Source organism: Paraburkholderia dipogonis (assembly GCF_042680985.1).
GTDB classification, from domain to species: Bacteria; Pseudomonadota; Gammaproteobacteria; order Burkholderiales; family Burkholderiaceae; genus Paraburkholderia; species Paraburkholderia phytofirmans.
The window spans coordinates 115,343-173,013 of record NZ_JBHUFR010000011.1 but is presented as its reverse complement, the minus strand read 5'-3'; the positions used below and the strand labels follow the sequence as shown (position 1 = coordinate 173,013).

47 protein-coding genes, 1 other RNA gene, 2 pseudogenes and 1 riboswitch (2 of these 51 running past the window's edge) are annotated in these 57,671 nt (G+C 62.5%); of the genes and pseudogenes, 30 read left to right on the top strand and 20 right to left on the bottom strand.

Going from position 1 to position 57,671, the window contains the following annotated elements; translation table 11 throughout:
• The 4 genes from ACFSNN_RS16240 to apbC all read right to left on the bottom strand — a co-directional run.
• Window positions 1–467: the 5' end (the start) of an arginine/lysine/ornithine decarboxylase gene (locus tag ACFSNN_RS16240; protein WP_134456862.1), read on the bottom strand. It extends 1,819 nt beyond the left edge of the window; only the first 467 of its 2,286 coding nucleotides appear in the window; its start codon is at window positions 465–467; the stop codon falls past the left edge of the window.
• A gap of 86 nt (window positions 468–553) precedes the next feature.
• Window positions 554–1,123, bottom strand: a complete 570-nt coding sequence (dcd, locus tag ACFSNN_RS16235) for a dCTP deaminase (protein WP_012432068.1) — start codon at window positions 1,121–1,123, stop codon at window positions 554–556.
• A 340-nt stretch (window positions 1,124–1,463) separates the two neighbouring features.
• A complete protein-coding gene (locus ACFSNN_RS16230; RefSeq protein ID WP_134456863.1) occupies window positions 1,464–1,997 on the bottom strand; it encodes a superoxide dismutase family protein in 534 nt (177 codons plus the stop codon).
• 226 nt (window positions 1,998–2,223) lie between these two features.
• Window positions 2,224–3,312 carry an iron-sulfur cluster carrier protein ApbC gene (gene apbC, locus ACFSNN_RS16225; protein ID WP_134456864.1) on the bottom strand — a complete coding sequence of 363 codons (1,089 nt, stop codon included), beginning with the start codon at window positions 3,310–3,312 and terminating at the stop codon, window positions 2,224–2,226.
• A gap of 347 nt (window positions 3,313–3,659) precedes the next feature.
• Between apbC and ACFSNN_RS16220 the strand changes: the two genes are divergently transcribed.
• Both ACFSNN_RS16220 and metG read left to right on the top strand, forming a co-directional pair.
• Window positions 3,660–4,313, top strand: coding sequence for a YiaD family glycine zipper/OmpA-like lipoprotein (locus ACFSNN_RS16220; protein ID WP_134456865.1), 654 nt, complete (start codon window positions 3,660–3,662; stop codon window positions 4,311–4,313).
• 364 nt (window positions 4,314–4,677) lie between these two features.
• Window positions 4,678–6,813, top strand: a complete 2,136-nt coding sequence (gene metG, locus ACFSNN_RS16215; RefSeq protein ID WP_134456866.1) for a methionine--tRNA ligase — start codon at window positions 4,678–4,680, stop codon at window positions 6,811–6,813.
• 110 nt (window positions 6,814–6,923) lie between these two features.
• Here the strand turns inward: metG and ACFSNN_RS16210 are convergent, their stop codons facing one another.
• Together ACFSNN_RS16210 and ACFSNN_RS16205 are read right to left on the bottom strand one after the other, a co-directional pair.
• Complete coding sequence (locus ACFSNN_RS16210) at window positions 6,924–11,270, bottom strand: translocation/assembly module TamB domain-containing protein (RefSeq protein WP_134456867.1); 4,347 nt, start codon at window positions 11,268–11,270, stop codon at window positions 6,924–6,926.
• A 28-nt stretch (window positions 11,271–11,298) separates the two neighbouring features.
• Window positions 11,299–13,134 (bottom strand): autotransporter assembly complex protein TamA, encoded by a 1,836-nt coding sequence (locus ACFSNN_RS16205; RefSeq protein ID WP_134456868.1) that lies wholly within the window; start codon window positions 13,132–13,134, stop codon window positions 11,299–11,301.
• A 325-nt stretch (window positions 13,135–13,459) separates the two neighbouring features.
• On the opposite strand from ACFSNN_RS16205, the gene ACFSNN_RS16200 reads away from it, so the two are divergent.
• From ACFSNN_RS16200 to panD, 4 genes are all read left to right on the top strand, one after another.
• A complete protein-coding gene (locus tag ACFSNN_RS16200; protein WP_007175923.1) occupies window positions 13,460–13,645 on the top strand; it encodes a DUF3460 family protein in 186 nt (61 codons plus the stop codon).
• Between the two features lie 4 nt (window positions 13,646–13,649).
• On the top strand, window positions 13,650–14,525 hold the full coding sequence (locus tag ACFSNN_RS16195; protein ID WP_377689307.1) for a segregation and condensation protein A: 876 nt from the start codon (window positions 13,650–13,652) through the stop codon (window positions 14,523–14,525).
• A 202-nt stretch (window positions 14,526–14,727) separates the two neighbouring features.
• Window positions 14,728–15,561, top strand: a complete 834-nt coding sequence (panC, locus tag ACFSNN_RS16190; protein ID WP_012432060.1) for a pantoate--beta-alanine ligase — start codon at window positions 14,728–14,730, stop codon at window positions 15,559–15,561.
• Between the two features lie 34 nt (window positions 15,562–15,595).
• Entirely contained in the window at window positions 15,596–15,982 is a 387-nt protein-coding gene (gene panD, locus ACFSNN_RS16185) for an aspartate 1-decarboxylase (RefSeq protein ID WP_134456869.1), read from the top strand.
• A gap of 187 nt (window positions 15,983–16,169) precedes the next feature.
• On the opposite strand, the gene ACFSNN_RS16180 is transcribed toward panD, so the two are convergent.
• Window positions 16,170–16,808 (bottom strand): ParA family protein, encoded by a 639-nt coding sequence (locus ACFSNN_RS16180; protein ID WP_106306020.1) that lies wholly within the window; start codon window positions 16,806–16,808, stop codon window positions 16,170–16,172.
• A 210-nt stretch (window positions 16,809–17,018) separates the two neighbouring features.
• Between ACFSNN_RS16180 and ACFSNN_RS16175 the strand changes: the two genes are divergently transcribed.
• A complete protein-coding gene (locus ACFSNN_RS16175; protein WP_134456870.1) occupies window positions 17,019–17,438 on the top strand; it encodes a PaaI family thioesterase in 420 nt (139 codons plus the stop codon).
• Between the two features lie 228 nt (window positions 17,439–17,666).
• On the opposite strand, the gene ACFSNN_RS16170 is transcribed toward ACFSNN_RS16175, so the two are convergent.
• Complete coding sequence (locus ACFSNN_RS16170) at window positions 17,667–18,083, bottom strand: DoxX family protein (RefSeq protein WP_134456871.1); 417 nt, start codon at window positions 18,081–18,083, stop codon at window positions 17,667–17,669.
• Between the two features lie 151 nt (window positions 18,084–18,234).
• Window positions 18,235–19,695, bottom strand: a complete 1,461-nt coding sequence (locus ACFSNN_RS16165) for a cobyric acid synthase (RefSeq protein WP_134458958.1) — start codon at window positions 19,693–19,695, stop codon at window positions 18,235–18,237.
• 299 nt (window positions 19,696–19,994) lie between these two features.
• Here ACFSNN_RS16165 and cobU point away from each other — a divergent pair, with 299 nt between their 5' ends.
• The 4 genes from cobU to ACFSNN_RS16145 all read left to right on the top strand — a co-directional run bounded on the left by cobU (window position 19,995) and on the right by ACFSNN_RS16145 (window position 23,516).
• Window positions 19,995–20,549 carry a bifunctional adenosylcobinamide kinase/adenosylcobinamide-phosphate guanylyltransferase gene (cobU, locus tag ACFSNN_RS16160; RefSeq protein ID WP_134456872.1) on the top strand — a complete coding sequence of 185 codons (555 nt, stop codon included), beginning with the start codon at window positions 19,995–19,997 and terminating at the stop codon, window positions 20,547–20,549.
• On the top strand, window positions 20,549–21,484 hold the full coding sequence (cbiB, locus tag ACFSNN_RS16155) for an adenosylcobinamide-phosphate synthase CbiB (protein WP_134458960.1): 936 nt from the start codon (window positions 20,549–20,551) through the stop codon (window positions 21,482–21,484). Before cobU ends, cbiB begins: the two co-directional genes overlap by 1 nt.
• Window positions 21,485–21,489: 5 nt before the next feature.
• Entirely contained in the window at window positions 21,490–22,551 is a 1,062-nt protein-coding gene (cobD, locus tag ACFSNN_RS16150; protein ID WP_134456873.1) for a threonine-phosphate decarboxylase CobD, read from the top strand.
• Window positions 22,552–22,613: 62 nt separating this feature from the next.
• On the top strand, window positions 22,614–23,516 hold the full coding sequence (locus tag ACFSNN_RS16145) for a cobalamin-binding protein (protein WP_134456874.1): 903 nt from the start codon (window positions 22,614–22,616) through the stop codon (window positions 23,514–23,516).
• A 29-nt stretch (window positions 23,517–23,545) separates the two neighbouring features.
• Here the strand turns inward: ACFSNN_RS16145 and cobC are convergent, their stop codons facing one another.
• The 6 genes from cobC to ACFSNN_RS16115 are packed head-to-tail and all read right to left on the bottom strand — an operon-like array spanning window position 23,546 to window position 29,856.
• The gene (cobC, locus tag ACFSNN_RS16140; protein ID WP_134456875.1) at window positions 23,546–24,136 is read right to left on the bottom strand and encodes an alpha-ribazole phosphatase; all 591 of its coding nucleotides are present in this window, start codon (window positions 24,134–24,136) and stop codon (window positions 23,546–23,548) included.
• On the bottom strand, window positions 24,121–24,897 hold the full coding sequence (locus ACFSNN_RS16135) for an adenosylcobinamide-GDP ribazoletransferase (RefSeq protein WP_134456876.1): 777 nt from the start codon (window positions 24,895–24,897) through the stop codon (window positions 24,121–24,123). The genes cobC and ACFSNN_RS16135 overlap by 16 nt, the downstream gene beginning before the upstream one ends.
• A gap of 42 nt (window positions 24,898–24,939) precedes the next feature.
• The gene (gene cobT / locus ACFSNN_RS16130; protein ID WP_134456877.1) at window positions 24,940–26,001 is read right to left on the bottom strand and encodes a nicotinate-nucleotide--dimethylbenzimidazole phosphoribosyltransferase; all 1,062 of its coding nucleotides are present in this window, start codon (window positions 25,999–26,001) and stop codon (window positions 24,940–24,942) included.
• Window positions 26,002–26,047: 46 nt separating this feature from the next.
• A complete protein-coding gene (locus tag ACFSNN_RS16125) occupies window positions 26,048–26,890 on the bottom strand; it encodes an ABC transporter ATP-binding protein (protein ID WP_134458962.1) in 843 nt (280 codons plus the stop codon).
• Window positions 26,890–27,942, bottom strand: coding sequence for a FecCD family ABC transporter permease (locus ACFSNN_RS16120; RefSeq protein WP_134456878.1), 1,053 nt, complete (start codon window positions 27,940–27,942; stop codon window positions 26,890–26,892). Before ACFSNN_RS16120 ends, ACFSNN_RS16125 begins: the two co-directional genes overlap by 1 nt.
• Before the next feature lie 30 nt (window positions 27,943–27,972).
• Window positions 27,973–29,856: a TonB-dependent receptor domain-containing protein gene (locus tag ACFSNN_RS16115; protein ID WP_134456879.1), complete on the bottom strand. Its 1,884-nt coding sequence runs from the start codon at window positions 29,854–29,856 to the stop codon at window positions 27,973–27,975.
• 91 nt (window positions 29,857–29,947) lie between these two features.
• Window positions 29,948–30,204: riboswitch (cobalamin riboswitch) on the bottom strand.
• A 208-nt stretch (window positions 30,205–30,412) separates the two neighbouring features.
• Here ACFSNN_RS16115 and ACFSNN_RS16110 point away from each other — a divergent pair.
• The 5 genes from ACFSNN_RS16110 to ACFSNN_RS16090 all read left to right on the top strand — a co-directional run bounded on the left by ACFSNN_RS16110 (window position 30,413) and on the right by ACFSNN_RS16090 (window position 32,867).
• Window positions 30,413–30,769: an ATPase gene (locus tag ACFSNN_RS16110; protein WP_012432044.1), complete on the top strand. Its 357-nt coding sequence runs from the start codon at window positions 30,413–30,415 to the stop codon at window positions 30,767–30,769.
• Complete coding sequence (locus ACFSNN_RS16105) at window positions 30,766–31,080, top strand: cell division protein ZapA (RefSeq protein WP_012432043.1); 315 nt, start codon at window positions 30,766–30,768, stop codon at window positions 31,078–31,080. Before ACFSNN_RS16110 ends, ACFSNN_RS16105 begins: the two co-directional genes overlap by 4 nt.
• Before the next feature lie 133 nt (window positions 31,081–31,213).
• Window positions 31,214–31,395: non-coding RNA, 6S RNA (ssrS, locus tag ACFSNN_RS16100), on the top strand.
• 108 nt (window positions 31,396–31,503) lie between these two features.
• Window positions 31,504–31,962 (top strand): EVE domain-containing protein, encoded by a 459-nt coding sequence (locus tag ACFSNN_RS16095; RefSeq protein WP_134456880.1) that lies wholly within the window; start codon window positions 31,504–31,506, stop codon window positions 31,960–31,962.
• A gap of 173 nt (window positions 31,963–32,135) precedes the next feature.
• Window positions 32,136–32,867: an SIMPL domain-containing protein gene (locus ACFSNN_RS16090; protein WP_106305979.1), complete on the top strand. Its 732-nt coding sequence runs from the start codon at window positions 32,136–32,138 to the stop codon at window positions 32,865–32,867.
• A 102-nt stretch (window positions 32,868–32,969) separates the two neighbouring features.
• Here ACFSNN_RS16090 and lgt read toward each other — a convergent pair whose 3' ends face one another.
• Both lgt and ACFSNN_RS16080 read right to left on the bottom strand, forming a co-directional pair.
• Window positions 32,970–33,875, bottom strand: a complete 906-nt coding sequence (lgt, locus tag ACFSNN_RS16085) for a prolipoprotein diacylglyceryl transferase (RefSeq protein ID WP_134456881.1) — start codon at window positions 33,873–33,875, stop codon at window positions 32,970–32,972.
• Between the two features lie 119 nt (window positions 33,876–33,994).
• The gene (locus tag ACFSNN_RS16080) at window positions 33,995–34,981 is read right to left on the bottom strand and encodes a LysR family transcriptional regulator (RefSeq protein WP_134456882.1); all 987 of its coding nucleotides are present in this window, start codon (window positions 34,979–34,981) and stop codon (window positions 33,995–33,997) included.
• A 177-nt stretch (window positions 34,982–35,158) separates the two neighbouring features.
• Here ACFSNN_RS16080 and ilvD point away from each other — a divergent pair, with 177 nt between their 5' ends.
• A complete protein-coding gene (ilvD, locus tag ACFSNN_RS16075; protein WP_134456883.1) occupies window positions 35,159–36,832 on the top strand; it encodes a dihydroxy-acid dehydratase in 1,674 nt (557 codons plus the stop codon).
• Window positions 36,833–37,011: 179 nt separating this feature from the next.
• The gene (locus ACFSNN_RS16070) at window positions 37,012–37,350 is read left to right on the top strand and encodes a c-type cytochrome (protein WP_134456884.1); all 339 of its coding nucleotides are present in this window, start codon (window positions 37,012–37,014) and stop codon (window positions 37,348–37,350) included.
• Window positions 37,351–37,405: 55 nt separating this feature from the next.
• Here ACFSNN_RS16070 and ACFSNN_RS16065 read toward each other — a convergent pair whose 3' ends face one another.
• The 3 genes from ACFSNN_RS16065 to ACFSNN_RS16055 form a co-directional block, all read right to left on the bottom strand.
• Complete coding sequence (locus ACFSNN_RS16065) at window positions 37,406–38,107, bottom strand: DUF2486 family protein (RefSeq protein ID WP_134456885.1); 702 nt, start codon at window positions 38,105–38,107, stop codon at window positions 37,406–37,408.
• Between the two features lie 92 nt (window positions 38,108–38,199).
• Window positions 38,200–38,616: a DNA polymerase III subunit chi gene (locus tag ACFSNN_RS16060; RefSeq protein WP_134456886.1), complete on the bottom strand. Its 417-nt coding sequence runs from the start codon at window positions 38,614–38,616 to the stop codon at window positions 38,200–38,202.
• A 58-nt stretch (window positions 38,617–38,674) separates the two neighbouring features.
• On the bottom strand, window positions 38,675–40,201 hold the full coding sequence (locus ACFSNN_RS16055) for a leucyl aminopeptidase (protein WP_134456887.1): 1,527 nt from the start codon (window positions 40,199–40,201) through the stop codon (window positions 38,675–38,677).
• Between the two features lie 137 nt (window positions 40,202–40,338).
• On the opposite strand from ACFSNN_RS16055, the gene lptF reads away from it, so the two are divergent.
• The 12 genes and pseudogenes from lptF to ACFSNN_RS15995 all read left to right on the top strand — a co-directional run.
• Window positions 40,339–41,436: an LPS export ABC transporter permease LptF gene (gene lptF / locus ACFSNN_RS16050; protein ID WP_106305955.1), complete on the top strand. Its 1,098-nt coding sequence runs from the start codon at window positions 40,339–40,341 to the stop codon at window positions 41,434–41,436.
• 3 nt (window positions 41,437–41,439) lie between these two features.
• Window positions 41,440–42,588 carry an LPS export ABC transporter permease LptG gene (lptG, locus tag ACFSNN_RS16045; protein ID WP_007175952.1) on the top strand — a complete coding sequence of 383 codons (1,149 nt, stop codon included), beginning with the start codon at window positions 41,440–41,442 and terminating at the stop codon, window positions 42,586–42,588.
• Window positions 42,589–42,599: 11 nt separating this feature from the next.
• Window positions 42,600–42,971 carry a sirohydrochlorin chelatase gene (locus ACFSNN_RS16040; protein WP_134456888.1) on the top strand — a complete coding sequence of 124 codons (372 nt, stop codon included), beginning with the start codon at window positions 42,600–42,602 and terminating at the stop codon, window positions 42,969–42,971.
• A gap of 751 nt (window positions 42,972–43,722) precedes the next feature.
• On the top strand, window positions 43,723–45,609 hold the full coding sequence (tssF, locus tag ACFSNN_RS16035; protein WP_134456889.1) for a type VI secretion system baseplate subunit TssF: 1,887 nt from the start codon (window positions 43,723–43,725) through the stop codon (window positions 45,607–45,609).
• 40 nt (window positions 45,610–45,649) lie between these two features.
• Window positions 45,650–48,418 carry a type VI secretion system Vgr family protein gene (locus ACFSNN_RS16030; protein WP_134456890.1) on the top strand — a complete coding sequence of 923 codons (2,769 nt, stop codon included), beginning with the start codon at window positions 45,650–45,652 and terminating at the stop codon, window positions 48,416–48,418.
• Between the two features lie 48 nt (window positions 48,419–48,466).
• Window positions 48,467–50,392 (top strand): phospholipase D-like domain-containing protein, encoded by a 1,926-nt coding sequence (locus tag ACFSNN_RS16025; protein ID WP_134456891.1) that lies wholly within the window; start codon window positions 48,467–48,469, stop codon window positions 50,390–50,392.
• Between the two features lie 11 nt (window positions 50,393–50,403).
• Window positions 50,404–51,462, top strand: a pseudogene (locus tag ACFSNN_RS16020) (SEL1-like repeat protein); the annotation flags it as partial.
• Between the two features lie 631 nt (window positions 51,463–52,093).
• Entirely contained in the window at window positions 52,094–52,267 is a 174-nt protein-coding gene (locus ACFSNN_RS16015) for a PAAR domain-containing protein (protein ID WP_134456892.1), read from the top strand.
• A 123-nt stretch (window positions 52,268–52,390) separates the two neighbouring features.
• Window positions 52,391–52,624: a hypothetical protein gene (locus ACFSNN_RS16010; protein ID WP_134456893.1), complete on the top strand. Its 234-nt coding sequence runs from the start codon at window positions 52,391–52,393 to the stop codon at window positions 52,622–52,624.
• 129 nt (window positions 52,625–52,753) lie between these two features.
• A pseudogene (locus tag ACFSNN_RS16005) lies at window positions 52,754–53,806 on the top strand (tetratricopeptide repeat protein); the annotation flags it as partial.
• A 713-nt stretch (window positions 53,807–54,519) separates the two neighbouring features.
• Window positions 54,520–56,514 carry a phospholipase D-like domain-containing protein gene (locus ACFSNN_RS16000; RefSeq protein WP_134456894.1) on the top strand — a complete coding sequence of 665 codons (1,995 nt, stop codon included), beginning with the start codon at window positions 54,520–54,522 and terminating at the stop codon, window positions 56,512–56,514.
• 13 nt (window positions 56,515–56,527) lie between these two features.
• A protein-coding gene (locus ACFSNN_RS15995) for an SEL1-like repeat protein (protein ID WP_244322769.1) crosses the window boundary here: on the top strand, window positions 56,528–57,671 show its 5' portion. It continues 509 nt past the right edge of the window; only the first 1,144 of its 1,653 coding nucleotides appear in the window; it begins with the start codon at window positions 56,528–56,530; the stop codon falls past the right edge of the window.

Below are 57,671 nucleotides of genomic sequence, written 5' to 3'. Positions count from 1 at the left end.
GAATCCAGATACACCTTGGTCTCGCGGATGATATGGCGCGCCACGAACTCCGGCGTGTCCTCGAACATGTGGATGAAGCCGTGCAGTTCGCGCAGGATGTCGTTCGGCAAGTGGCGCGACGTACGCGTTTCGCCGTACAGGAAGATCGGAATGTCGGCATTGCGGCGGCGCACTTCCGTCACGAACGCGCGCAGCGCGACGATCGCGGCCGCGAGTTCCGGCGTTTCGCCTTCCACCACCACGTTATCGACGTACGGCAGCAACTCGTCGTCGTCGATCGAGAGGATGAAGCACGAGGCGCGGCTCGACTGCTGCGCGAACGATGTCAGATCGCCGTAGCTCGTCAACCCGAGCACTTCCGCGCCTTCTTTCTCGATAGCTTCGGCCAGAGCACGGATGCCGGAACCCGAGATGTTCTCGGAGCGGAAATCTTCGTCGATGATGACGACGGGAAAACGAAACTTCATGGGCGATTCTCCAAAAAGAACGACCGCTGCATTCTGTAAATTGCAGCGGTCACCCGAATAGCTGGTGGATCAATGCGCTGCCGACGTCACGTCTTTGGCAACGTAACGCCGTGCTGACCTTGATATTTGCCGCCGCGATCCGCGTACGACGTCTCACAAATCTCGTCGCTTTCGAAAAACAGCACTTGAGCGACGCCTTCGTTCGCGTAGATTTTCGCAGGCAAAGGTGTCGTATTCGAGAATTCGAGCGTGACGTGCCCTTCCCATTCCGGCTCGAACGGTGTCACGTTGACGATGATGCCGCAACGCGCATACGTGGACTTGCCCAGACACACGGTCAGGACGCTGCGCGGAATGCGAAAGTACTCCACCGTGCGCGCGAGCGCGAACGAATTCGGCGGGATGATGCAGACATCGCCCTTGAAATCCACGAACGATTTTTCGTCGAAGTTCTTCGGATCGACGATGGTCGAGTTGATATTCGTGAAGATCTTGAATTCGTCGGCGCAGCGAATGTCGTAGCCGTAGCTCGACGTGCCGTAGCTGACAATCTTCCGGCCGTCTTCGGAGACGCGGACCTGATCGGGCGCGAACGGCTCGATCATGTTGTGCGACGCGGCCATGCGCCGGATCCACTTGTCGGATTTGATAGTCATAGGTGAACGCTGCTCGACGTGAATGACAGAGGTATGACGGATAACGACCCGGTTAGTGCCGGGTCACTTTTGGCTTACTGCGCGCCGGCTTTGCGCTCACTTCGCGGGCGGGCCGGGCGGCGTGTCGCTCAGCGCCCTACGCCCGCTTTGCCGAATGTCCCGCCTACGCGGCAGGACAGGCGCTCCGGCGAGGCAGCCGAACGAAAGGCGCTTATTTTACGCGATCGTGAGAATGCTGCTGCGATCAGGCCAAGGAGCGGTCCGGGGCCTGCTCCGACGCTGCTTTAGATGAATGCCGGCAGCGCGTGAGCGGACCTCCAACACGAGGCCCTTTCGCCGCTCACTGCCGAATCAACCCGCAGGCAAGCGCGGGACCTGCGCCATGTTGCGGATACGCGTAAGGATCGGTCGCGTCGTGATGCAGCAGAACCGCGCGCTGCAACACCGAACGGATACCGTCGAGCGACACGTCCGGTGCAACGATGAAGCCCGTGGCCACGCCGTTCGCGTCCGCGTGAATGTTGCCGAGGTCGCCCTCGACCCGCGCGCCCGATTTCAGACGCTCGGCGGCCGGCGAGAACACCTGGCCGGCGCTGGAACCGTCGGCGGCATTGCAGTCGCCACGCTCGTGCACTTGCAACGCGTGGTCGCTATTGGGCGGCATGCCCGCGATGTTGTAGGTGACCTGCACGCCGTCCGAGCGCTCGATGAACGTGACGAGACCGCGCGCCTGATTGCCCACGGTGGGCAGCAACTGCGCGTCCGCACGTTTTTCCTGTGGTCTCAGGAACGCGCTACAGCCGCATAACAGCACACTGCTGGCAGTCAGGACGATGAACGCATGCACCGCCTGCCCGTCGATTCGTTTTCCCATGCGATCCTCTTGCCGGCCTGGCAGCCGCCCCTGCGGCCGCCGAGCCGAACTTGTGAAGTCGACATGATACCGCGAGACCAGGCGAAAACAGACGCCTTGGCCCCTTGTCCGAACGGCTGGTCAAGCCTGGTCCGTCGAACGTGGCGTGTCACGCCAGCCCGCCCGCGGGCGCGATCTTCCGAAAGACTCCCCGCGAGACAGGAAACCTGAAGTAGCCCGCGTTTTCTCAGGTGTTCTGGACCACGATATTGGGAAACTTCGAGGTCATGTCGCGGGCGCGTTCGGCGATATGGATCGCCACCTTGCGCGCGATCGACCGGTAGATCTCCGCGATGCGCCCCTGCGGGTCGGCCACCACGGTCGGTTTGCCCGAGTCGGCCTGCTCGCGGATCGCCATGTCGAGTGGCAGGCTGCCGAGCACGTCGACGCCATACTCCTTGCCCATCCGCTCGCCGCCGCCGGCGCCGAAAATATGCTCTTCGTGGCCGCAATTCGAGCAGATATGCATACCCATGTTTTCGACGATGCCGAGGATCGGAATGCCGACCTTCTCGAACATCTTGAGGCCCTTCTTTGCGTCGAGCAGCGCAATGTCCTGCGGCGTGGTGACGATCACGGCGCCCGTCACCGGTACGCGTTGCGAGAGCGTGAGCTGAATGTCGCCGGTGCCCGGCGGCATGTCGACGATCAGGTAGTCGAGATCGTGCCAGTTCGTCTGCCGCAGCAGTTGTTCCAATGCGGAAGTGGCCATCGGGCCGCGCCAGACCATCGGGTTGTCCTGCTCGATCAGGAAGCCGATCGAGTTGGCCTGCAAGCCGTGGCCGGTCATCGGGTTCATCGACTTCTCGTCCGGCGACTCGGGGCGCCCGACGATGCCGAGCATCATCGGCAGCGACGGGCCGTAGATGTCCGCGTCGAGAATACCCACCGATGCGCCTTCGCTCGCCAGCGCCAGCGCAAGATTCACGGCGGTCGTGCTCTTGCCGACGCCGCCCTTGCCCGACGCCACCGCGACGATGTTTTTGACGTTCGGCAACAGTTTCACGCCACGCTGCACGGTATGCGCGGCGATCTGCTGCGAGACCTGGACACGCGCGTCGGCCACGCCCGGCACGACGTGCAGCGCGTCGGAGAATTGCGCGCGGATAGCGTCGAATTGGCGCATGGCCGGATAGCCGAGTACCACGTCGACGCTAACCGTGTCACCCTGCACGGCGACGCTCTTGATGTTCTTGGCGGCTGCGTACGGCCGGCCGGTGTTGGGGTCGGAGACGGCCGCTAGGGCAGCGTCGACCAAAGCCCGATCGATACTCATTGACACTCCGTGGGGAACACCTGCGGCGCAGCGGAATCGAAATCTCGGCCACGCGCCGGAATTTGAAAGAAATTGTTAGTCAGCATTGCGAAAACCAGGCGTGCCGGGCACCCTTCGGGCAGGCGGAACGCCATGGGGCCGCATCGCTGTGTGCTTCAGTCATTATTGTAGTGGCTGGCGCCAAGCCGTGCCGGAAGACCTTTTTTACTGTCGGACCGAGGCTGAGCAGGGCGTAAGACTTTTCGTGCTGGCGAGCCGGCGGCTTTACCGCCGTCACGTTCGCCGTATAGATTCATTCCTGTCGCCGCTTTGCTTGCCTGACTCGCTTCACTCAAGAGGAATCAAAAATGAATGCAAAAATCATGACTCGCCTGGCAGTCTTCGCCGTTGCCGGTTCATTGCTGGCGGGTTGCGCCAGCCAACAGGGCACCAACACGGCCGTCGGTACGGGCGTGGGCGCCGGCACCGGCGCGGCGCTCGGCGCCATCTTCGGCGGCGGTAAGGGCGCGGCGATCGGCGCGGGCGTCGGCGCGGCAGTGGGCGGCATCACCGGCTACAACTGGCAAGCCATTCACAACAAGCTGTCGGGCGCCACCAAGGGCACCGGCACGCAGATCACTGAGCAGCCGGACGGCTCGCTCAAGCTGAACATTCCGAGCTCGGTCACGTTCGACACCAATAGCTACGCGATCAAGCCGTCGTTCGCGCCGGTGCTGGACCAACTGACGCAAACCATGCAGCAGAACCCGGAACTGATCGCGCAAGTGGTCGGCTATACGGATAGCACGGGCCAGCCGGCGTACAACCAGACGCTGTCGGTCAACCGCGCGGAAAGCGTGACGGGTTATCTGGGTCAACGCGGCGTCGCGCCGCAGCGCCTGTCGGCACAAGGCATGGGCCAGAACCAGCCGATCGCGGATAACAACACCGAAGCCGGCCGTGCCGCCAACCGTCGCGTGGAAATCTATCTGCGCGCCACGGCACAGCACACGACGCAATAAAGACGAGTTCGGGAGACTGAGCAAGCCGGTCGCCGGGGCAATATCACCGGCGACCGCTACGCTTTGAAAAGCCGCGAAAGGCGGAAACAGGGAATCTCTTACGGGAACGAAAAAAAATTTCGAACTCTGCCGGAAATCCGCTGTCTGTCTTTACGGTACGTGGCTGGCGAAGCCGCCGCGTCACCATTCTCCTCTTGTCGTTGTTGCTCCGGGGTTAATAGCCCCGGTTTTTTTTGGGCGCTCGGTTTACACACCGTCCGGCCCGCAACAACGGCTCACGCCGCGCCTAGGCGGCCCGCCCCGCGCCGGGCGCCTGCCCTGCTAGAATCAACCTTTCGTCCCACCGCAGGCTCCCACCATCCTTATGTCAGCACCCGTAACCGATCTCTCCGCAGGCGCGCCGTCAGGCCGTCGCCAGATTCTCGTCACGTCGGCCCTTCCGTATGCGAACGGGCAAATCCATATCGGCCATCTGGTCGAATATATCCAGACGGACATCTGGGTCCGGACGTTACGAATGCACGGGCACGAGGTCTATTACGTGGGCGCCGACGACACGCACGGCACACCCGTCATGTTGCGCGCGGAGAAAGAAGGTCTCACGCCGAAGCAGCTGATCGACCGTGTCTGGCAGGAACACAAGCGCGACTTCGACAGCTTCGGAATTTCGTTCGACAATTACTACTCGACCGACTCCGAAGAGAACCGCGTTCTCAGCGAAAACGTCTATCTGGCGCTCAAGGAAGCGGGCCTGATCGACGCGCGCGACATCGAACAGGCGTATGACCCGGTCAAGGAAATGTTCCTGCCGGATCGCTTCATCAAGGGCGAATGCCCGAAGTGCGGCGCCAAAGACCAGTACGGCGACAGCTGCGAAGTATGCGGCTCGACTTACCTGCCCACCGAGCTGATCAACCCGTATTCGGTCGTCTCGGGCGCCACGCCGATTCGCAAGACGTCCACGCACTATTTCTTCCGCCTGTCCGATCCGCGTTGCGAGAATTTCCTGCGCGCGTGGGTCGGCGGCCTGGCGCAGCCGGAAGCGACCAACAAGATGCGCGAATGGCTCGGCGACGCCGGCGAAGCCAAGCTCGCCGACTGGGACATTTCGCGCGACGCGCCGTATTTCGGCTTTGAGATTCCGGGCGCGCCGGGCAAGTATTTCTACGTGTGGCTGGACGCGCCGGTCGGCTATTACGCGAGCTTCAAGAATCTCGCCGAAAAACGCGGCCTCGACTTCGACGCGTGGGTTCGCAAGGGTTCGACGGCCGAGCAGTATCACTTCATCGGCAAAGACATTCTGTATTTCCACACGCTGTTCTGGCCGGCCATGCTCGAGTTTTCGGGCCACCGCACGCCGACCAACGTGTTCGCGCACGGCTTCCTGACCGTGGACGGCGCGAAGATGTCGAAGTCGCGCGGCACCTTCATCACCGCGCAGAGCGTGATCGACACGGGTCTGAATCCGGAATGGCTGCGCTACTACTTCGCGGCCAAGCTGAACAGCACGATGGAAGACCTCGACCTGAACCTCGACGACTTTCAGGCACGCGTGAACAGCGATCTGGTCGGCAAGTACGTGAACATCGCGAGCCGCGCCGCCGGCTTCCTGATCAAGCGCTTCGACGGCCGGGTGCAGGACAGCGCGATGCAGCATCCGCTGCTCGCCTCGCTGCGCGCCGCCGTGCCGCAAATCGCCGCGAACTACGAAGCGCGCGAGTACAACCGCGCGCTGCGTCAGACCATGGAACTGGCCGACGCCGTGAACGCCTACGTCGACACCGCCAAGCCGTGGGATCAGGCCAAAGACCCGGCGAACGGCGTCGCGCTGCATGAAACCTGCACCGTCAGCATCGAAGCGTTCCGTCTGCTGTCGCTGGCGCTGAAACCAGTGCTGCCGAAGCTCGCCGAAGCGGTCGAAGGCTTCCTTGCCATCGAACCGCTGGTATGGGCCGACGCCAACGTGCCGCTCACTTCCACGCGCCCGATCAACGCGTACAAGCATCTGATGACGCGCGTCGATTCAAAGCAGATCGAAGCGCTGATCGCCGCCAATCGCGACTCGTTGCAAGCCACGCCGGAAGCAGCCGCGCCGGCCGACGCCAAGGGCAAGTCAAAGGCAGCAAAAACCGCAGCGGCAAAAGAAGACGAAACGCCCGGCATCATCTCGATCGACGACTTCGCGAAGATCGATTTGCGCATTGCGAAGATCGTCGACTGCAAGGCAGTGGAAGGGTCGGACAAGCTGCTGCAACTTACGCTCGACGTCGGCGAAGAGAAAACCCGCAACGTGTTTTCAGGCATCAAGTCGGCGTATCAGCCGGAGCAACTGATCGGCAAGCTGACGGTAATGGTCGCTAACCTCGCGCCGCGCAAGATGAAGTTCGGCCTGTCCGAAGGCATGGTGCTGGCCGCCTCCGCCACCGACGAGAAAGCGGAACCGGGCCTGTACATCCTGGAGCCGCACAGCGGCGCGAAGCCGGGCATGCGCGTGAAGTAAAGCGCGCGGCGTCTCGCGCTGCAAGCAAGCATGAAAAAACGGCACGCCCTAAAAAGGCGTGCCGTTTTTTTGACCCAAACGCGACGACTCAAGCGCAGCCAATCAACCCATCACCACCGAATCCGGTCGAAGCGCCGCGTGTAAAACAGTTCGACGCCGGTGAACGTGCCGCCGTAAGCCCCGACCGACCAGTACCGCGTCAGGTTGACCGTCGCCTTGATCGCATTGCTCGCCGACTGCAGCCCCTGTTCGTAGCCGATCACGAGCCACTCGTTGATCGCCTTCGACACCATCACCACTTGCGGATCGGTCAAGCCGACTTCGCTTTGTCCGACCGAAAATTCGTCGAGTCCGAAGGTCTGCGCGATCCGCTTGCCGCTCGCGCTGCCGAGCAGCGCGAGCGCCGTCGTCATGGTGCTTTGCTGACCGAGGTTGTTACCCTGATCCGTGCCGTGGCCGAACAGAAGCCACGAGAGCTTTTCGTTGTCCGGCACGTTCGGCTCGGACACCAGCTTCGCGGTCGGGAACTGAACCGTGCCCGTGACCTGCACACCCGCCTCGACCTGCTGATTGCGACGCATGGCCAGGATATTGATGCCGGGATTGGCCACCGGCCCGTTGAACGTGAAGAAGCCGTTCTCGATGTTGAGCTTGCGGCCGAACGCCGTGTAGGTCGAACCCTGCGTGACGCGCACGTTCCCCACCGCGCGCAGCGGCAGATTCGGCGCGCTCATCGCGGTGATCGTGCCGGTCAGGCCCAGGTCGGCGCCCTGGCCGCGGAAACGGAAGTTGTTGCCCAGGCTGATGTCGATATTGGCGCGTGGCGCGAACGGACCGATCGGCTTGTTGGTGCCCGGCACGGGCCGCGGACGCTCGCCCGCCACCGAACCGTCCGGGCGCACCACCACCACGTCGTCGCCGAGCTTCGGCGCGGCCTGTTCCGGCATGTCGAACAACGCGTGATCGACCACGAATTTGCCGTTGATCGCCATACCGCCCTGCGCGCCGGCGTTCGCGACGCTCGCGCTGCCCGACAGCGACAGGTTGCGATCCGGCGCCGCGAACAGTTCGAGCTTGTCCGCGACGATGCTCGCGGTCAGATCCGGTTGATCGCCGTCCAGACGCACGCGGCCGGTGGCGCGCAAAGTGCCGCTTGCGCCGTGAAATTCGACCTGCTGGAAGTCCACCAGATTGTGTGAAAGCGCGATACGCACCACGCCGTCCTTCAACTGCACGCCCTGATCGACCATGGTCGCCGACAGGCCGTCGCCAAGCAGCGAGCCGGTCAGGTTCGGCTTGGCGACGGTGCCGCCGAGCGCGAGCTTGAGCGCGAGGTGGCCGTCGAGCAGATAGCTCGGGCCGAACAGGCCGCCGGTTGTTTTCAGCGACGGCACGTTGGCGTTCACATTGCCGGTGAGCGCGCCGTCTTCGCTGACGGTCAGGAAGCCGTCGCGCATCACCAGCGTGGTGTGCGCATCGGCGTCGATCACGCCGATGCGGCTCGCCTGCGCGTGCAAGGTGGCATTGAGCCGGTTGCCGCCGCTGAATTCGGCGCGCGCGGCGATGCTCGAAATACCGAGCGACGCGAGCCCCCGGCCGATTTCAACCGTGACGTCGCCGCTGCGGCGCTGCAACTGGATGTGGCCGGTCGCCGTGCTGCCGAGCGCGAAGTCCCAGTCGCCGTCGAACACCAGATCGGTTTTGACGTGCGGCGGCTCGCCCGTGATCTCGCGCCGCAGGTCTTGCAGACGCGCGACGGAGATGCCGGTCAGACTGCCGGCCGACTGAATCTTGCCGTGATCGAAGGCAAAAGATTTCAGGCTCAACACCGCGCCTTCGAGCGTGAGGCGGGTCGCGCCGAGCGTCAGGCGGTCCGGCCCGGCGCTGACGGCCAGCGGCGATTCGAGATTCAACGCCGGCGTGCCGCGGTTCTGCAGCCGCGTGACGGTGCCGTCCCAGCGCGTGCCGTCGCGCGCTTCGGTCAGCTTGCCGTTGGCGGCGAGCGTGAGATCGAGCGGACGGTCCTGCAGCTTGCCGGTGGCCGCGGCCTCGAGCGTGTGATTGGCGCGCGTGCCGGACAGATGCGCCGTGAGCGTGGTCAGATCGACGCCGCCCGCGCTGAGATTGCGCGCGTCGGTGGTAAAGACGAGCGCGCCGTTCGCGCCGTCGCGCAATTCGGCGTGACCTTCCGCATGGCCGATACGGTTGCTGCTGAACACCACGCTGTCGGCCTTGTAGTTCAGCACGACGTTCGGATGCGCGAACGAGCCGGTGACGTCGCCATCGGCCGCGATGAGTCCTGCGAGACCGAAACCGAGGCGCTCCAGCGCTGGCGCGTCGACGCGAAACTTCAGCCGGTCGCCCCGGGCGCCGAAGCTGCCTTGCAGATCCACCTGGTTGCCCGCGACCGAGAGGTTCGCGCGGCTCGGCAGAATCCGCGAGCCCGCCAACTGGATAGTGCCGCCGCCGGTCAACGGCAGGCCGTCGTACACGCTCGGCCCGAGCTTGAATTCGGCCTTGGTCGTGAAGACCGGGCCGAGCATGCCGGCGGCGGTGAGCGTGCCGGTCACGCGCGCCTCGATTTTGCGGGCAGGCGGGGCACCGCGTTTCTTCGGCGGCGGCGTTTTGCGTTCGACCACTTCGGTTTTGACAGCGGCTTTGGCGGTGTTTTTCACGGCGGCGGCGGCTTTTTCCGCAGGCGCAGCGGACTTTGCGCCGGCCGTGCTGCCCGCTTGCGCGGCGGCAGCCTGTACGGTTTTGCTGTTTTTTTCGCGGCTTGCCGCCGGCGCCGCTTCGGCTACCGGCTTGCGGGACGGCATCTGCGAAGTCAGCGACAACGGGTCGAAATCGGTCAGTTGCGCTTTCAGGTTGTAGGTGGAATTCGCGTCGTGCTTGAGCGCGCCGGACAGATCGATGCGGCCTTTGCCCGACGTGATGCGCACGTCGTTGAAGCTCATGCGGGCGGGATCGAACGTCACCTTGCCTTGAGCGCGCAGCGCCGCTTTCGGGTCGGCGAGGTCGAGCGTGAGGCTCTGCACGTCGTCGTTCAGGCGCACGCCGATGGGGCCGGACAGTTGAGTGGGCCGCATCGTCGCTTGCAGCGCGTTCAGGTCGAGGTTGGCGACCTGTAGATCGAACTGCCCGCGCTTGCCGGATAGCGTACCGCCGCCGGTGAGCGTGGCGTTTTTCACGAGCCGCACGACAAGGTTCGAGATGCGCTGCGCCTGGGCGTCGAGCCGCACGTCCGCGTTGGCGTCGATTAGCGGCAGCAGGTTCTGGTCGATCGCGCCGGGTTTGGCGTTGACGATCGAGACGTGGCCGGTGACCGCGAAAGTTGGCGGCGGTTGGGTGGCGCTTTTTTTGTTTGTGGCGGGGGGTGGTTGTGTCGTGCTGGCGGGTTTGCTTGCGCTTGCGCTTGCAAGGGCGCTCTGGCTGGCGGCGCGGGTCGCGCCCAACACAACCTCCCCCGCCGCACCCTGCCCCGCCGGCTGCAGTTCCGCCCGCACGGCCAGATCGGCCAGCGGCGCGCCGGGCGCAAAAGCCTGCGGATTGATGTGATCGAAAGTCAGCGTGGCGCGCTGCAGCGGCACGTCGCCAAACGGCGTAGCCTCGACCCGCGCGTGACCGGTGAGCTTCATGCCGCTAGCATCGAGTTCCGCGATGAGATTCTCCAGCGAGCCGCTCAGATGGCCGCCCACCTGCACCGCTTCGTCGTTCACCTTCCCCGAATAGCCGACGTCCCCGCTCAGCGGAAACGGCCGCACACCGTCGAGTTTGGCGGCCGCCGTCACCGCGCCGAACGGCGTATCCAGCCGCTCGATCGCGGCTTCATGATGGCGCCCGTCGCTGCGACCATGAAAGACGAAGCGCGAGAATTCGGTCGTCGACGCGCCCTGATGCAGCAGCAGCTTGTCGACCTCGACGTCGCGAACGTCGAGTTGCATCGGCAAACGCAAGTCTTGCGGCAGCTTCACCGGCCCGCTGCTGCTCGACGACGAAGAACCGATGCGCGCGTCCACCGTGCCGATATGCAGATAGTCGATCGTGAAGCGCCACGGCTCGCGCGCGAGCGCCCAGCGGCCCGCCACGCGGTCGATCTGAATATCGGTGCCGCTGCCGTCGAGGCTGCGCCAGCGTACTTGCCGCAATTCCACGCCATGGGCGAGCGCGCCACGCTCCAGCGTGCCGCTCAGCTTGCCGCCCAGCAGCTTGACCGCCGCCTGCCACGCGTAGGCGGTGCCGCGCTCGGTCGTCAGCGCGCCGTACAGCAAACCCACCCCCAACGCGAGCAACAACACCAGCACGGCCACCATCCACGCGACCGTTTTCAGCAGCAACCAGCCGAGGCGGCGCCTGGGCGGCGGCGCCTCGGGCGGCGGCTGCTGACCCGGTGGCTCTCCTGGCGGATTAGCGCCAGGAGGCTGCACGGGAGGTTGAGTGGAAACGTCCGTGGTCATGCGTGGATCATGTGGAAGCAGGTTGTCATCAGAAGGCGATGCCCAGCGTCAGATACGGCCGCACGCTCTTGTTGCGAATGCCGTAGGCGACATCGACGTTGACCGGGCCGACCGGGCTGCGCCAGCGCGCCCCGATGCCGACGCCCGGATAAAAGACTTTCTCGCCCCAAGTGTCCGTGGCGGTGCCGATGTCGAAGAACGCGGCCGCGCCCCAGTCGTGACTGAACCAATGCTGGTACTCGGCAGAGCCCGTGACGAGATACTTGGTGGGCAGCACCGAACCATCGACGCTATTGCCGATGCTCTGATAGCCATAGCCGCGCACCGAATTCGAGCCGCCCGCGCGAAACAGGAGCGACGCCGGAACGCCGCTCGAAGGGCCACTCGTGAACACGCCGCCGAGTTCAGCGCGAATCAGCACAAGGTCTTCCTTGCCGATCGGCAGATACTGCTGACCGCGCGCGTAGCCGCGAATGAAGGTCTGGTCGGTCAGCACGCCTTTGACCGCGAAACCCGCCTCGACGTGAATCAGGTTGCCGCTGCGCGGAAACAACGGGTCGTCGGTATTGCGCCGGGTCCACGACCAGGACGGCACCAGCGCGCGGCTCGTGGTCGGCGCGACCGCGTTCTGATCGAGCCGGTCCTGGTAGTACAGGAGCGCGTAGTTATAGTCGATGAATTGCGAGGTCCGGGCCCGCTGCACACCGCCGCGGATACTGTAGATACGCGTGTCGGATACGTCGGTCGTGGTGTAGGACGCCAGCACGCTATTGGTCCACGCACGCGGCCCCGGCGGCATGGCGAGCTGGATTTGCCCGTATTGCTGGATCTGGTCCACGCGCCCCTGAATGGTGAACGGCCACGCTTTGCCGAACGTGTCGAGATACGAATAGGAACCCTGAACCAGCGGACCGTTGTCCGTCGAGTAGCCCACCCCGCCTCGAATGCTGTTGTACGGATATTCCGATACCTTCACGTGGACCGGCGTGTCGACCGGCTTGGCCGGATCGTTGTCCACGTCGATCGCGACGCTCGCGTAGTACGGTGTGTTCTGCAATTGCCGCTGCAATTCCGTGATGCGCTGAACGTCGTAGATCTCGCCCACCGAAATCGGGTTCACGTTGTCAACGATCTGTTCCGGATAGCGCCGCGTGCCCGATACGTCGAGCTTGCCCATCGTGAAGGTCGGCCCGCTGTCGTACGTGACCGACAGTTTCGCCTCGTGCGTGCGCGGATCGACTCGCGCCTCCGAGTGGTAGATTTTCGCACCCAGATAGCGGCGCGCCTGCAAGGCCTTGAGCGACGCGTTTTTCGCATCGTCCCAGTCGCCCTGCGAGAACGGTTCGCCTTCGTGCAGCGAAAATGCGAAGCGCGCGGTGTTTTCCTGCTCTGGATCTTCGGTCAGCACCGGCCCGCGAAACGACAGCGAAACCGATGAGATGACGGTCCGCGGACCGGGATCGACGCTCACCGTGACGCGCTTCGCATTGTCGACGGTACGCACGTCGGTGCGCACGACCGGCGTGAAGTAGCCCTGCGTGGAGGCCAGATCTCGCACTTGCTGGGGCGTGGCGGTGATCAGAAACTCGAACTGGTCGTCGCTGATGTCGGGGCGTTTGGCGAAACGCGCGATATCCAGATGCGCTTCCAGGAGCTTGCGCAGCGAGCGCGGCGTGGCTTCGATGTCGACCTTGTAGCTGGCCGCCGCTTTTGCGGCATGGGCGTTACCGGTTGCCAGCGTCAGCATGACGAGGCCGAATGCCAGCCACGTGCGCAACCAATGCCGTATGGCCGTGCGCTGCCCACGCCCGGAACCGGCCTTGCCGCGCCGCAGCCGCGGCTTGTCGATCGCACACCCCGCCAAACAGGACCTCCGGCCGTGGTTGATGAATTTTGTCGCTCAGGCGCGCCGCGGCGGCCGAAGCACGCTATTTGACCACATCGGCGTGATGCCGCGAGATCTCGAAATGGGCGTGCACGGCACGCCAGCCGCCAACGCGCCCGCCTTGGACGCGCGCCGCGCCACGCGGGTTCCAGCTATTTTCATGCGCCGTCCGCCCCGGCTACGCTGCCGTTTTTCGACCCCGCGCCGCGCATGCGGTAAAATTATGAAATAGCAGCGGCACCACGCGAAACAACGCAAATGCGCGCCGGGCAGCCGCCAATTCCCACACCACGGACGTCGAGCCATGTATCAATCGGACATCACCCAGTTCCTGAACCAGCTCAAGCAACAGAAACCCAATCTGGAAGCCGAACAACGCCGCGGCCGCGCGCTGCTGTGGGACAAACAGCCGATCGATCTGGAAGAACGCGCCGAGCAGAAAGCCTCCCGCGTCGAACAGACGCCTTACTCGTACTATCAAAACTTCTAAGCGCGTGAGTCACGCCGACGAGGCACACGGCGCACCGCCGGCCCCCGCCGACGCCGCGCTCGCCGCGCCCGCCACCGATTCGACGCCGGACACCGTCGACGGCATTGCTTTTGCGCGCCTGTACGGCGAGCCGCTCTTCAAGCTGCCGACGGACCTGTACATTCCGCCGGACGCGCTCGAGGTGTTTCTCGAAACGTTCGAAGGACCGCTGGATCTGTTGCTGTACCTGATCCGCAAGCAGAACTTCAACGTGCTCGACATCCCGATGGCGGACGTCACGGTGCAATACCTCGGCTATGTCGACCAGTTGCGCCAGACCAATCTCGAACTCGCGTCCGAGTATCTGCTGATGGCCGCGATGCTGATCGAGATCAAGTCGCGCATGCTGCTGCCGGTCAAGAAGGCCGATAGCGGCGAGGAAGCCGAAGACCCGCGCGCGGAACTCGTGCGGCGCCTGCTCGAATACGAGCAGATGAAGCTTGCCGCGCAGCGCATCGACCAGTTGCCGCAACTCGGGCGCGATTTCCTGCGCGCCGAGGTCTACATCGAGCAAAGCATCACGCCGCGTTTTCCCGACGTGAACAGCGAAGACCTGCGCGCCGCGTGGGCCGACGTGATCAAGCGCGCCAAGCTGGTCCAGCATCACAAGATTTCGCGCGAGGAGTTGTCGGTGCGCGAGCATATGAGCTCGATCCTGCGGCACCTGCAGAACGCGCGCTTCGTCGAATTCTCCGACCTGTTCGACACCAGCAAGGGCGTGCCGGTGGTGGTGGTGAATTTCATCGCCGTGCTCGAGCTGTGCCGCGAAACGCTCGTCGAAATCACCCAGGCGGAGCCGTTCGCGCCGATTTATGTGCGCCTCGCCTATCTGCCCGCCTGAAAGGCTTGAACAGGGCGAAATCCCGCATATCAGGATTTCAACCGGCGGGAGAAGCGGCCTCTTTTCGGTGCGGCGGCCGCGCAAATCCACTACAATCCGGCGCTCCGAACCTGTCATTACCAGTGAGGCGGCGGCCCGCGCGATTCCGTAAGGTCTTGCGTCCAGCCAGTCTCGCGCCGCGCGAGGAAATCCCTGTCCGATCATGAAAGTCATCAGCTCGATCCATGAATTGCGCGACCAGTTGCGCGGCCAGAATCGCACGGCCTTTGTGCCGACCATGGGCAATCTGCACGAGGGCCATCTGTCGCTGATGCGTCTCGCCCGCCAGCACGGCGATCCGGTGGTGGCGAGCATTTTCGTCAACCGGCTGCAGTTCGGTCCGAACGAGGATTTCGACAAATACCCGCGCACGATGGAAGCGGACATCGAAAAGCTTCAGAAGGAAAACGTCTACGTGCTGTTCGCGCCCACGGAAAAGGATCTTTACCCGGAGCCGCAGGAGTACCGCGTGCATCCGCCGCACGATCTGGGCGATATCCTCGAAGGCGAATTCCGGCCCGGCTTCTTCCAGGGCGTGTGCACGGTGGTGATGAAGCTGATGTCCTGCGTGCAACCGCGCGTCGCCGTGTTCGGCAAGAAGGACTACCAGCAGTTGATGATCGTGCGCCGCATGTGCAACCAGTTTGCGCTGCCGACCGACATCATCGCCGCCGAAACGGTGCGTGATACCGACGGTCTCGCGCTCAGTTCGCGCAATCGCTATCTGCAGGCCGCCGAACGCGCCGAAGCGCCGAAGCTGGCCGCCGAACTGAATCGCGTGCGCGACGCCGTGCTTTCCGGCGAGCGCGACTTCGCGAAAGTCGAACAGGCGGCGATGGCGGCCTTGGCCGCGCGCGGCTGGCAACCGGACTACATCGCGGTGCGCAAGCGCTCGGATCTGCTGCCGCCGGGTCCGCAAGACGCGAACGCGCAACTGGTCGTGCTGGCCGCTGCCAAGCTCGGCGCCACTCGTCTTATCGACAACCTCGAAATCTGAAGCCGTCTTAGACAGAAATCACACAGGATTGGTCATGCAACGCAACATGCTGAAGTCGAAGATCCACCGCGTCGCGGTCACGCACTGCGAGCTGCACTACGAAGGCTCATGCGCGATCGACGAAGATTTGCTGGAAGCGGCGAACATCGTCGAAAACGAGCGGATCGACATCTGGAACATCAACAACGGCGAGCGTTTCTCGACCTACGCGATCAAGGGCGAGCGCGGCAGCGGCATGATTTCGCTGAACGGTTCGGCCGCTCGGCGCGCGCAACTGGGCGATCTGGTGATCATCGCGGCGTTCGCGATGGTGGATGAAGCCGAGCTGAAAGCTGGCTGGAAACCGGACTTGGTTTTCGTGGACGACAACAACAAGATCAAGGGCAGCCGCGATCACGTGCCGACGCAGAACTGGACCTGATGAGCACCCGGTAGATCGCTTGGGCGCCGCGCTACTGGCGGCGCCGAACGTCCCGTTGGGCGGGCTAGGGCATGGGGACCGTCGACTTAAACTCGGGCTGTTCGTAGACCACTGGCGCGCGCCCAACGACATACCGCCTGGGCTGCATCTCCATGTAGCGGGCGGCACGGCCGCCTGCTCTACCGCTTCATCCTTTCTTGCCGCTCCCGTTCGTCCATTCGACGATCGGCTGCCACTGCTCTAGATCCTTCTCCACCCGGCTTTTTGCGACGTCCCACAAGGTCAGCCCGTGGGCCGCCAGCTGCACGTAGTTCTGCGTGTCGCGCAAAAAGCCCAGCACCGGCAGCTTCAAACCCTCGACAAAACGATGCAGTTGCTCCGCCGAGCGGGTGCGCGCGTCGACGCGCATGCCGACCACGCCGATTTCGATTGCGCCTTTCCTGACGGCCTTCTCCTTGGCCAGCCGCTCGAGAAATTCCTGGGTGGCGAGAATATCGAACATGGACGGCTGGAGCGGCACGATCACCTTATCGGCCAGATCCAGCGCGATTCCCAGACGATTGCCGTGCAGCCCGGCCGGCGTGTCGATGACCGCGTGCTCCAGCCCTTTAGGCGGTTTGGCCGGCGCGTCCTGATTGACTTCCCAGGTTTCGATGGCCGGCAGCGTGTCGGGCCGCAACGACAGCCATGCGTGCGCGGACTGCTGTTTGTCCAGGTCCGCCAGCGCGACCCATTCGCCGGCTGCGGCGAAATAGCCGGCCAGATTGGTCGACAGCGTGCTTTTACCCACGCCGCCCTTCGGATTCGCCACCACGATCACCGTCATGAATTCTCCCGGAAAGAAGGCTGGGTGCCGCCAGCCGGTTTGCCGCGTAGTTGCTTTGACATGCGCAAGTGTGCCCGCATTCGTGCCGGGTTCAACGCCACCTGCTGATCCAGCCGTTGATAATATCGACAAATGCACTTTGGCCGAAGCCCTTAAACAGCTAATCGGCCACCGTGCCTCGCCGATTTTTCCATCGAGGACCCGAATCTCATGAGCAAACTCCGCCCGGAATACACCGTCGAACGTCTCCACGAACGGCAGAAAGGCTCGCTTCCCGGCTTGCTGGGCGTGCATGTGCTGTCGCTGGACGAAGGCGTCCTGACCGCGGAATTGACCGTGCGCAAGGAATTGCTCGCGCCGAACGGCTTTTTGCATGCCGCCACCGTGATCGGTCTTGCCGATACCGCCTGCGGCTACGCCTGTCTCGCCCACTTGCCGGAGACGGCGCGCAATTTCACGACCGTCGAGCTGAAAAGCAATTTTCTCGGCACGGCGACCGAAGGAACGATCCGCGCGGTCGCGACGGGCGTGCATCTTGGACGCAGCACGCAGGTGTGGGACGCCGCCGTCACCGATCCGAACGGCAAGACGATGGCGCTGTTTCGGTGTACGCAGATGGTGTTGTATTGATTGCGTGAAGGTGGCGCAACGGAGCGCCGCGTTCATGAAAAAAGCACGCGGCTTTTCGGGCGCGTGCTCTTTTGTTGCTGGGCTTAGGCTTGCTGGGTCTAGCCTTGCTGGACTTGGTCGTGCTGGACTTGGCCTTACTGAACTTGGCCCTGCTGGACTATGGCCCTGCTGGACTTAAGCCGCGTTGAGCTTAGCTTCGCGGGGCTTGCCCGCACCGACCCTCCTCGATCACGCAGCCGCCACCCGCGGCGCCCTCGCCCCACCGAACGCCAGCGCCCCGCCACCGAGCAGCGACTGCACCACCAACGTCACTGCCCAGAACGCCGGATATTCCCAGCCGCCGTGCGGCGACGCAAAACCCCACCCGTTGTGCAGATGCTGCGACATCGCGCCGAGCATGAACGGCAACAGCATCAGCGCGACCCAGCGGACCTGCACGCCAAGTAGCAGCGCGACACCGCCAAACAGCTCGACGAACGCCGTCACATAGCCGAGCCAACCCGGCAAGCCGAGCGAAACGAAAAACTGCGCCGTGCCGGGCAGCGTGAAAACGAAGATCTTCTGCAGACTGTGAGCGAGGTACAGCACGCCCAAGGCGACGCGAAGAAGTAGAGCAGCCAGATCGGCGGAGCGGTTCGAGTTCATAACGAGATCCTTGAGAGAAACATCCGGGAAACGGCCTGTCGATGTCGGAACTCTATTCGAACCATATGGACGGAAAAACCGTCCTACAGGCTTTGATTATTTCTCAATGGCGGTTAATCGCCCCCGCTCCGACGCGCGCGGCCTTGCCAACTCACCCAATCGCCGCAAACAATTTCGGCAGATCGAGATGCTCCGCGAGCGTATCCGCGAGCCGCTCCAGCGACGCCTCGCGCAACGCCGGATAGTCGATTTCCTCTGCATCACTCAAACCCGCCCATGCGAGCAGCGCGGCGCATGCGGCCGGCGTGTCGAACAACCCGTGGACGTAAGTCGCGAGAATCTGGCCATCGGCGGAAATCGCGCCGTCGGGATGCGCCGCCTGCGCGTCGCCCAGACGCAACGCGGGCGTATCGAGCGCCGGGCCGCGCGTTTCGCCCATATGGATTTCGTAGCCGGCCACTTCGGGCGAGCCCGGCAGTGCGAGGTGTCCGGCGACATTCTTGAGCGTCTTGACGCGCGTGAGCACCGTCGAGTAGTCGAGCCAGCCGAGTCCCGCCGACGTCCCCGGCGCACCCTCGACACCGTGCGGATCGGCCACGTCACGCCCAAGCATCTGCATGCCACCGCAAATGCCGATCACGCGGCCGCCGTAGCGCAAATGTTTTTGCAGCACCGCGTCCCAACCCTGCGCGCGCAAAAACGCCAGGTCGCCGGGCACGTTCTTCGAGCCTGGCAGAATGATCAGATCAGCCGGCGGCACCGGCGTACCGCTGCGCACGTAATGAAAATCGACCTGCGGATGCGCGCGCAGCGCATCGAAATCCGTGTGATTGCTGATGTGCGGCAGCACCGGCACGACCACTCGCAGCATGCGCGCCGCGCCGCCGCTGTGCGCCGCGCGCAACTCGGGCGGCAGCATGTCTTCGGCGTCGAGCGTCAGGCCGTGCAGGTAGGGCACGACGCCGAGCACCGGCTTGCCGGTTTTCGCTTCGAGCCAATCCAGGCCGGGCCTGAGCAAACTGACGTCGCCGCGAAACCGGTTGATGATGAACCCGCGCACCCGCGCCTGCTCGCTCTCCGACAGGCACGCGAGCGTGCCCGTGAGATGGGCGAACACGCCGCCGCGGTCGATATCGGCGACCAGCACGACCGGGCAATCGACAGCTTCCGCGAAACCCATGTTGGCGATATCGCGATCACGCAGATTGATTTCCGCCGGACTGCCCGCGCCTTCGACGAAAATCGTCTCGTACGCCGCCTGCAGACGCGCATACGATTCCAGCACCGCTTCGAACGCGACGGGTTTGTAGTCGTGATAGGCCCGCGCGTCGAGATTCATGCGCGCCTTGCCGTGGATGATCACTTGCGCGCCGCGGTCGCTGGTCGGCTTGAGCAACACGGGGTTCAGATCCGTGTGCGCGGCAATGCCCGCGGCGATCGCTTGCAGAGCCTGAGCGCGGCCGATCTCGCCGCCGTCCACGGTCACCGCGCTGTTGAGCGCCATGTTCTGCGGCTTGAACGGCGCGACCCGTACGCCGGCGCGGCGCGCGAGCCGGCACAGACCGGCGACGAGCGTGCTCTTGCCGGCATCGGAGGTGGTGCCCTGAATCATCAGCGTGCCGCGCGGCACGGGTGTGGCGTCAGGCGGGGTCGAAGTGGTGGTCACGGAATCTCGGGCTAGGCGGTGAACAGTGAGTCAATCGGGTCAAGCGGTGGAAAGCGGCAATGCCGCGTTGACGCAGCGACGGTGTGTGCGGGGTGTGGGACACGGCTAATGCTTGCATGCAACTCGTTTTGCGTCATTCGCGTCGTTCGCGTCGTTCGCGTCGTTCGCATCGAACGCACCCAACCCATCAAGCGCAGCATTATCCCATCGCGCCGGCCCGCGCTGCACGCCGGTACAATCACGCGATGACTCCCCGCGATCTCACCTTCGTACTTGGCGGCGCCCGCTCCGGCAAGAGCGCGCACGCCGAACAGCTCGCTGCAGGCAGCGCCCTCCCCGTCACCTACATCGCCACCGCACGCGTGACAGACGACGTCGAATTCCGCGCGCGCATCGCGCATCATCGCGAACGGCGTCCGGCGCATTGGCAGTTGTTCGAAGCGGGCGTCGATCTCGCCGGTGCCGTGGCGCAAAACGACGCGTCCGGCCGCTGCATCCTGATCGATTGCCTGACGTTGTGGCTAGCGAATCTGCTGTGTCCGCCACAAGGCGACGCCCTGCCGCTCGATCGCTATCACGCGCACGTCACCGCGCTCGAAGCAGCGCTCATTAACGCCAAAAGCAAGCTCATCGTGGTCAGCAACGAAATCGGCCTGGGCGTGGTGCCGCTCGGCGCTGCCACGCGTCTTTACGTCGATGAACTAGGCCGGCTCAACCAGCGCATCGCCGCGTTGAGCACCCAGGCCACGATGATGGTCGCCGGTTTGCCGCTCGCGCTGAAAACCGCGAGCCACGTGTGATGCTCTCGCTCCCGCTTCTCGTGACGCTGGCCACAGCGGGCGTCGCCGTCGACCGCTGGTTCGGCGAGCCACGCGCGGCGCATCCGCTGGTGGGCTTCGGCAACTGGGCGAAGCGTCTCGAAACGCGTTACAACACCGGCCGGCGCCTGCGGCTCAAAGGTCTGCTGGCGTGGTCGCTGGCGGTCGTGCCGCCGGTACTGATTGCGTGGTGTCTGGTCGCCGTGCTGCCGTTTTACGCGGCCTGCGTGGTGCATGTGCTGTTGCTGTGGTTCGCGCTCGGCGCGCGCAGTCTGCACGAACACATCGCGCCGATCGCGCAGGCTTTGGTGCAACGTGATCTCGCACAGGCGCGTTTGCTGACCGCGCGCATCGTCTCGCGCGAAACCGCGGATGCCGACGAAGGCGCGTTATCGCGCGCCGCCGTCGAATCGGCGCTCGAAAACGGCAACGACGCAATCTTCGGCGCGCTGTTCTGGTTCGCCATCGCCGGCGGTCCGGGCGCGCTCGCCTTCCGTCTCGCCAACACGCTGGACGCGATGTGGGGTTATCGCACGCCGCGCTATTTGCGCTACGGCTGGGCCGCCGCGCGTATCGACGACGTGCTCAACTGGATTCCCGCGCGCCTGACCGCCGCCAGCTACGCGCTGCTCGGCGACACGCGCACCGCGTGGCGCTGCTGGCGCGAGCAGGCGCCACGGTGGGACAGCCCGAACGCCGGGCCCGTGATGGCTTCCGGCGCGGGCAGTCTGAACGTGCTGATCGGCGGCCCGGCGGTGTATCACGGCGCGCTGGAACATCGGCCGACACTCGGCTTCGGGCATACCGCAAAGGCCAGCCACGTGAGCGCGGCATTGATGCTGGTCGAGCGCACGGTCATTCTGTGGCTCGCGGTGCTGATCGTGCTGGCGTTGTTGAGCGTGCCTTTTCATGGTTGATTCTCATGGCTGACTCAGTGAACGGCCACGTGGAGGATACCCACGCCACGATGGATCCGGTCGTGCACGGCGGCAATCTGCACGAAGCAGCGAAGCGCTACGACATTCCGTACGCACAGTGGCTCGATCTGTCGACGGGTATCAACCCGCACGGTTATCCGGTGCCGCCGGTTCCCGCCGATGCCTGGCGCCGCCTGCCCGACGACGGCGACAACTTCGCCGCTTGCGCCGCACGCTATTACAACGCGCCTGATGCGGCGCATGTGCTGCCGGTCGCGGGCAGCCAGGCGGCGATTCGCGCGTTGCCCGCGCTGCTGCCGCGCGCATGCGTCGGCATCGCGCCGCTTACGTACAGCGAATATGCGCCTGCATTCGAGCGCAGTGGCCATGAAGTGATGTCACTCGATGTCGCCTGGGAAACGTTGCCCGAAGCGCTCACGCATGTGATCGTCGTGAATCCGAACAATCCGACCGGCGCGCATCTGAGCGCCGCCACGCTATTGCACTGGCATGCGCAGTTGAGCGCGCGCGGCGGCACGCTGCTGGTCGATGAAGCCTTCGCCGATACGATGCCGTCTGCCTCGCTCGCGGCGAGCACGCATCGCGAAGGCTTGATCGTGTTGCGCTCGCCGGGCAAATTCTTCGGCCTCGCCGGCGTGCGCGCCGGGTTCGTACTCGGCGTGCCTGCGTTGCTTCACAGTTTGCGCGTCAAGCTCGGCGCGTGGACGGTCAGTGGTCCAGCCCGTCACGCCGTCAAAGCCGCATTCGCCGACGAAGCCTGGCAACGCGATATGCGCGCCCGGCTCGATGCCGAAAGCGCGCGACTGGTCGATCTGCTGCATGCGCAAGGCTTGCACACATGCAGCACGCCGCTCTTCGCGTGGACCGACGATCCACGCGCCGCCGCTCTGCACGAAGCCCTCGCACGACGCGGCGTGTGGACGCGTCTATTCACATCGTCGGGCAGCGTTCGATTCGGCTTGCCCGCGAGCGAAGCCGAATGGGCACGCTTCGAAGAAAGCTTGCGCGAAGCCGTACAGGAAATCGATCCCAAACGAGCGGGCTGACTGCTGACTTAACGAAGACAAGCTCGCTCCCACACTAACTCCGCGCCCCGCAGCCTCGCCCGATGAACCGACTCGCCCTCGCCTTCGCACTCTTCATCACCGCGCATCACGCTCACGCCGCCATCTCCGTGACCGACGACACCGGCGCAACCGTCACGTTGCCCGCGCCAGCGCAACGCGTGATCAGCCTCGCGCCGCACGTCACCGAATTGCTGTATGCCGCGGGCGGCGGCGCAAAAGTGGTCGGCGCCGTGTCGTACAGCGACTATCCGCCCGGAGCGAAACAGTTGCCGCGCGTCGGCGATAACAAGGCGCTCGATCTCGAGCGCATCGTTGCGCTCAAACCCGATCTGATCGTGGTGTGGCGGCATGGCAATGCGCAGCGTCAGCTCGATCGCCTGCGCGAGATGCACATTCCGTTGTTCTTCAGCGAGCCGCATCATCTCGACGACGTCGCCGTGTCGCTGACGAAGCTCGGACAATTGCTCGGCACGTCATCGACCGCCGATGCGGCGGCGGCCGCCTATCGTCAGGACATCGCGAAGCTGCGCAACCAGTATGCGAGCCGGCCGCCCGTCAGCGTGTTCTATCAGGTGTGGGATCAACCGTTGATGACGCTCAACGGCGAACACATGGTCAGCGACGTGATCGCTCTATGCGGTGGCCGCAACGTGTTCGCCAAACTCGAGCCGCTGGTGCCGACGGTTTCGACCGAAGCGGTGCTCGCCGCGAATCCGGAAGCGATCGTCACCGCAGCGCCGGGCGCGACCAAACCGGACACCACCTTGCCGCAACTCAGCGCATGGCGCGCATGGCCGAGCCTGACCGCCGTCACAAACAATAATCTCTTTGCTATCGACGGCGATCTGATCAACCGCCCGGCGCCACGCATCGCGCAAGGCGCGAAGCAAATGTGCGAGGCCCTCGAAGTAGCGCGCTCACGCAGAAAGCCTGGCGCGCAGTAAATCAAGCAAGATGAACTACACGCCACGCCTCACGCATTCCATCGCACCAACACCCACTGCTGCGTTTCATCGTTTCGGCGCAACCAGACGATCCCGGTCGTATCGAGCGACCATCGCAAACAGCGCTCCAGCGGCACGTCCAGCACGATCGACGCAATCGCCCGCATCACGCCCGCGTGCGTGACCACATAAGCCGGCGACAACTCGCGCGTGAGCGCGAATGCATCGAGCCATGCACGCACCCGCGCGACGAACTGCGCGACGCTTTCGCCGCCATGCGCCCGCGCATGTTCGAAGTTGGCCGCCCAGTCGTCGAGCAATTCGCGATCGATGGCGTCCCAGCGCTGCGCTTCCCAATTGCCGAAGTTCATTTCCATCAACCGGTCGTCGTGACTGACGACGCTGCCGAAGTCGTTCGCCAACTCGGCGGCGAGCGCCGAGCAGCGCTTCAACGGACTCGACATCAGCACGCGTGGCGCGGGCACCTGCAAGGTCGCGAGTTTCAGGGCGAGCGCCGTCGACGACACTTCGGCATCTTCGGCGAGCGCCACGTCGCTGTGGCCGTAACACACGCCCGCATCGACCGCGACCGCGGGATGGCGAATCAGGACGATATCCATGCGAGCCCCACCAGGTAGATGCTCAATTCAAAAACTTGCTGCGCGAAGCCGAGGCAGTCGCCGGTATAGCCGCCAATGCGTCTGACAAAATATCGGCCCATTGCCGCACGAAGTACGACCAGAATCACAAGCACTGAACCCGCGAAGCGCCAGTCCGGCGTGGCGAGCCCGTTCGGCCACAGCAACCACGGCAAACCGAACATCGCGGCGCATAGGAATGCTCCCACACTCAGGCGCTGCGCAACCGGTTTGGCCTTACCTTCGGCACGCACGTAGTCGAGCGTGGCCAGGTAGCTGATCGCACAGGTACGGCTCGCCGCGTGTGCGGCAATCATCAGACTTGCGGCGCGCATCGGCGGCAATGCGGCGAGCGTTTGCCACTTCAATACAAGCGCGATGACGAGCGCGATGGCGCCGAAAGCACCGATGCGTGAGTCATGCATGATTCGCAATACGTCTTCGCGCGTATAGGCGCCACCGAACGCATCGACGCAATCGGCGAGACCGTCTTCGTGAAACGCGCCGGTCACGAGCAGCGACGCGGCCATCGACAACAGCACCGCCACGCCCGCCGGGAATACGCGCAGCGCGGCGAGATAGACGAGCGCGCTCAATCCGCCGATCAATACGCCAATGAGCGGAAAATAACGCGCCGCCGCGTTCAGATAATGCGGCTCATAGCCGACCCAGCGCGGCACGGGCACACGCGTGAAATAGCCGAGCGCAGTGAAGAAGTACCGCAATTCAGCGAGCGGATTCATGAGTGTGCGAGGCGTGCGTTTCTGTCTGAAGGATCGAGCGAATCACGCATCGCGATTCGCCACGCCGGCCGATTCGAAGCTCGCCATTTCGTTGATGAACGCCGTTGCCGCGCGCAACAGCGGCACCGCGAGCGCCGCGCCGGTGCCTTCGCCGAGACGCATGTCGAGCGACAGCAATGGCAGCGCGCCGAAATGATCGAGCATGCGCCGATGCCCCGCTTCGTTCGACGCATGCGCGAACACGCAGTACTCGCGCAGGCTCGGCGCGAAGGCGTCGGCAATCAGCAAGGCCGAGGTGCCGATGAAGCCGTCGACCAGAATCGTCATGCGCGCCTCGGCGGCCGCGAGATACGCGCCCGCCATCATCGCGATCTCGAAGCCGCCGAAGGTGGCGAGCACGTCGAGCGGATCGCCGGACACGGGGTGACGCGCGAGCGCCGACGCCAGCACGTTGCGCTTCTTCGCGAGCCCCGCGTTGTCGAGGCCCGTGCCGCGGCCGACGCATTCGTCGATCGGCACGCCGCACAAGCGGCTCATCAGACACGCGGCCGCCGAGGTGTTCGCAATGCCCATCTCGCCGAAGCCGATCACATTGGTGCCGAGCGCCGCGTGATGCCGCACGCGCGCCGCGCCCGCCCGCATCGCGGCGATTGCCTGGTCGCGGCTCATGGCCGGTTCGCGCGCGAAGTTGCGCGTGCCGGCCGCAATCGGAATGTCGATAAGACCCGCGGTGGATGGCAAGGGTGTCGCAATGCCCGCGTTGACGACTTCGAGCTCGATGCCCGAGACGCGGCTCAACGCATTGATCGCCGCGCCGCCCGCGAGAAAGTTGGCGACCATCTGCGCGGTCACCGCTTGCGGATAAGGGCTCACGCCCTCCTCGGCGACGCCGTGGTCGCCGGCGAACACGATCATCGCCGGGCGCGTCACGGTGGGATGCGTGGTGCACTGAATCAGGCCCATCTGACGCGCGAGCGTTTCGAGCCGGCCGAGACTGCCGGGCGGCTTCGTCTTGGTATCGATGATGTGCTGCAGTTCGTCACGCAGCGTTTGATCGAGCGGTTCGACTTCGGGCAATCCGGGCAAGCGTGGCAATGAAGTCATGAGCGTGTCTGAAAGAGGATGTTGAAATCAAGCTGGAATGAAGCGATCAGCTTGCCGGTGTGTCGTGGCCGGCAGGTGATTCATGACGCGCGCGCGGCGCGGGAATCAGCGCCTCGTGTTCGCCGTCGCGAATCAGCAGCAACGGATAGCCGAATGCGCGGCTCGCGAGCGTGGGCGTCAACACGTCGTGCACCGGTCCGGCATACGCGCCGCCCGCGCCGTCGAGCAGCAGCGCATGGGTCGCGAAACGGCGCGCGAGGTTCAGGTCGTGGCACGAAAACATGACTGTACGCCGAGGCGCGCGCGCCCACGCGGCCAGCGCCTCGAGGCAGTCGATCTGATGATGCAGATCGAGATGCGACAACGGTTCGTCGAGCAGCAGCAACGGCGCGTCCTGACACAGCACCGCCGCCAGCGCCACGCGTTGCCGCTCGCCGCCGGAGAGCGACAGCACATCGCGCGCGGCGAATGCGGCGAGTCCCAGCAGATCCAGCGCCGCGTGCGCCGCTTCGCGATCGGCTTCGCGCTCCCAGCCCCAGCCGGTGAGATGCGGGAAGCGGTTCAGCATCACGATATCGAGCACGCTCGCGCTGAATGCGTCGGGCGCGCTTTGCGGCATCAGCGCGCGGCGTTGTGCGAGCGGCAGCGGCGGCCAATCGGCGAGGCGCACGCCGTCGAGTTCGACACGTCCCGCAGACGGTTGCAGCAAGCCCGCGAGCGTGGTGAGCAAAGTCGTCTTGCCCGCGCCGTTCGGGCCGGCGATGCACCAGATCTCACCGGCGTAGAAGGTATGCGTGAAGGCATCGAGCAAGGTGCGTGCGCCGGCACGCAAGGTCAGACGTTGCGCGCCGAGGGTCGCCTCATGAGAAGGAGCGTGACGGGTTTGCATCATCGGCGCCTGTGCAGCAGCATCCACAGAAACACCGGCACGCCGACGATCGACGTGATCACGCCGACCGGCAACTGCGCCGGCGCGATCACGGTGCGCGCGATTAGGTCCGCGCCCATCACCGCGACGCCGCCGCCGAGCGCCGCGGCCGGCAGCAGCATGCGCTGATCGTTGCCGAACGCGAGCCGCAGCATGTGCGGCACGACCAGTCCGACGAAGCCGATGGTGCCCGCCGTCGTCACCGCGGCGGCCGCCGCGAGCGAGGCCACCAGATACACCCGCAGACGCAGCGGCATCACCGCGACGCCTAACGCCTGCGCGGCGGCGTCGCCACGCAGCAGCACGTTCAGACGCGGCGCGGCGGGCACGATCGCAATCAGCACGATGACGAGCGCGGCAAGCGCCGTCCACGGCATCGCGCCGCCGTTGAGGTCGCCGGTCAGCCAGAACAGCATGCCGCGCAAGCGGTTGTCCGGCGCGAGATTGAGCAGCAAAGTAATGAGCGCGCCCCAGCCCGCCGCGATCACCGCGCCGGTCAGCAGCAAACGCGGCGAGGTGTCCTGCGGTTCGCCGCGCCACAACTCGCGACGCGCGAGGCCTAGTACCAGCAGGATCGACACGAACGCGCCGGCGAATGCGCTCGCGTCGACGATCCACCACGCGCATCCGGCGATCATCGCGACCAGCGCGAAGCTCGCCGCGCCGCCCGATACGCCCAATACGTACGGCTCGGCCAGCGGATTACGCAACAGCACTTGCAGCAACGCGCCAGCCAACGCGAGCAACGCGCCGCAGGCGAAGCCCGCCAGCGCGCGCGGCAAACGCAGCGTGCGCACGATCTCGGCGGCCAGGTCGGACGAACCGGCAGACTGCGCATGCGACGGCACCAACGCCGCCAACACGTGCATCGGCGCGAGCGTTACGCTGCCGAGCGTGAGCGACGCCAACAGCACCGCCAGCGCGATTCCCGCGAGCGCCAGCCAGATCGCGGCCGCGCGCTTCGCGCTCATCACGCGCAGAGTGGCGGGCATCGAACTCGAAGGGCGATTCATCCGCGCGAACTCAACGAAGAGGCGCAAGCATCACTGCTGCTGCCAACCGACCGTGAGATACGCACCGCGCCGTGCCGAGTTATACGAGTAGGCCGTTTCATAGTCCTTGTCCAACAGATTCTGGATTTGCGCGGCCACGTACCATGCTTTCGTGATGTTGTAGCGCGCCGACAGATTCACCACGCCATAGCCGCCCAGCTTGCCGCTGCTGTCATTGCTCGCGCCGCTCACGATCCACTCGCCGCCTACACGCCACCCGGCGATGCTGCGGTTCACCGTCAGCGCGCCGAAGCGCCGGGCGCGCCGCACGAGGTCGGCATCGTTGTCGAGATCGACAGGATTCTGCAGCGTGACGGAAGCGCGCACGTCCGTCTTGCCGACATGGCCGCTCCACGATCCTTCGAGTCCTTGCACCTTCGCATGCCCGACGTTTTCCGCCAGATAGATGCCGGGCGTCACCTGCTCGTAGTTGATCAGATTCGAATAGCGCGTCTGGAATGCGGTCAGACGCATCACGCCGAGCGCATTCGATGCGTATTGCAGCGCGGCTTCGATCGAATGGCTGCGCTCCGGCTGGATAGACGGATTGCCGCTGAACGGATAGTACAGATCGTCGAAGCTCGGCGCGCGAAACGAATCCGAATAGCTTGCGCTCACCTTCCAATGGCCGGTGATGTCGAAGCCGTAGCCGAGATAGTAACTGTTCGCTCCGCCGAAATCGGAATACTGGTCGCGCCGCACGTTGGCCTGAATCTGGCTGCGTCCAAAGCGCCCCGTATAGCCGACGAAGCCCGAATCCACATGTCGATCCGGCGCCGCGAACGTGTCCGAGTCGAGGCTCTGGTCGAGATGCTCATAGCCGACCTGCAACTTCTGCTGCGCGGCCAGCGCGAAATCGTTCTGCCATGTGTACTGGCGATTGTCGGTATCGAAGCGGCCGTTGTACACGCCGTTGGTGTTCGACACGCTGCGGTCGTCGCCCTCGGCGACGATGAAGTGCGTGGTCCACCAGTCCGTCAGCTTGCCGTTCGCGAACGCCGAGACCTGGCGCACCTTGCTGTACAGGTTGTTCAGATCGGTGGGCAAGCCGTACGCATTGTCGTAGCTGTTGTTGCCGTTCGACTGGAAATAGCTGACGCCTGCGTCCCATCTGTCGTTGAACTTGTGGCGCAGCGAGGCCGAGATGCTCTCGTTCAGATAGCCGTTCGCATTCGGATTGGCGTTGGGCGCCTCCTTCGTGTTCAGCGACGAAAAGCCGTCGTCCTTCGAACGCGCGAGTGAAATGCTGAAGGTCGTCTTGCCGTCTTTGTCCAATGCGCCGTTCACGCCCGCCTGCTGCGTCTGCGTGCGATAGCTGCCGTAGCCGAGCGAAAAATTGAAACGCGGCGGATGGTCGCCGCCGTCTTTCGTGAACACCTGCACCACGCCGCCGATCGCGCCCGAGCCGTATAACGCCGACACGTTGCCGTTCACCACCTCGACGTGATCGATCTGGTCGAGCGGAATCTGCGCGAGTTGCGAGGCGCCCAGACTCACCGAATCGACGCGCACGCCGTCGATCAGCAGCAGCGATTGCGTCGACGACGCGCCGCGTAAAGAGAGACTGGCTGTCGAACCGGGACCACCTGTGCGCGAGATTTGCGCGCCGGGTGCGAGTTGCAGGAGGCCGGGCAAATCGGTCGCGGTGGTGTCGGCGAGATCCTGCTGATCGAACAGAGACGTCTGCGGGATCGTGTCGGCGAGTGCTTGCGGCGCGCGATCCGCGGTCACCACCACGGGCGACAGTACCGCCGAAGACGGCTCCGCAGCCGATGAATCCTGCGCGGAAGAAGATGAAGACGCAGCTTGCGCGTGCATGACGATCGGCAGGCTCGCAAAGGCGAGCAGCGCCGCGCGGGCGATGGGGGACAGCATGGGATGAAAGTCCTGTGGATAGCGTGCGCGGCCCGCTTCCCCGCAGGCCGATGCGTAACGAGGCGCCCGCGTATTTAACATTTTCGCGCGTGACGTGCCCCTCCCTCTGGCCGGTATCCGGGCTGGCGACACATCGATCCCGCCTTCCCACGCGAGACGCGCAGTGGCACACTCGCGAGTTGAACTTCCAACACGCGATCAGAATCGACTTGCATGACGAATGCGGTCGCTTACCGTTGCGGGGGCAGCGCAGGTTGGCGCGTTCGGTTGAATCGCGCGCCCTGCTTCCCGTTTAACTGCGTGCGCCGTTGAAAAGCGCACGCGGGCACCAGAGTGCGGGCAGTTTAGGAGCGGCCTCGGAGTCCGTCAAGAATGGTGAAACCGTGGGCCATGCGTTCTGTTAAGTGCAGGCCATTGTCCGACGCGTGAGTACTTTTTCATCATATGGTCGATAAAAAGCCTGCACAAAGCGATGTTGTTACGTCTCGAAACGAGACAATTGTCGGAACCTGCGACATTCCGCGCTAAAATGCGATGTCTTTAGAGGACGCAGCAGATGCTCACCGAACTCGAAACACTTTCACAAAATATCGGCAAGCTGATCGCGATCAGCCAGCGCCACAATGAAGCGCGACTCGCGCTCGAAGAGCAACTCGCGCAATCTCGCGCCGATGCCGAAGCCACGCGCACGGAACTTGCAATGCTGCGCGAGGAACGTAACGCGCTGCAGGCGGAACGCGACGCGCTGTCGGCCAAGATCGACGACGCACAAGTGCGCCTGAACGCGATCCTCGAGAAGCTGCCGCGTGCCCGCGCGCACAGTGAGCCGGACAACCAGCTCGATCTGCTCGAGCCCGCTCAGCAAGTAGCCGAAGCCGAGAGCGACGTGACCCGCCACGGAGAAAATGCATGACCACCAAGCAGATCGAAGTATCGATTCTCGGCGTGCCCTATCGCCTCGCCTGCTCGCCGGAAACGGAAGCGGCGCTGCTCGAAGCGGTCGCACGCGTCGACGCCGAAATGTCGAAGATCCGCAATAACAGCAACGTGCGCGGCACGGATCGCATTGCTGTCATGGCTGCGCTGTCGCTGGCATCGGAACTGCTTCGCTTGCAATCGAGCGTGAGACACGGAGAAGCATTTCCCGCTGAGGAAATCCGGCGTACAATGCATCAAATGAACGAACAACTAGGTACTGTGATTGAGCAGTACAGTATGCAATAAGCTTCATGTGTTATCGTGCTGCCGGTCCTGAGATCGGCGGCGGATTCAAACGGAATGTGTGAGCACAAGGTGTGCAAGATTCAGCAAACGTTTGAGTTCAATCTGTAGTTCGTTTTTCAGCTTCATCGGTTTAGCTTCCCTGCCTGGTTCGCCAAGGTCATATATTCCTTGAACCAATGCCATGTGCACGGTTGCGGAAATTTGTAGCACGGGTGTGCGCGTCACTCTGTCTGATGTACCCGAAGTGTTGCTAACTGCGACCAATTCTGAACCCCCGGTTCAGGATGCCGGCCTAGCGGCTAAGGCGGGGACCTTATTTAGAACGGCATCGGACTTCGGTTCGGTGCCGTTTTTCTTTGGGCGCTGTGTTTTTGTTCGCCGATTTCTTCCGCATCTTCAACCCCTTAACGTTCAATTCGATTCATGCGCTACTGGCTAATGAAGTCCGAACCGGACGAAGCAAGCATCGACCATCTCGCCAATGCACCGCATCGCACGTTGCCGTGGACCGGCGTGCGCAACTATCAGGCGCGCAACTTCATGCGCGACATGATGCAGGTCGGCGACGGTGTGCTGTTCTATCACTCGAGTTGTCCGGAGCCCGGCATCGCGGGTATCGCGGAGGTATCGTCCACTGCGTATCCGGATCCCACGCAGTTCGACAAGAAGAGCCCCTACTACGACGCGAAGTCGTCGCGGGAAACACCGCGCTGGGTGCTTGTCGACGTGGTGTTCAAGAAGAAGATCCCGCTGATTCCGCTTGCCGCGTTACGCGAGCATGACGAACTTGCTGACATGCGCGTGCTCGCCAGGGGCAACCGCCTGTCGATCACCCCGGTGACCGAAGCCGAATGGCGTTTCATCACCAGGCGGCTCGCTTGATCGTGCTCCCCAGATGGATGCGCGGCGCGGATCCATGCACACGCAAACGTTAAAGCGACATCAAACCGGGGAACCAAGCTCAGGTTACAGGCGCCTAACGTTCTCGCAAACGCCATGCCACGGCGTGGCGGTTGCCCAATCGTGCACAACCTGTTCAAGCAAGGAGTCCAACAATGACGAAAAACACCGCACGTGCACTCGCTTTCGCTCTCGTCTGCGCCGCGCCCGCCGCGCTCGCACTCACGCCGGCCATGGCACGCGCGCAAAGCACCGGCCAATATCAGCCGGCTGGCGTGTTGTCGCTGAACGCGCAGGCCAGCGCGGAAGTGCCGCAAGACGTCGTCGATATCACGCTGTTCTACGAGCAGGAAGCGAGCGATCCGTCGGCGCTCACGTCAACGCTGAACCAGCGCGCCGATTCGGCGCTGCAGAAGGCCAAGGGTGTGAACGGCGTGACCGCGCGCACGGGCTCGTTCTCGATCTATCCGTCCACCGATCGTGACGGGCGCATTTCCGCATGGCGCGGCCGCACGGAGATCGTGCTCGAATCGCACGACTTCGCCGCGGTGTCGAAGCTCGCGGGTCAAATGGCATCGATCATGCAGGTCGGCAACGTGCAGTTCTCGCTCTCGCCTGAAGCGCAGCGCGCGGCCGAGCAGAAGCTCACCGGCGAAGCGATCAGGTCGTTCCGCGAGCAGGCCGCTTCGTCCGCTCAGGCGTTCGGCTACAGCGGTTATTCGATTCGCGAGGTCAACGTCGGCCACAACGGCGTGATGCCGCGTCCAGTGATGATGATGAGCGCGCGCGCCATGGGCGCCGACGCAAAGTCTTCGGCACCGGTGCCGATCGAAGGCGGCACGTCGACGGTGACCGTCAACGTGTCGGGCTCGGTGCAGATGAAGTAACGCGTTCTTGCGTTAGAAGCACTGCGTCGGAGCAGCCAGAAAAAAGCCACGGCATGCCGTGGCTTTTTTCATTCGAGCCCTCGCTACGATAAACCGCAGCAATCAGTTCACGCTGACCGCCTGAGCCGGTTTATGACGAGCACGGCGATACGACCACACGAGCAGGCCGATACCGACCAGGATCATCGGCAGCGACAGCCATTGGCCCATGGACAGGCCCATGGCCAGCAAGCCGAGGAAGTCGTCCGGCTCGCGCGCGAATTCGACCGTGAAGCGCGCGAGGCCATAGCCGATCAGAAACACAGCGGAAATCGCGCCCATCGGCTTCGGCTTGCGCGAGAAGAAGATCAGCACGAAGAACAGCGCGACGCCTTCCAGCGCGATTTCATACAGCTCCGACGGATGGCGCGGCAGCATGTGATATTGCGCGAATACTTCGTTCAGGTGCCATTGCGCGGCCAGTTGCGGATGCGCGGTGAGCCACGCGGCGTCGTCGGGCGCGGCGCCTGGAAAAAGCATGGCCCACGGCGACGACGGATCGGTCACGCGGCCCCACAACTCGCCGTTGATGAAGTTGCCGAGACGCCCCGCCGCGAGGCCGGTCGGCACCATCGGCGCGACGAAGTCGGTGACCTGCAGCCATGAGCGTTTGCGCTGATACGCGAACAGCACCATGGCCAGCGTCACGCCGAGAAAGCCGCCGTGAAACGACATGCCGCCTTCCCACACCTTGAAGATGTCGAGCGGATGCGCGAAATAGAAGCTCGCTTTATAGAACAGCACATAGCCGAGCCGACCGCCGAGAATCGTGCCCAACACGCCGTAAAACAGCATGTCGTCGATATCCTTGGCGGTCCATCCTTGCGCGGCGACATACGGCAAACGCAGCCGCAACCGGCCGACCACGATCGCCGCGATGAACGCGACGAGGTACATGAGTCCATACCAGCGCACGGCGAGCGGCCCCAGATGAATGGCAATGGGGTCGAAATTGGGGTGAATGAGCATCGTGTTGTTATGGGCAGTTCAGGTTCAGAAGCAAAATATCGGGTAACGGGCGGCGCTGCCCGCAGCTTGCGGTGCATGCATTGGACGGTCCGCCCGGCAATGCGTTCGCGAGGACGCATCTACATGCGCGGCACGGCGGCTTGTTGCGCCTCCACGGTCGCCGCATGCGCCCTTACGATGTCGATGAAACCCGCCAGCACCGGGCTCACCTCGGCGGTCCGCCAGACGAGGCCTGTCTCGATCGCGGGCACCGACTCGGAAAGCGGCCGGTACACGACGCCGGTGCGGCGCAGATTACGTAACGATTGCGGCACCAGTGCGACACCCATGCCGGCCGACACGAGGCTCACGATCGTTTGCATCTGGATCGCTTCCTGGCCGACCCGGGGCGCGAGGCCCGCCACGCCGTAGCAATCCATAATGATGTCATAAAAGCCCGGCGCCAAACGTCTTGGGAAGACCACGAGCGGTGCATCGGCGACATCGCGCAGGCTGATCGGCGTGTCCAGCCATTCGGCGCGCGGGTCGGCATGGTCGCCGCTCGCGCTCACCACGCGTGCCGCCATCTCCGTCGACATGGCGATCACCAGCGGCTCGCGCGCGATCGGCAGCCACGAGAGCTCGGTGGCGTGGCGCGACGGCAGCGGCGCGATCACGAGACCCGCGTCGATGCGCCCGGCCACCAGTTCGTCGACCTGTATGTCGCTGGTGGCTTCGGTCAATTCCAGCCGCACACGTGGATGACGCGCGCCGAAATCGCGCAGCAACAGCGGCAGCAGGCCATAGTCCGCGGTGGACACGAAAGCCAGCGACAACACGCCGGCCTCGCCGCGCGCGAGGCTCTGCGCGAGCGGCCGCAGCCCTTCGGCGCTTGCGAGCAGGCGCTGCACCTCGGGCAGCAGATCGGCGCCCACTGACGTCAGTTCGACGGAACGCTTGGTGCGCGCGAACAATTCGACGCCGAGCGTCTCTTCGAGCGCGCGGATGGCTTGCGACAAAGGCGGCTGCGTCATCGAGAGGCGCACGGCCGCGCGCCCGAAGTGCTTCTCTTCGGCGACGGTTACGAAATAGCGCAACTGGCGCAGATCAGGAATGGCAGGCAGCATGAGTGATACATTTTACGACCTAATGAGCCACGAATAATACATTGGACGCGCGCATCGCAAAACTGCGTCGTGACGCGGCATGCCGGTCTACACTGGACGGATGCCGTCGGCAGCCCACGCCGGCGCGACTGAAACCCGCAGCGGCGCGGATCAAAACAAGACAGACAGGAGTTCCCCATGGCATACAACCGTCGTTCGAAAAACATCACGCAGGGCGTGGCGCGTTCGCCGAATCGCTCGATGTACTACGCGCTCGGCTACGAAAAAGCCGATTTCGACAAGCCGATGATCGGCATCGCCAACGGCCATTCGACCATCACGCCGTGCAACGCCGGCCTGCAGCGTCTGGCCGATGCCGCCGTCGCCGCGATCAAGGGCGCCGACGCCAATCCGCAGATCTTCGGCACGCCGACCATCTCGGACGGCATGTCGATGGGCACCGAAGGCATGAAGTACTCGCTGGTGTCGCGCGAAGTCATCTCCGACTGCATCGAGACCTGCGTGCAAGGCCAGTGGATGGACGGCGTGGTCGTGATCGGCGGCTGCGACAAGAACATGCCGGGCGGCATGATCGGCATGCTGCGTACCAATGTGCCGAGCATCTACGTGTACGGCGGCACGATCCGTCCGGGCAACTGGAAGGGCACCGACCTGACCATCGTGTCGTCGTTCGAAGCCGTCGGTGAGTTCACGGCCGGCCGGATGTCGCAGGAAGATTTCGACGGGATCGAACAGAACGCGTGCCCGTCCACGGGTTCGTGCGGCGGCATGTACACCGCCAACACCATGAGCTCGTCGTTCGAGGCGCTCGGCATGTCGCTGCTGTATTCGTCGACGATGGCCAATCCGGATCAGGAAAAGGTCGACTCGGCGGCAGAATCGGCCCGCGTGCTGGTCGAAGCGGTCAAGAAGGATCTGAAGCCGCGCGACATCGTCACGAAGAAGTCGATCGAAAACGCCGTGGCCGTGATCATGGCCACCGGCGGCTCGACCAACGCCGTGCTGCACTTCCTCGCGATCGCGCACGCGGCCGAAGTGGAATGGAGCATCGACGACTTCGAGCGCATGCGCAAGAAGGTGCCGGTGATCTGCAACCTGAAGCCCTCCGGTCAGTTCGTGGCGACCGATCTGCACAAGGCCGGCGGCATTCCGCAAGTCATGAAGATTCTGCTCGACGCGGGCCTGCTGCACGGCGATTGCGTCACGATCACCGGCAAGACCATCGCCGAAGAACTGAAGGACGTGCCGAGCAAGCCGCGAGCCGATCAGCAAGTGATTTTCCCGATCGGCCAGGCGCTCTACAAGGAAGGCCACCTGGCGATCCTGAAAGGCAATCTGGCCGTCGACGGCGCGGTCGCCAAGATCACCGGTCTGAAGAACCCGGTTATCACCGGCCCGGCGCGCGTGTTCGACGACGAGCAAAGCGCGCTCGAAGCGATTCTGGCCGACAAGATCGTGGCCGGCGACGTGGTCGTGCTGCGCTATCTCGGGCCGAAAGGCGGCCCCGGCATGCCGGAGATGCTCGCGCCGACCTCGGCGATCATCGGCAAGGGTCTCGGCGAAAGCGTCGGCCTGATCACCGACGGCCGCTTCTCGGGCGGCACGTGGGGCATGGTGGTCGGTCACGTCGCGCCGGAAGCCTTCGTGGGTGGCACGATCGCGTTCGTGCAGGAAGGCGACTCGATCACCATCGACGCGCACAAGCTGCTGCTGCAACTGAATATCGACGACACCGAACTGGCGCGCCGCCGCGCGGCATGGCAACAGCCGAAGCCGCGTTACACGCGTGGCGTGATGGCGAAGTACTTTGCCTTGGCGCAACCGGCCAACAAAGGGGCGATAACGGGCTAAGCGGCAGTTACGGCGACGGCTGGCCGGGCGAGCACATTCGCGGTCTGGTATCGCTACGACAGCCTGCGCGCACGCCTGAAGCTACGTAAAAGCGAAAGGGACGCATGGGAAACCGTGCGCCCCTTTCCTTTTATAATGCTGGCACCACAAGTCGGGCATTCGCACCGACGGAGACCAGAATGAAATCAAAGTCGCACACAGCGCTTGCAGCCGCCGTCGTGCTGGGCGCCGCGTTGAGTGCCGGCAGTCCGGCGGCGCAGGCCGAGGCCGCGGGCCTCGCGCTGGCCCAGCAGCAGAACTGCATGAGTTGCCACTCGGTCACGCGGTCCTTCATGGGACCGGCGCTGCACGATGTCGCGGCGAAATATGCCGGCCGCGACGATGCCGCCACGTATCTGAAGCACAAGATTCTGGATGGCAGCACGGGCGTGTGGGGCGAGGTGCCGATGCCCGCGAATACGCAACTCACGCCCGATCAGGCGGCTACGCTCGCGAGCTGGGTGCTCACGCTCAAATAGCTGGCCGGGCAAGGAGCGCGAGCGGCGCTCAGCGCGCCCGCTGCTCTCTACGCGGTCACGCACTGCCCGAAGCGTGCCGCGCGATTTCTTCCACCACCGCTTCCCGCACCCAGGCGGTCATCTCGTCCTCCAGCGCCAGCGCCACTTCGCGCGTGATCTGGTCGATGAGCCACCCCGTGTGTGCGTGCAAGGTCTCGCGGCAACGTTCCTCGATCACGCTGCGCCCGTCGCCTGCCAGAAAACCGGCGACGCGTCTGCGCAGACGTTCCGCGATGACGTCGGCATCCAGATCGAGATCCGGAGCCGGTTCGACAGCGCCTTCGCGCGCGACGTCCGGCGGTACGGTCGAGCCCGCCTCGAGCGGCGTAATCGGCTCGGCCCGATCGAACACGCCCGCCGACGTCGCGAATGCATCGTCATGCGCATGCCGCGGTTCGGCGGCCTGGTGCGCCCGCGAACGCTTCTTCGGATGATGATGATCGGCCGGCTGCGCCGGCTGCGGTGCAATCGCCGGTTGCGCTGCGAGGGCGGGTTCCTGTGCATGCAACGGCTGCGCCGCGAGCACCGGCTCCGCCGAGCTCATCTGCTCCGGCGTCAGCACCGGCTGCGGCGCGAGCACGGGCTCCGCCTTGAAACTGGGTTCGCGCGGGCCGTCGAGTTCGGCCGCATCGCCCGACGTTTGGCGCGGCTGCACAGAATGACCTTGCACGAGAACCTCGTGCAAGGTCGGGATCGAATCGTCGTTGGGATCGGACACGTGCGCTCTCCGTGTTTGAGTCGAAGCTGAAGCAGCCCGCGTGCACGCCGAATGCCTGAGATCAGACACGCGCGACGCGGACCGAATGGGACCTAGCCGGCTTGCTTGTAGTTGTTCAGAGCATAGCCGCGATCGCGATAGAAGCGATAGCGTTCGCGGCCCGCCGCGAGCTCCTCGTGTGCGTTACCGACCACTTCCAGCAATCTTTCGAAGCGCGCGAATTGCGCCGGCACCGTGGCGCCCAGATTGAGCAGCACCTGATGATGCGGCACATCGTCGAGGCTGGAAGCCAGCACGATCGGCGTTTGCGCGGCGAGCGGCGTGCCCGCCATGCAGTGCGGCACGAAGTCGAGCGGCGCGAAAGTCCACAACTGTTCGTCGAAGGCCTTCAGGCGCGCGGGCTCGGCCAGCACGATGGTCGGCTGGCCCGCCTGATACGCCTTGCGGATCAGGCGGCACGCATACAGCAGCGAATCGCCGACGTTCGAGTGAAAGTCGATTCTCGTCATCGGCGGCTCCGCCTGGCGGCGGCGTTCGCTGCCGCGCCTGTTTCTCTACTGCATTGCGTCATTGCGAGGCGCGACCGTCCGCGGCCCTATCGATCAGGAACTGCGCGAGCAATGGCACCGGACGGCCGGTGGCGCCCTTCGCCGCACCGCTCTTCCACGCCGTGCCCGCGATGTCCAGGTGCGCCCACGGATAGGCGTCGGTGAAGCGCGACAGGAAGCACGCCGCCGTCACGCTGCCCGCCGGACGGCCGCCGATGTTGGCCAGATCCGCGAAGTTCGACTTGAGCTGGTCCTGATACTCGTCGTCGAGCGGCAGACGCCAGGCCGGGTCGGAAGCTTCACGCGATGCGTCGAGCAGTTCGCCCGCCAGCGCGTCGTCTTTCGAGAACAGGCCGCTGTTGTGATGACCCAGCGCGATGATGCAGGCGCCCGTGAGCGTGGCGATGTCGATCACCGCGGCCGGCTTGAAGCGCTCGGCGTAGGTGAGCGCGTCGCACAGAATCAGGCGGCCTTCGGCGTCCGTATTGAGCACTTCGATCGTCAAGCCCTTCATGCTGGTGACGATGTCGCCCGGCTTGGTGGCCGTGGCCGACGGCATGTTCTCGACAGCCGGGATGATGCCGACCACATTGAGCTTCAGCCCCATTTCAGCGACGGCGCGCAACGTGCCCAGCACCGAACCGGCGCCGCACATGTCGTACTTCATCTCGTCCATGCCTTCGCCCGGCTTCAGCGAGATGCCGCCCGTGTCGAACGTCACGCCCTTGCCGACCAGCACCACCGGCGCGGCTTTCGCGGCGCCGCCCTGGTACTGCAGCACGATGAACTGCGCCGGTTCGACCGAGCCGGCAGTGACCGACAGGAACGAGCCCATCTTGAGCGCTTCGCATTGCTTTTCGCCCAGCACTTCGACCTTCAGCTTCCAGTCTTTGGCGAGCTTCTTCGCGGTGTTGGCGAGGTAGGTCGGCGTGCACACGTTGCTCGGCAGATTGCCGAGGTCGCGCGTCAGGTCCATGCCGTTGGCGAGCGCGGCGCCCTGCTTCGCGGCCAGCTTGGCGGCCTTCTCGTCGCCCGTGTTGACGCTGAAGACGATGCGCTTCAAGGCGCGCGCCGAATTCTCCGGCTTGCTCTTCATCTGCGTGAACTTGTAGGTCAGTTCGCGCAGCGCGAGGATCGCGGCGCGCACGCCCCAATCGGCCGTGCGTTCGAGGATCGGCGATTGCGCCAGCGTGAAGGTGACCTGGACGATCTTGGTGCCGAGCAGCGCGCGCCAGGCGGCCCGCACGGCGTCGCCGTAGGCTTTCTGGTTGAAAGCGTCCTGCTTGCCGAGGCCGACCAGCAGCACGCGGGAGGCGCCGATGCCCGACACTTCATGCAGGAACAGCGTGGTGCCGGCCTTGCCGTCCATGTCACCGGCCTTGATGATCCGGTTCAGCAGGCCGCGGGTGGCCTCGTCGATCTCGAGAGCCGCGCCCGACAGGGTTTGCGACTCGAACACGCCGATTACGATGCAATCGGATTTCCCAGTCAGGAAACCGTTTGACGAGCCTTTGGTCCAATCACAGGCTTTTATGCTAAAGTCCATCGCGCTTGTCCTCGGATAAAATCTGGGCTTAGGATGAAAGCCGCAATTATCCGCTATTTTTCCCGCGGCGGCTGCACCGGAGGTGTGACGGGAAGCAACCCGTGCGCCACTGAGAGCGCCCCCTCTCATCATCAATAATGATCTTCGAACGCTCCCTCCAGCGCGAACTCGCGTACACGGCTGGTGCCGTGTTCATGGTTCTCCTCACGCTCGTGCTGACGACGATGATGATCCGCATCGTCGGCTTCGCAGCCTCGGGCGAGATCGACCCGCGCGACGTGCTGGTCCTGATCGGCCTGACCGTGATCGGCTACCTGGCGATCATGCTCGTCGCGACCCTGTTCGTGTCGATCCTGTTCGTCCTGACCCGTTGGTACAAAGACTCCGAGATGGTCGTGTGGCTCTCCTCGGGTGTCAGTCTGACCCAATTCATCAAGCCGATCGGCATTTTTGCCACGCCGATCATCATCCTCATCATGTTCTTCGTGTTCGTCGGCTGGCCGTGGTCGAACCAGCAAAGCAAGCTGATCCGCGCGCGCTTCCAGCAGCGCGACGAGGTCTCGCTGCTCGCGCCGGGGCAATTCCGCGAATCGGCCACGAGCCACCGCGTGTTCTTCATCGAGAAGATGTCGCCCGACCAGGCGCGTGTTGAAAACGTGTTCGTGACCAGCACGGAAAACGGCAAGGTCAACGTGGTCGTGTCGAAGACCGGCCATACGGAAACGCGTAAGAACGGCGATCGCTTCGTGGTGCTGGAAAACGGCCGCCGTTACGACGGCCAGCCGGGCCAACCCGATTTCCGCATCATGGAGTTCGAACGCTACGGCGTGAAGATCCAGAGCCAGCCGGTCGTCAATACGCCCAGTACTACCGGCACGCCCACCCTGACGCTGCTGCGCAATCCGACCAACGACAATCTCGCCGAATTCGCGTGGCGTGCGGGACTACCGCTCATCGCGATCAATCTGATGCTGCTGGCCATTCCGCTCGCGCACCAGAATCCGCGGCGCAGCCGCACCATCAATCTCGTGATGGCGGTGCTCATCTACCTGACGTATTCGAATCTGTTGAACGTGGTGCAGTCGTGGATCGAGCAGGGCAAGATGTCGTTCCCGGTCGGGCTGGTGGGTCTGCACGTGATCGTCGCGGCGATCGTCGCGTTCATTTTCTGGCTGCGCGTGCGCAACCGGCCGCTCTTCACGCGGGCAATGTTCAGCCGTTCGCAGGGAGCCTGATCGATGCGCATCTATGAAAGGTACTTCGCGCGTCAGATCTATCTCACGTTCATCTTTATTCTGTTTGCTTTTTCGGGTCTGTTTTTCTTCTTCGACCTGATCAACGAATTGAATTCGGTTGGCCACGGCAACTACAAATTCCAGTACGCGGTATTGCGGGTTGCGTTGCAAACGCCGTCGCGCTTCTACGAAATCATTCCGGTCGCGGCGTTGATCAGCGCGATTTATGTGTTCGCGCAAATGGCCGCGAACTCGGAGTACACGATTTTCCGCGTATCCGGGCTTGCTACGAATCAGGCGCTACGTTCGTTGTTGAAGATTGGTATTCCGCTTGTTTTGCTGACGTATCTGATCGGCGAAGTGGTTGGGCCTTATACGGATCAGTTGTCGGAGCGCGTGCGGCTCGAGGCGCTGGGGTCTTCGGTGTCGAGTAATTTCGAGTCTGGCGTGTGGGTGAAAGATACGCTCACGGCGCGCGCGGATGGCGAGCAGGTGACGCGCTTCGTGAACGTCGGCGAATTGAAGCCCGACGCGACCATCAGCAATGTGCGTATTTACGAATTCGATTCGAAGTTTCGGCTCTCGAATGTGCGGACCGCGAAGAGCGGCAAGTATCAGCCGCCGGGGCATTGGCAGTTGACCGGTGTGACCGATACGCAATTGATCGATGTGCCGCCTCCTCCTGGCACGCCCGCGGATGCGCTGAATCCCGTGTATCGCGCGAAGGAAGTCGCGGTGCCGGAGTATTCGCTGCGCTCGGAATTGACGCCGCAGATTCTGTCGGTGTTGCTGGTGTCGCCGGACCGGATGTCGATGTTCAATCTGTTCCGGTATATCCAGCATTTGACCGAGAATCATCAGGATACGCAGCGGTATGAAATTGCGTTGTGGCGCAAGCTGCTTTATCCGTTTGCTGTGTTTGTGATGCTGGTGTTGTCGTTGCCGTTTGCGTATTTGCATACGCGGGCGGGTGTCGTCGGGATGAAGGTTTTCGGCGGGATTATGCTGGGGATGAGTTTTCAGTTGTTCAATACGCTGTTCTCGCATATCGGCACGTTGAATACCTGGCCTGCTCCTTTGACTGCGGCTACGCCTGGGTTGGTTTATCTGGTGCTCGGGTTAGTTGGGTTGAAGTGGGTTGATCGGCATTAGGAGCGGTTTTCATGGCGATGCACGGTATCGTTCTGTTTGGCCATGGCGCCAGGGATGTGCGGTGGCGCGAGCCTTTTGAGCGCCTGGCTGTTAAGTTGCGGGACGCTTCTCCGGCCTCCGTGCCTGTGGCGCTGGCGTTTCTTGAGTTGATGGAGCCGGATTTGCCTACAGCCGTAGGTGAGCTTGTTGCTCAAGGCTGTGAAGTGGTCACCGTCGTGCCGGTGTTTTTTGGGCAAGGGGGGCATGTCAGGAAAGATCTGCCTCTGGTGATCGAACAGTGCCAGGCGTTGCATCCTTCTGTTCTCATTAAATGCGCTGTTGCTGTTGGTGAGGATGAAGCGGTTCTCGATGCCGTCGCGGAATATTGTCTGCGGCAAGTTTGATTGCGGTTTTGGCTTAGCGCCTGGACCGTTGGCCTTTCCTTGCTTTATTAGTCGTCTATTAGCGCTGTCCCTGTGCAGGGCAACGCTCACAACTTAAGCCCCATTCCATCAAGCGAACTTGTACGCGAGATGGACATGGGGCTTGGCTTTTTCCGGGTGGTCGAAAAAGGAACATGACCGCTGTGTGCGGCAGCGAGTCTTGTCAATCACCGCGAGAACCGTGGCGCGGTTGTCCAGGCAGCGCCGGACACGCGGAAGGCACCCACCGAGGACGGGCTTGAGTGCGCCCAGCGCGTACACCCGGTCAGGACGGCTGGCCTGCTTGCCGACGTGCGGCCTCCCAAGCGACGAAGCTTGAGTCTTTTTGCCTCGGTCGCACTTTCACCGTCTCGGTCATGTGTCCTTATCTGGACACGCCGCTCGCCACCGCTGATGACAGAGAGCCCCAATATTTTCCGCCCTGCCTGGAGTCATTCTCTGGGATAAGACCGCTTTCAGCCCGCCGCGAGTGGGCTGTTTTATTTGAAGTTGAAATTTAACGTTACCAGAAAAATCTCACAGAGCTTTCCGCGGCATCTGATAGCGCGTCACAACGAATTACGGTCTACTCATTCTTCTGTAGTAACACTTTCATGATGTTTTTCAGGATTCCCTATGAATCGAGGAGATGAAAGCAGTCATCTTCCTCACATGAATCGCACAAATCGTCCGCTAAATATCATGTTCGATCGACCTTTCGAAAACTGACCGGATGGACCCACGCCTGCTGGACTATTACAGCCATGAGTTGCTCTACATGCACGAACTCGCGCTGGAGTTTGCTGAACAGCATCCAAAGATTGCACGGCGTCTGAACCTGCACGCAGGCGAAATCGGCGACCCCTACGTCGAACGCCTGCTTCAGTCCTCGGCCTTCGTCACCGCGCGTATGCAGATGCGTCTGGACGATGCCTTTCCCGGGTTCATCCTGCCGCTGCTGCAAACCGTCTACGCGAACTACACCTGTCCGACGCCCTCGATGGCCGTCGCCCGCCTCCTCCCGCGCGCGCGAGGCAAGCATGCTGCAAACGGAACAGTCGTGCCGCGCGGCACGATCTTCACCTCGCGCGTTCCTGATGGGGAGTGCACAGCCTGTGAGTTCCGCAGCAGCCAGGATGTCGCGCTGTACCCGCTGGAAATCGTGCAGGCGCGCCTGACCGGGATTCCGCCGGACATCCCCGCACTGGACCGTTTTGTTCCAGCCGGTCGAGCCGTGCAAGGGGCTTTGCGCCTGCGGCTGCGTACCACGAACGGCGCGCCCATCGCGAGTCTCGACGGGCTGGACCGGTTGCCCGTGTATCTCTGTGGCGACGAAGCGAACGCTTCGCACCTGTTCGAGCTGGTTCACGCCGCCGTCGTGGCGAGCGTCGCCGGCGTTCCCGGTCAGTTCGCAACCGGATCGCTGCATGCCGTCACGCGCAAGGCAGTCGTCCATGACGCGCTCGAACCACAACAGAGCCTGCTGCCTGCTGTGCCCGACAGGTTTCACGGTCACAACCTGCTGCAGGAGTATTTCGCCTGCCCGGCGCGCTTCTGGTTCTTCACGCTGACCGGCCTCAGCAAGGGGCTCGCCGGCATCGACGGCAGCGAGGCCGAGATCGTGATCCTGCTGGAGCGGCCCGTGGACAAGCTTGCGGAGGCCGTCGACGCCGCGCATTTCGCACTGTTCTGTACCCCTGTCATCAACCTGTTTCCCCGCCGGACCGGACGGCTCGACCTGGCTCCCGCGGTGCAATCGCATCAGCTCGTGCCCGTGCCGTCCGCGCCACATGACTACGATGTGCACTCGGTGGAGACGGCATGGGGACAGGTCTCCGAAGAATCGGAGACATTCCGTTTCGATCCGCTGCATATGCCAGTAGACCGATACGCTGGCCGCAATTCGCGTTACTTCACGATCCGCCGCGAATTGAACCGGAGTGAGATAGACGACCGTCTCTACGGTACACGCCGCTCCTTTACCGAGACACGCACATTCATTTCGCTGGTCGACCACGACGAGCAACCGAATACGGAAGGCATCCGCTATCTGTCGTTGCAGGCGTGGCTGACCAACCGCGACCTGCCCTGCGCGCTGACGTGCGACGGCAGCAATGACCTGTTCCTGGACAGGTCGATTCCGGCTGATCGCATCGGCCTGGTGCGTGCGCCCACCACGCCGCAGCCGCCACTAGCTTTCGGCGATCGGGCCTGGCAGCTGATGGCCCAGTTGAAGCTCGACTACCGGATGTTTGACGACCACTACGACGAAGCCCATCCGGGCGAAGGTGTGCGTCGTCGTCTGCGTCTGTTCGTGATGCCGGATGCGGCGATGCTGGGGCGGCAGATCGAGAGCCTCGTGCGTGCGCAGGCTACGCCCGTCAACAGAATGTTGCCCGGTAACAGCCCGATTGAGTTCGGACGCGGCATCGAGTGCGAATTCACCTTTGACGAAAGCGGATTCGGCGGCGTGAGTCCCTACACGCTGGGCCTTGTGCTTGAACGTTACGTCGCGCGGCACGTATCGACGCACTCGTTTACAACGACCGTGCTGCGCTCCACGCAGCGCGGACCGATCGCACACTGGCCACCGCGCATGGGTACGCGCGGCACGGCCTGAACCGAGTCGGGTATTCAACGCAGTCAGGGAGAGCAGGCGAATGTCATGGATCAACTCGTGGCTCAAACAACCGCGCACGCTGGAGATTACCGGCAAGGCGTTGCCGCAATGGAGCGGCGAACCGCTGTTTGCTGTTTCGCGCCTGCGCGGCAAAGAAAAACTCGGACACCTGTATGACTATGAGGTCGAACTCAGTACGGTCGACGACGCAACGCTGACGGCCAGCGAGGCGCAGGCGCTGGTGGACGTGGATGCACTGATCGGCAAGGAAGTGACGATTCATATTGCCATTGAAGGAAACGGAACCTGGATGGCGGGAGCGACACGTGCGACGGGGACGGCCAATATCGGCGCGGATATCCGCAAGCTCACGGGGCTGATCGTGGCGGCAAAGTGCATTGGCGCAGATGACCGGCGCGCGCATTACCGCCTCAGGATTCGTCCCTGGCTCTGGCTCGCCACATTGAACCGCGACAGCAGGCTCTGGCAGGAGCGCTCCGTCATTCAGATCACAGAAGACACCCTTCAGCGCTATCCATTTCCGTACGAACTGCGTCTGGCCGGTCCGGGCATGCAGCGCCGTCCCTATCCAAAGCGTGAGTACCAGCGGCAGTGGTGGGAATCCGACTTCGCATTCCTGAATCGTCTGTGGCAAGAATGGGGTATCACATTCTTCTTCACCGGCAGCACGCTGGTGCTGTGCGACTCGCCCGGTGCGTACAAGAAGCATGGCTCGGCGTATCAGACGCTGCGCTATGTGGACCGCAACGGGCAGCGCATCGATGAAGAGCATGTTCACGAATTCCACGTCGCACGGCAGATCACGACGGGCAAGGTCGCGCTGACCGACTACGACTATACGCAGTCGCTGGGCAATCTGGCCGTCAGCCAGCAGGACTACAGCAAACGCGCCTTCGACAACGCCGAGGAGTACGCGTGGGGCGACTATTCGCAGCCGTTCGAAGGGCCGATGGGCACGTCCGGGCTGCGCGGTGACCCGCAGTTCGAAGGCGAGCACCTGGCGCGCGTCAAAGTCGAAGCGCATCGCGCGAAGAGCTTGCGCGCGAAGGGCAAAGGCAATCTGCGTGGGCTGATGACGGGGCATACGTTCGCGCTCGAAGGTTATCCGCTTAAACCGGGCGATGGTGAATACCTCGTCGTATCCACTGATATCGAGCTCGTCAACAACGATACGGTTACGCAGAGCGGCGAGATCGAGCTGCAATACAGTTGCACGACCAAGTTTTCCGCAGTGCCCGCCAACACGTTTTATCGCGCGCCGCAGAAGGCGAAAAGGCCGCGTGCCTATGCGGAAACGGCGCTCATCACCGGATACGGTGATGAGCCCGTCTATTGCGACGAATACGGACGCGTGAAGGCGCACTTCATCTGGGACCGTATCGGCGAGAAAGATGAAAACGCGAGCTGCTGGCTGCGCGTGGCATCGCCGTGGCACGGCGTCGAGCACGGCGCGATGTGGCTGCCGCGCGTCGGCCATCATGTGCTGGTGGGCTATTACGACAGCGATCCTGACCGGCCATACATCATCTCCGAACATACGACGGAATTCCATCAGGCGCCGTGGCAACTGCCGAAGAACGATGCGCTGTCGGGCTGGCGGAGCCAGGATCTCAAAGGTCAGTCCGCTAATAGCGTGGTCACCGACGATACGCCCGGGAAACTTCAGGTTCAGGTGGCGAGCGACCACGCGCAGTCGCGGCTGGTGCTCGGCTACAACACGCGCATCGACGGACACGCGGGACGGGACAAGGCGCGCGGCGAAGGGTTCGAGTTGGGCACTGACGCACATGGCGTGCTGCGCGCCAATCAGGGCATGCTGATCACGACGGCGCCTCGCAGTGGTGCGTCTGCGCCCATGAAGGATATGGCCGAGACGGCTGGTCAACTGGCAACCGCGCGTGACCAGCATGATGCCTTCGCCACGCTCGCGCGCGCCCAGCAGGCGCAGGAGCGCGGCGATCAGGACGCTGTGGCCAGCGCCCTGCGGACACAGCATGACGACATTCGCGGCAGCGGCAAGGCTGATCCGCAGAAGAGTCATTTCCCCGAACTGTCCAAGGCGCACCTCGTGCTCAACGGCGAAGCCGGGCTGGCCGGCAATACGCCGTGCTCGATGCATCTGGCCGCCGGCGAACATGTGGCGATGACTTCGGGCGGCCATACGGCGCTGTCCGTGGGCCGGAGGCTGCTGGTCAGCGTGGCGAACGGCATCCGCACCGTGGTGCAGGAATGCGGCTGGCGGCTGGTGGCGATATCGGGCGACATCGATCTCAAGGCGCTGAAGGACAGTATCAACCTGCTCGCGAAACTCAACGTGACAGTGTCGGCTACCACGATTCGCATCAGCGCCGAGCAGGAAGTGGAAATTGGCGGTGGCGGAAGCTATACGCGCTGGACAGCAGGCCAGATCCGCAGCGGTACATCCGGTCAGTTTGAAGTGCATTCGGCGGGCCGGGTCTTTACCGGACCGGACAACGTCGGCAAACCGAAGCTGCCTGAATCGCAGGATATGCAGCAGGACCTGCACTTTGCGCTGCGCGCATTGCCGGATGAAGCGCACCACTACGCATACGAACCATACGAGCTGTACAAGGGCGACGCGAAGATTGCGGAAGGCGCGACCGACGAGTCCGGCCGGGTGGTCGTGAAGAATCACCAGCCTGGTACATCGGCTTATCGCGTGAAGCTGAGCAACGGTGGGCAGTTCGAGCTGAAGGTCAAGGATGCGCTTCATGCCGATCCCGCGCATGCCGATCAGCGTTCGAACCGCGGCGAGCGCCTCGCGTAGGTCCGTCCCAGTCCAGCCAATCTGACTATCTGAACAAGGAATAACGACATGGCAGATCACCTCGATACGCAGAATGTGGCAACGGTGGCCATCGATGAGCAGGGACGAAAGGCCCAGAGTTCGGCACAGTTCTTCCTGGAGACGGACCCAAGGGTAAAGAAGTACTACGGCAACCAGTTGGACTTCAAGATTTGTGGCGAGGAAGGCTTCAGGTCCATCGCGAAAGATCTTAACGATGCGAAAGAATCCGCGGACATCATCTGCTGGGGTTTCGATCCTGGCATGGAACTGGAGCGCACGAGAAACGACAAGTGGCCACGCGGCCATACATATGGCTCTTTGCTCGAACAGCTTGCAGACCAGGGCGTCAAGGTGCGGCTGTTGATCTGGTTCAATTCAGTCGCATCGGCGGTGCAGAACAACATGCCTGGCTACACCGACACCGCTCAGATAGGTCCATTCACTTCGCCCTATCCGGAACAGTCGCGTCAAGATTACTGTCGAGGATGGTGGTTCCGAAATCTCGGCTATATGGCCAACGGACACCCCAGCAGAACGACGAACTTGCAGATCGTCTTGCGTGATGTCAGTCTCCTGGATGCCAATCACGGGTTGCAGGGCGAGAAGGATCAGCCGTCGGCGAGCGAGCTGGCACTGCTGGATGGATTCGGCACGCACCATCAAAAGCCCATCCTGATTGACTACGCTTACGACGGTGGGAGTAAGGCAGTCGGCTACGTCATGGGACTGAATTCCGTAACCGATTTCTGGGACCGCACTGCTCACGAAATCGACGATCCGTTCCGAGAATCCTGGTCAAGCGGCAGCGTCCAGAAGGAGATCGGGCACGAAGCAGCGACTGAGAACAAGGCCAGCGCCGCGTCGTACAAACACGCCAAACCATACCAGGATTATGCCTGTCGTGTGGTTGGTCCCGCGCTGGAGCGGCTGCACCAGAATTTTGTGGCGGCGTGGAACGAGGACGCGCCGTCCGCATGGAAAATCGTAGAGCAGCCGTTGCCGCCGAAAATCTTCACTCTCCCAACGGACCCCAACCAGATCGTCCAGATAGTACGCACACAGGCGCGTGAAAGAGAAAAGACAATCAAGGCGCTCTATATGCAGGCAACGACCTGGGCGCGTAACTATATCTATATCGAGAACCAGTACTTCTTCTATCCAGAACTGGCACGCAATCTGAAGGACGCCCGCCTCCAATACTGTCGATGGTGGTGCAGCAAGTACGGCAAGCCTCTCTCGGACATCCCAAAGTTGCATCTGTTCATCGTCATCCCGCACCCGGAGCAGGACGGCATGGTGCCACGTACTCACGACATGTTGAGCGAACTCGGACACAGTAACGCGATGGAGGCACAGGGCGGTCTTGTCAAGAATGGCTCGCTCAGCCAGAACTATCCAGACGCGAAGACTGCGTCCTACGATGTCACGTTAGACGACGGAATGGGCGGAGCCGTGACGGTGCCCCAGCAGCATAAGGTTCTGGACCGGATCAGTGTTCAGCAACTGGAACGCACATACGGACTGGAAGTGAGCATTGCGCGGTTACGCACAAGCGGTCTCGACGCCGCGCGCAGGATGGCATACCGCGAAATTTACATCCACTCGAAGCTGATGCTGATTGACGACGTGTTTGTGACTGTCGGTAGTGCAAACATCAACCAGCGCAGTATGGCCGTGGACAGCGAGATCAACATCGCCGCGTCTGGCCAGGAGATGGTAGGCAAACTGCGGCAAAAGATTTTTGAACTGCACTCCGACAAAAGTATTCACGGCACAGGTGATCCGGAGAGGGTTCCCGCTGTGTTCCAGGACTGGAATAGACGAATGCAGGATAACGGCGAGCTGAGAATGAGGCATCAAGCTATGCAGGGCTTTCTGCTGAAATTCGAAGACCACCGCTCAACCGCCACCATGGTTGCCTCCGCTACTGTTCCTGCCGACGTCACGGTCTGAGCGGCGCGCATATGAAGCGTATTGCCAGACACCTGAAGCTATTCCTGATTGCTCTCGTCGCCCCTTGCCTGTTTGCCGCTTCCGCATGGGGCGGCCTTGTGACGCCCGTCACCAACCGATTCGTTGCGAATATGTCCGATCTGCCGCGCTACACCAAACTGCCGCTGTTTAACCCGCATAGAAAGACCTTCGCATGCGTCTATCAGGACCAGCACCTGCCTCCCGTCGACCCCCAGGCCGAATTGTGGTTCCAGCAGGCACTGGCGCTCGATAACCCGGACATCTGGTTCGAGGATATCGACTGGACGAGGGTCTATCAGCTTTACACAAATGCTGCGGAGCGAAACAACTGGAAGGCCATGCTTAATCTCGCCTCGTTGATTCTGAGCGACTACGCGGTGCCGGTTCACGATCCGGAACTAGCCATACGCTGGGTGGAGAAAGCGATGCAACTCGGCGTGCCGGATGCATGGGACCGCATGGGAACCTATCATCAGAATGGGCTGATTCGGGGTGGAGATGCCACCACCGCTTACGCTTTCTTCCAGCGTGCCGCGGACATGGGCAGTCCGTCGGCGCTGACTTATCTCGGATACAAAATGGCGGGTACATATGATGATCCAGATGGCGAATTCTGGGGTAATTCGGACGTCGGAACACGCATGCTTGAGTGCGCCTTGACACAAGGATACGGGAATGCAGCCGAAAAGCTTGGCTTTATCTATTCGCGGCCGGAAACCTACGAAGCGAAGCTTCGTGCACTCAAAGTTCTCCACGAAGGAGTCAAGCTAGGTAGTGCGAACTGCGCAAAGGCGCTTGATTCAGAGTTCCGAGGATTCAATCTATCGACGGGGCGAAATCTCTCCGGAAAGGTGGATATACAGCGCGCGGAGCGTTATGCAGTTTTTGGGAATGCGCTTGAACACTATGACGGCCGCCTCAAGCTGCCCAATTTGGACAAGGTATTGCCACTGCCGCCCGCACCGCTGCCGAAGTGGGACGGCAACAAGCAGACGCTGATCGATGCCGCCAAGACCGTCATTCCGCCTGCAAAGCCCACATCCGCATCACATGCAGCGCTGCAGGGCCGCGAGCAGATGCCGGAGGGGCATGGCGTAATACCGCTTGCCGAAAGCCCCTACATGGTTCACGGCGACCAGCGGGTACCCGAAACCGGCTACTGGCTGGCGCTGTTCGCTGCCACGGGAACGCCCAGGGCGCAGTTCACACCGGCCCGTAGCGGACGGCCGGAACACTACCAGGCCGGCGAGCGGTTCGAACCCGTGACGACGACCAGCCTGTCGCACGAGATCATGCAATGGCATTACCTGGGCGAAGCCCGTCAGCTTCCACCATCTCGTGAAATGATCCTCGCGCATATGGTCAGTGCTGGCTGGCTTCGGGAAATATCCGCCAGTACGCCAATACGTCAATGCGCCGGACACCAGCGATGCCCGCAGCGGGGCATCTGGGAAGGCCGCGTTGCCGGTGCGCATCCCCAGGCGTTCCTCTATAACACGTGGACCCAGCAGGCGTTTGTCCAGCCCGGACAGAATTTCCCCGATCCACGCGACAGGTCTCTCGACGTCGATCGCCATGATGTGCTGTGGACCTATCTCGGTAGTCCGAACGTTGACGGCGCGGTCCCCGGCGTGACGAATATCGCACTGTGATCGAACCGCTAGGGAAGAGGAAAACGCAATGGCAAGACAGGTAATCGTAATGGGCGACACCACGACCCACGGTGGAAAGGTGATCACAGGATCACAGGTGGACGTCATTGACGGCAAGGCGATCGCGCGCACGGGTGACCTGGTGGCGTGCCTCGAGCATGGCGTCAAACTGAAGCTGCCTGATTCGCAGGATATGCAGTAGGACCTGCATTTTGCGCTACGCGCATTACCGGATGAAGCGCACTACTACGCATACGAACCATATGAGCTTTACAAGAGATTACGGAAGGCGCGACCGACGAGTTCGGCCGGGTGGTCGTGAAGAATGACCAGTCTGGTACATCGGCTTTTGTTTGTGACTGTCGGTAGTGCAAACATCAACCAGCGCAGTATGGCCGTGGACAGCGAGATCAACATCGCCGCGTCTGGCCAGGAGATGGTAGGCAAACTGCGGCAGAAGATTTTTGAACTGCACTCCGACAAGAGTATTCACGGCACAGGTGATCCGGAGAGGGTTTCTGACGAGTTCGATAAGTGGAAAAAAACTTATGCAAGATAACGCGCAGGCACGGAAGGAAAGCAAGAGCATGCAGGGCTTTCTGCTGAAATTCGAAGACCACCGCTCAACCGCCACCATGGTTGCCTCCGCTACTGTCCCTGCCGACGTCACGGTCTGAGCGGCGCGCACATGAAGCGTATTGCCAGACACCTGAAGCTATTCCTGATTGCTCTCGTCGCCCCTTGCCTGTTTGCCGCTTCCGCATGGGGCGGCCTTATGACGCCCGTCACCAACCGATTCGTTGCGAATATGTCCGATCTGCCGCGCTACACCAAACTGCCGCTGTTTAACCCGCATAGAAAGACCTTCGCATGCGTCTATCAGGACCAGCACTTGCCTCCCGTCGACCCCCAGGCCGAATTGTGGTTCCAGCAGGCACTGGCGCTCGATAACCCGGACATCTGGTTCGAGGATATCGACTGGACGAGGGTCTATCAGCTTTACACAAATGCTGCGGAGCGAAACAACTGGAAGGCCATGCTTAATCTCGCCTCGTTGATTCTGAGCGACTACGCGGTGCCGGTTCACGATCCGGAACTAGCCATACGCTGGGTGGAGAAAGCGATGCAACTCGGCGTGCCGGATGCATGGGACCGCATGGGAACCTATCATCAGAATGGGCTGATTCGGGGCGGAGATGCCACCACTGCTTACGCTTTCTTCCAGCGCGCAGCGGACATGGGCAGTCCTTCAGCAATGACTTTCCTCGGTGACAAGCTAGGTGGCACCTATGACGATCCGGAGGGTGAATTTTGGGGTAACAGATCTATCGCAATCGAGATGCTGCAATGTGCGCTGGCGCAAGGGTATGCGGACGCCGCCTATGAGCTTGGGTATTTGCAGTCAAGTGGCTTTTCCCCGGAAGCGAACGCGCGAGCGCTGAAGACTTTTCATGAGGGGGTCAAACTAGGCAGCGCAAAGTGTGCCAAGAACCTGTCGGTTGAATTCGACGGCTTTAATCTATCAAGCGGAAAAAATCTTGTCGGGTTCGTCGACCGGGCTAGAGCACAGCGTTACAAGTTATTAGGCGATGCACTCGAACATTATGACAGCCGCCTCAAACTGGCTAATTTGGACAAGGTATTACCGCTACCTCCCGCACCGCTGCCAAAGTGGGACGGCAACAAGCAGACGCTGATCGATGCCGCCAAGACCGTCGTTCCGCCTGCAAAGCCCAAATCCGAATCCCATGCAGCGCTGCAGGGCCGCGAACAGATGCCGGAGGGTCATAGCTTAATGCCGCTTGCCGAAAGCACCTACACGGTTCACGGCGACCAGCGGGTACCCGAAACCGGCTACTGGCTGGCGCTGTTCGGTGCCCCAAGAACACTCAAGGCGCAGTTCACACCGGCCCGTAGCGGACGGCCGGAACACTACCAGGCCGGCGAGCGGTTCGAACCCGCGACGATGACCAGCCTGTCGCACGAGACAATGCAATGGCATTACCTCGGCGAAGCCCATCAGCTTCCACCGTCACGCGAAACGATCCTCGCGCACATGGTCCGCGCGGGCTGGCTGCGGGAGATTTCCGCCAGTACGCCAATACGTCAATGCGCCGGACACCAGCGATGCCCGCAGCAGGGCATCTGGGAAGGCCGCGTTGCCGGTGCGCATCCGCAGGCGTTTCTCTATAACACGTGGACCCAGCAGGCGTTTGTTGATCAAGGACAGCCCTTCCCCGATCCGCGTGAGCGGACTCTGGAAATTGATCGCCATGATGTGCTGTGGACCTACCTCGGTAGTCCGAACGTTGACGGCGCGGTGCCGGGCGTGACGAATATCGCCCTGTGATCGAACCGCTGGAGAAGAGAAGAAAGCAATGAAGGCGATCGCGCGCAAGGGTGGCCTGACGATCTGCTCAGGCTACGGTACGACTGATCGATAAGGATAACCACATGACTAACCATCTCAAGACGCAGAACCCCATCGATGTGGCAATCGATGAAGCGGGTCGCAAGGCAAACGGATCGGTGCAATGGCTTCTCGAGAACCGCAAGGAAATGCCCATCACATACGGAAACAGGCTGCATTTCATGGTCTGCGGCGAGGAAGGTTTTGCGGAGATTGCGAAGGACATCTGGGATGCAAGATCCACCGTCGATATTGTCTGCTGGGGTTTCGATCCGGGCATGGAGTTGACGCGTGGCCCAATGTGCCGGAGATTCGACCCAGACCTTGGCAATGAAATCAAAGAAGGTAATGGCTGGCCACGTGGCATGAGGTACGGCCGCCTGCTGGAGGCCGTCACGACACGAACGGACAATCCGGTAACGGTGCGACTACTGATCTGGTACGACGCGCGAGGCTCGGCCAAGCAAAACAACATGCCAGGTTACAGCGACGTGAACCAAAGTTGGAGTGCCATTGCGAATCACGTCAGGCAATCGCCGCCGTATGACAATCCCGAACGCCATAAGTACTGCGCTGAATGGTGGGCGCGCCACCTGCCTGGTGGCCGAAGCGGTGCAGGCTCGAATCCGCGCCTTCAGGTTGTTCTGCGCGGCATAGCTGCCGGCGATGTCAAGGCGATGCTGGCAACGGCCCCGAAAGAGGAGGATCAGCCTGCCTACGAATCGGGCAACCCGGTCGATGAAACCGGCCTGCTCGAAAATTATCCGACCCACCACCAGAAACCGGTCCTGATCGACTATGCACACGACAGTGGCAGCAAGGCGGTGGGTTACGTCATGGGACTCAATTCCGTGACGGATTTCTGGGACCGGACAGCACACGAGATCGACGATCCACTGCGCGAAACGTGGTCAGGCGGTAACGCCGATGTAGAACTCACCCATGAACGGGCTACGCAGGATCCGAAAGGACCCCTTGGAAAGGCGGCCTACCGGCACACCAAGCCATATCAAGATTACGCCTGTCGCGTCGTCGGACCAGCGCTGAAACGACTGCACGAGAATTTCGAGCGAGGTTGGAACCTGTTCGCTCCTGCCGCGCTGCAAACGAGAGAACTGACGGAATTGCCGCCCAAGGTTCCTGTCTTGCCAAAGAATCCCGCGCACGGGGTGCAGATCGTACGCACTCAGCCGCACGAACTGGACAAGAGCATCAAGGAGCTCTACTTCCAGGCAACCAGCTTTGCCCGCAACTATATCTACATCGAGAACCAGTATTTTTTCTACCCGGAGTTTGCCCGTCACCTGAAAAGAGAACGCGGAAAGTTCTGCGATGCCTGGGCCAGACTGCCGGACAAACCCATGACGGATGTGCCGGTGCTGCATCTGTTTATCGTGATTCCACACCCCGAAGACGACGGCATGGTGCCGCGTACATTCGACATGCTGACCGAACTGGGTTCAAGCACGTCAATGCCGGAACAGGCAACACACGTCGACAAAGGCAAGCTCGACCAGGATTACACGGATGCGCACAAGGGCAAGAAAGGCAACAAGGTGCTGGACCGTCCGAGCCTGAAGCAGTTGCAGGACACGCTGGGTCTGAACGTGAGCGTCGCCCGGCTGCGCACTAGCGGAGTCATCGGTAAGCAGATGGCTTATCGCGAGATCTATATCCACTCGAAGCTGATGCTGATCGACGATGTGTTCGTGACGCTCGGCAGCGCGAATCTGAACCAGCGGAGCATGTCGGTGGACAGTGAGATCAACATTGCGGCGACCGGACAGGTCTGGGCCGCGGGCCTGCGCGAGCGGGTTTTTGAACTGCATTCAAATGGAAGAGTGAGCGGTTCGGGAGAGCGGAACAAGACACCGGATGTATTTGAAACGTGGACAGATTTAATGAACAAGAACGCAAAATCAGTGATGGACAAGAAGGTTATGCAAGGTTTCCTGCTGCCATTCGAAGACCACCGTGCTACTTCGACCATGCATGCTTCGGTGACGGTTCCGTCAGCCATCGACACTGCTACGGTTTGAAGGGAAAAGGATCATGGATGTCATGAACCGCCTGACCATTATTCTCTTCGCCGGCTTCCATCTGATTGCCGTCGACGTGCAAGCAGTACCGACCAATTTAATAGCCAACAAACTGACTGCCGCCATGTCTGATCTGCCACGCTACGAAAAGCTCCCACTTTTCAATCCGCATCGCACGAATTTTACCTGCGTCTATCAGGACCAGCATGTGCCGCGTGTTGATCCGCAAGCTGAATTGCGGTTCCAGCAGGCGCTGGCGCTGGACAATCCGGATATCTACTATAAGGATCGCGACTATCCGAAGATTTACCAGCTCTACCAGCAGGCCGCCCATCGCAACCACTGGAAGGCTATGCTCAATATTGCCTCGCTGGTCCTGTCGGATTACGCCGTGCCGGAGCACGATCCAGAGGTCGCGGTTCGCTGGGTGGAAAAGGCGATGCAACTGGGTGTACCCGACGCGTACGACATGATGGGCACGTACCACCAAAACGGCACGATCAGGGGCGGTGATGCAACCAGCGCCTATGCATTTTTCCAGCGCGCAGCGGAAATGGGCAGTCCATCGGCGCAGACGTTTCTTGGCTACAAGATCGCCGGTACTTACGATGATCCAAATGGAGAATTCTGGGGTAACCGGACAATTGGCACTCAGATGCTGGAGTGTGCCTTCGCGCAAAGCTATGGCCTCGCAGCCTATAGGCTGGGTTTTCTGTACGCCGGCGAATATTCAGTCGCAGAAAAAACCCGGGCGCGAACAGTTCTGCAAGAGGGAATTAAGCTTGGCTGTGCAGAATGTGCGAGCAAGCTAGCAGTCGAATTTCGAGGCACATATCTTAATGATGGCACTAGCCTTGTAGATCAAGCTGACAAAGCCCGCGCCGAGCGCTATAGCCAGCTCGGCAATGCACTGGAACATTACCAAGGCCGCCTCAAGCTACCTAACCTTGACAAGGTATTGCCACTGCCGCCCGCACCGCTGCCGAAGTGGGACGGCAACAAGCAGACGCTGATCGATGCCGCCAAGGCCGTCATTCCGCCTGCAAAGCCCAAATCCGAATCCCATGCAGCGCTGCAGGGCCGCGAACAGATGCCGGAGGGTCATGGCGTAATGTCGCTTGCCGAAAGCCCCTACATGGTTCACGGCGACCAGCGGG

Bases quoted from the DNA above. Each gene is read 5' to 3' on its own strand.
- dcd (WP_012432068.1), bottom strand. From the start codon at position 1,123: ATGACTATCAAATCCGACAAGTGGATCCGGCGCATGGCCGCGTCGCAC.
- ACFSNN_RS16230 (WP_134456863.1), bottom strand. From the start codon at position 1,997: ATGGGAAAACGAATCGACGGGCAGGCGGTGCATGCGTTCATCGTCCTG.
- apbC (WP_134456864.1), bottom strand. From the start codon at position 3,312: ATGAGTATCGATCGGGCTTTGGTCGACGCTGCCCTAGCGGCCGTCTCC.
- ACFSNN_RS16220 (WP_134456865.1), top strand. From the start codon at position 3,660: ATGAATGCAAAAATCATGACTCGCCTGGCAGTCTTCGCCGTTGCCGGT.
- metG (WP_134456866.1), top strand. From the start codon at position 4,678: ATGTCAGCACCCGTAACCGATCTCTCCGCAGGCGCGCCGTCAGGCCGT.
- ACFSNN_RS16210 (WP_134456867.1), bottom strand. From the start codon at position 11,270: ATGACCACGGACGTTTCCACTCAACCTCCCGTGCAGCCTCCTGGCGCT.
- ACFSNN_RS16200 (WP_007175923.1), top strand. From the start codon at position 13,460: ATGTATCAATCGGACATCACCCAGTTCCTGAACCAGCTCAAGCAACAG.
- panC (WP_012432060.1), top strand. From the start codon at position 14,728: ATGAAAGTCATCAGCTCGATCCATGAATTGCGCGACCAGTTGCGCGGC.
- panD (WP_134456869.1), top strand. From the start codon at position 15,596: ATGCAACGCAACATGCTGAAGTCGAAGATCCACCGCGTCGCGGTCACG.
- ACFSNN_RS16180 (WP_106306020.1), bottom strand. From the start codon at position 16,808: ATGACGGTGATCGTGGTGGCGAATCCGAAGGGCGGCGTGGGTAAAAGC.
- ACFSNN_RS16175 (WP_134456870.1), top strand. From the start codon at position 17,019: ATGAGCAAACTCCGCCCGGAATACACCGTCGAACGTCTCCACGAACGG.
- ACFSNN_RS16170 (WP_134456871.1), bottom strand. From the start codon at position 18,083: ATGAACTCGAACCGCTCCGCCGATCTGGCTGCTCTACTTCTTCGCGTC.
- ACFSNN_RS16165 (WP_134458958.1), bottom strand. From the start codon at position 19,695: ATGATTCAGGGCACCACCTCCGATGCCGGCAAGAGCACGCTCGTCGCC.
- cobU (WP_134456872.1), top strand. From the start codon at position 19,995: ATGACTCCCCGCGATCTCACCTTCGTACTTGGCGGCGCCCGCTCCGGC.
- cbiB (WP_134458960.1), top strand. From the start codon at position 20,549: ATGCTCTCGCTCCCGCTTCTCGTGACGCTGGCCACAGCGGGCGTCGCC.
- cobD (WP_134456873.1), top strand. From the start codon at position 21,490: ATGGCTGACTCAGTGAACGGCCACGTGGAGGATACCCACGCCACGATG.
- ACFSNN_RS16145 (WP_134456874.1), top strand. From the start codon at position 22,614: ATGAACCGACTCGCCCTCGCCTTCGCACTCTTCATCACCGCGCATCAC.
- cobC (WP_134456875.1), bottom strand. From the start codon at position 24,136: ATGGATATCGTCCTGATTCGCCATCCCGCGGTCGCGGTCGATGCGGGC.
- ACFSNN_RS16135 (WP_134456876.1), bottom strand. From the start codon at position 24,897: ATGAATCCGCTCGCTGAATTGCGGTACTTCTTCACTGCGCTCGGCTAT.
- cobT (WP_134456877.1), bottom strand. From the start codon at position 26,001: ATGACTTCATTGCCACGCTTGCCCGGATTGCCCGAAGTCGAACCGCTC.
- ACFSNN_RS16125 (WP_134458962.1), bottom strand. From the start codon at position 26,890: ATGCAAACCCGTCACGCTCCTTCTCATGAGGCGACCCTCGGCGCGCAA.
- ACFSNN_RS16120 (WP_134456878.1), bottom strand. From the start codon at position 27,942: ATGAATCGCCCTTCGAGTTCGATGCCCGCCACTCTGCGCGTGATGAGC.
- ACFSNN_RS16115 (WP_134456879.1), bottom strand. From the start codon at position 29,856: ATGCTGTCCCCCATCGCCCGCGCGGCGCTGCTCGCCTTTGCGAGCCTG.
- ACFSNN_RS16110 (WP_012432044.1), top strand. From the start codon at position 30,413: ATGCTCACCGAACTCGAAACACTTTCACAAAATATCGGCAAGCTGATC.
- ACFSNN_RS16105 (WP_012432043.1), top strand. From the start codon at position 30,766: ATGACCACCAAGCAGATCGAAGTATCGATTCTCGGCGTGCCCTATCGC.
- ACFSNN_RS16095 (WP_134456880.1), top strand. From the start codon at position 31,504: ATGCGCTACTGGCTAATGAAGTCCGAACCGGACGAAGCAAGCATCGAC.
- ACFSNN_RS16090 (WP_106305979.1), top strand. From the start codon at position 32,136: ATGACGAAAAACACCGCACGTGCACTCGCTTTCGCTCTCGTCTGCGCC.
- lgt (WP_134456881.1), bottom strand. From the start codon at position 33,875: ATGCTCATTCACCCCAATTTCGACCCCATTGCCATTCATCTGGGGCCG.
- ACFSNN_RS16080 (WP_134456882.1), bottom strand. From the start codon at position 34,981: ATGCTGCCTGCCATTCCTGATCTGCGCCAGTTGCGCTATTTCGTAACC.
- ilvD (WP_134456883.1), top strand. From the start codon at position 35,159: ATGGCATACAACCGTCGTTCGAAAAACATCACGCAGGGCGTGGCGCGT.
- ACFSNN_RS16070 (WP_134456884.1), top strand. From the start codon at position 37,012: ATGAAATCAAAGTCGCACACAGCGCTTGCAGCCGCCGTCGTGCTGGGC.
- ACFSNN_RS16060 (WP_134456886.1), bottom strand. From the start codon at position 38,616: ATGACGAGAATCGACTTTCACTCGAACGTCGGCGATTCGCTGCTGTAT.
- ACFSNN_RS16055 (WP_134456887.1), bottom strand. From the start codon at position 40,201: ATGGACTTTAGCATAAAAGCCTGTGATTGGACCAAAGGCTCGTCAAAC.
- lptF (WP_106305955.1), top strand. From the start codon at position 40,339: ATGATCTTCGAACGCTCCCTCCAGCGCGAACTCGCGTACACGGCTGGT.
- lptG (WP_007175952.1), top strand. From the start codon at position 41,440: ATGCGCATCTATGAAAGGTACTTCGCGCGTCAGATCTATCTCACGTTC.
- ACFSNN_RS16040 (WP_134456888.1), top strand. From the start codon at position 42,600: ATGGCGATGCACGGTATCGTTCTGTTTGGCCATGGCGCCAGGGATGTG.
- tssF (WP_134456889.1), top strand. From the start codon at position 43,723: ATGGACCCACGCCTGCTGGACTATTACAGCCATGAGTTGCTCTACATG.
- ACFSNN_RS16030 (WP_134456890.1), top strand. From the start codon at position 45,650: ATGTCATGGATCAACTCGTGGCTCAAACAACCGCGCACGCTGGAGATT.
- ACFSNN_RS16025 (WP_134456891.1), top strand. From the start codon at position 48,467: ATGGCAGATCACCTCGATACGCAGAATGTGGCAACGGTGGCCATCGAT.
- ACFSNN_RS16015 (WP_134456892.1), top strand. From the start codon at position 52,094: ATGGCAAGACAGGTAATCGTAATGGGCGACACCACGACCCACGGTGGA.
- ACFSNN_RS16010 (WP_134456893.1), top strand. From the start codon at position 52,391: ATGACCAGTCTGGTACATCGGCTTTTGTTTGTGACTGTCGGTAGTGCA.
- ACFSNN_RS16000 (WP_134456894.1), top strand. From the start codon at position 54,520: ATGACTAACCATCTCAAGACGCAGAACCCCATCGATGTGGCAATCGAT.